This is a genomic window from Dyella nitratireducens (assembly GCF_014642835.1).
Taxonomy (GTDB): domain Bacteria; phylum Pseudomonadota; class Gammaproteobacteria; order Xanthomonadales; family Rhodanobacteraceae; genus Dyella_B; species Dyella_B nitratireducens.
The window spans coordinates 78,519-136,189 of the sequence record NZ_BMJA01000002.1; the positions used below are offsets into that span (position 1 = coordinate 78,519).

40 protein-coding genes, 2 tRNA genes, 2 pseudogenes and 1 other annotated feature (1 of these 45 only partly in view) are annotated in these 57,671 nt (G+C 57.8%); of the genes and pseudogenes, 25 read left to right on the forward strand and 19 right to left on the reverse strand.

The genetic code is table 11. From position 1 onward, the window contains the following. The first annotated feature begins 383 nt into the window (after positions 1–383). From IEX75_RS11465 to IEX75_RS11485, 5 genes are all read left to right on the forward strand, one after another. Positions 384–4,808, forward strand: a complete 4,425-nt coding sequence (locus tag IEX75_RS11465) for an RHS repeat-associated core domain-containing protein (RefSeq protein ID WP_268236486.1) — start codon at positions 384–386, stop codon at positions 4,806–4,808. Beyond that, positions 4,805–5,161 carry a hypothetical protein gene (locus IEX75_RS11470; RefSeq protein ID WP_188794483.1) on the forward strand — a complete coding sequence of 119 codons (357 nt, stop codon included), beginning with the start codon at positions 4,805–4,807 and terminating at the stop codon, positions 5,159–5,161. Before IEX75_RS11465 ends, IEX75_RS11470 begins: the two co-directional genes overlap by 4 nt. 1,076 nt (positions 5,162–6,237) lie before the next feature. After that, a complete protein-coding gene (locus IEX75_RS11475) occupies positions 6,238–6,540 on the forward strand; it encodes an NTF2 fold immunity protein (protein WP_188794484.1) in 303 nt (100 codons plus the stop codon). Between the two features lie 152 nt (positions 6,541–6,692). Next, entirely contained in the window at positions 6,693–6,941 is a 249-nt protein-coding gene (locus tag IEX75_RS11480; RefSeq protein ID WP_188794485.1) for a hypothetical protein, read from the forward strand. A 16-nt stretch (positions 6,942–6,957) separates the two neighbouring features. Further along, positions 6,958–7,134: a hypothetical protein gene (locus IEX75_RS11485; RefSeq protein ID WP_188794486.1), complete on the forward strand. Its 177-nt coding sequence runs from the start codon at positions 6,958–6,960 to the stop codon at positions 7,132–7,134. A gap of 206 nt (positions 7,135–7,340) precedes the next feature. On the opposite strand, the gene corA is transcribed toward IEX75_RS11485, so the two are convergent. From corA to miaB, 7 genes are all read right to left on the reverse strand, one after another. Then, a complete protein-coding gene (gene corA / locus IEX75_RS11490; RefSeq protein ID WP_229720789.1) occupies positions 7,341–8,354 on the reverse strand; it encodes a magnesium/cobalt transporter CorA in 1,014 nt (337 codons plus the stop codon). A gap of 79 nt (positions 8,355–8,433) precedes the next feature. After that, entirely contained in the window at positions 8,434–9,651 is a 1,218-nt protein-coding gene (locus tag IEX75_RS11495; RefSeq protein WP_188794487.1) for a lipoprotein N-acyltransferase Lnb domain-containing protein, read from the reverse strand. 310 nt (positions 9,652–9,961) lie between these two features. Further along, positions 9,962–10,801: a CorC family transporter gene (locus IEX75_RS11500; protein WP_188794488.1), complete on the reverse strand. Its 840-nt coding sequence runs from the start codon at positions 10,799–10,801 to the stop codon at positions 9,962–9,964. Positions 10,802–10,973: 172 nt separating this feature from the next. Next, a complete protein-coding gene (gene ybeY / locus IEX75_RS11505; protein WP_188794489.1) occupies positions 10,974–11,435 on the reverse strand; it encodes an rRNA maturation RNase YbeY in 462 nt (153 codons plus the stop codon). 5 nt (positions 11,436–11,440) lie between these two features. Then, positions 11,441–12,463 carry a PhoH family protein gene (locus tag IEX75_RS11510; protein ID WP_188794490.1) on the reverse strand — a complete coding sequence of 341 codons (1,023 nt, stop codon included), beginning with the start codon at positions 12,461–12,463 and terminating at the stop codon, positions 11,441–11,443. Between the two features lie 85 nt (positions 12,464–12,548). Beyond that, positions 12,549–13,043 carry a GNAT family N-acetyltransferase gene (locus IEX75_RS11515; RefSeq protein WP_229720790.1) on the reverse strand — a complete coding sequence of 165 codons (495 nt, stop codon included), beginning with the start codon at positions 13,041–13,043 and terminating at the stop codon, positions 12,549–12,551. Between the two features lie 39 nt (positions 13,044–13,082). Continuing rightward, positions 13,083–14,426 (reverse strand): tRNA (N6-isopentenyl adenosine(37)-C2)-methylthiotransferase MiaB, encoded by a 1,344-nt coding sequence (gene miaB, locus IEX75_RS11520; RefSeq protein ID WP_229720791.1) that lies wholly within the window; start codon positions 14,424–14,426, stop codon positions 13,083–13,085. Between the two features lie 413 nt (positions 14,427–14,839). Here miaB and IEX75_RS11525 point away from each other — a divergent pair, with 413 nt between their 5' ends. Then, positions 14,840–15,853 (forward strand): lytic transglycosylase domain-containing protein, encoded by a 1,014-nt coding sequence (locus tag IEX75_RS11525; RefSeq protein ID WP_188794492.1) that lies wholly within the window; start codon positions 14,840–14,842, stop codon positions 15,851–15,853. A gap of 72 nt (positions 15,854–15,925) precedes the next feature. On the opposite strand, the gene IEX75_RS11530 is transcribed toward IEX75_RS11525, so the two are convergent. Next, entirely contained in the window at positions 15,926–17,143 is a 1,218-nt protein-coding gene (locus IEX75_RS11530) for a trypsin-like peptidase domain-containing protein (protein WP_188794493.1), read from the reverse strand. Between the two features lie 240 nt (positions 17,144–17,383). Here IEX75_RS11530 and petA point away from each other — a divergent pair, with 240 nt between their 5' ends. The 6 genes from petA (at position 17,384) to cycA (ending at position 23,211) form a co-directional block, all read left to right on the forward strand. Next, positions 17,384–17,989, forward strand: coding sequence for a ubiquinol-cytochrome c reductase iron-sulfur subunit (gene petA, locus IEX75_RS11535; RefSeq protein ID WP_188794494.1), 606 nt, complete (start codon positions 17,384–17,386; stop codon positions 17,987–17,989). 271 nt (positions 17,990–18,260) lie between these two features. Then, complete coding sequence (locus IEX75_RS11540) at positions 18,261–19,562, forward strand: cytochrome b (RefSeq protein ID WP_188794495.1); 1,302 nt, start codon at positions 18,261–18,263, stop codon at positions 19,560–19,562. Continuing rightward, the gene (locus tag IEX75_RS11545; protein WP_188794496.1) at positions 19,555–20,295 is read left to right on the forward strand and encodes a cytochrome c1; all 741 of its coding nucleotides are present in this window, start codon (positions 19,555–19,557) and stop codon (positions 20,293–20,295) included. The genes IEX75_RS11540 and IEX75_RS11545 overlap by 8 nt, the downstream gene beginning before the upstream one ends. A gap of 87 nt (positions 20,296–20,382) precedes the next feature. After that, the gene (locus IEX75_RS11550) at positions 20,383–21,003 is read left to right on the forward strand and encodes a glutathione S-transferase N-terminal domain-containing protein (protein ID WP_188794497.1); all 621 of its coding nucleotides are present in this window, start codon (positions 20,383–20,385) and stop codon (positions 21,001–21,003) included. Positions 21,004–21,020: 17 nt separating this feature from the next. Next, on the forward strand, positions 21,021–21,449 hold the full coding sequence (locus IEX75_RS11555) for a ClpXP protease specificity-enhancing factor (RefSeq protein WP_188794498.1): 429 nt from the start codon (positions 21,021–21,023) through the stop codon (positions 21,447–21,449). Between the two features lie 358 nt (positions 21,450–21,807). Continuing rightward, positions 21,808–23,211: a D-serine/D-alanine/glycine transporter gene (gene cycA, locus IEX75_RS11560; RefSeq protein WP_188794499.1), complete on the forward strand. Its 1,404-nt coding sequence runs from the start codon at positions 21,808–21,810 to the stop codon at positions 23,209–23,211. A 69-nt stretch (positions 23,212–23,280) separates the two neighbouring features. On the opposite strand, the gene IEX75_RS11565 is transcribed toward cycA, so the two are convergent. After that, positions 23,281–23,691, reverse strand: coding sequence for a DUF3301 domain-containing protein (locus tag IEX75_RS11565; protein ID WP_188794500.1), 411 nt, complete (start codon positions 23,689–23,691; stop codon positions 23,281–23,283). Between the two features lie 36 nt (positions 23,692–23,727). Then, complete coding sequence (gene nadC, locus IEX75_RS11570) at positions 23,728–24,585, reverse strand: carboxylating nicotinate-nucleotide diphosphorylase (protein WP_188794501.1); 858 nt, start codon at positions 24,583–24,585, stop codon at positions 23,728–23,730. Between the two features lie 437 nt (positions 24,586–25,022). On the opposite strand from nadC, the gene olsF reads away from it, so the two are divergent. From olsF to IEX75_RS11590, 4 genes are all read left to right on the forward strand, one after another. Then, the gene (gene olsF / locus IEX75_RS11575; RefSeq protein ID WP_188794502.1) at positions 25,023–26,735 is read left to right on the forward strand and encodes a bifunctional ornithine lipid synthase OlsF; all 1,713 of its coding nucleotides are present in this window, start codon (positions 25,023–25,025) and stop codon (positions 26,733–26,735) included. Between the two features lie 484 nt (positions 26,736–27,219). Next, positions 27,220–29,658, forward strand: a complete 2,439-nt coding sequence (locus tag IEX75_RS11580; RefSeq protein ID WP_188794503.1) for a TonB-dependent receptor — start codon at positions 27,220–27,222, stop codon at positions 29,656–29,658. A 237-nt stretch (positions 29,659–29,895) separates the two neighbouring features. Then, a complete protein-coding gene (gene ppnN / locus IEX75_RS11585) occupies positions 29,896–31,296 on the forward strand; it encodes a nucleotide 5'-monophosphate nucleosidase PpnN (protein ID WP_188794504.1) in 1,401 nt (466 codons plus the stop codon). A gap of 70 nt (positions 31,297–31,366) precedes the next feature. Then, positions 31,367–31,443, forward strand: a tRNA-Asn gene (locus IEX75_RS11590). 160 nt (positions 31,444–31,603) lie between these two features. Here the strand turns inward: IEX75_RS11590 and IEX75_RS11595 are convergent. Then, the gene (locus IEX75_RS11595) at positions 31,604–32,653 is read right to left on the reverse strand and encodes an alpha/beta hydrolase (RefSeq protein WP_188794505.1); all 1,050 of its coding nucleotides are present in this window, start codon (positions 32,651–32,653) and stop codon (positions 31,604–31,606) included. A gap of 184 nt (positions 32,654–32,837) precedes the next feature. On the opposite strand from IEX75_RS11595, the gene IEX75_RS11600 reads away from it, so the two are divergent. The 4 genes from IEX75_RS11600 to IEX75_RS11615 all read left to right on the forward strand — a co-directional run bounded on the left by IEX75_RS11600 (position 32,838) and on the right by IEX75_RS11615 (position 40,639). Further along, positions 32,838–32,907 (forward strand) — tRNA-OTHER (locus IEX75_RS11600). 791 nt (positions 32,908–33,698) lie between these two features. After that, positions 33,699–35,912, forward strand: a complete 2,214-nt coding sequence (locus IEX75_RS11605) for a DUF6531 domain-containing protein (RefSeq protein ID WP_268236476.1) — start codon at positions 33,699–33,701, stop codon at positions 35,910–35,912. A gap of 508 nt (positions 35,913–36,420) precedes the next feature. After that, positions 36,421–38,493, forward strand: coding sequence for an RHS repeat protein (locus IEX75_RS11610; RefSeq protein WP_188794507.1), 2,073 nt, complete (start codon positions 36,421–36,423; stop codon positions 38,491–38,493). Positions 38,494–38,599: 106 nt separating this feature from the next. After that, a complete protein-coding gene (locus tag IEX75_RS11615; protein ID WP_229720792.1) occupies positions 38,600–40,639 on the forward strand; it encodes an RHS repeat-associated core domain-containing protein in 2,040 nt (679 codons plus the stop codon). A gap of 566 nt (positions 40,640–41,205) precedes the next feature. On the opposite strand, the pseudogene IEX75_RS11620 reads toward IEX75_RS11615, so the two are convergent. Further along, positions 41,206–42,411: pseudogene (locus IEX75_RS11620) on the reverse strand (IS3 family transposase). Beyond that, positions 42,030–42,146, reverse strand: a sequence feature (AL1L pseudoknot). It overlaps the preceding pseudogene by 117 nt. Positions 42,412–42,543: 132 nt before the next feature. On the opposite strand from IEX75_RS11620, the gene IEX75_RS11625 reads away from it, so the two are divergent. Next, positions 42,544–44,616 (forward strand): Rossmann-fold NAD(P)-binding domain-containing protein, encoded by a 2,073-nt coding sequence (locus IEX75_RS11625; RefSeq protein WP_188794509.1) that lies wholly within the window; start codon positions 42,544–42,546, stop codon positions 44,614–44,616. A gap of 27 nt (positions 44,617–44,643) precedes the next feature. Here the strand turns inward: IEX75_RS11625 and IEX75_RS24450 are convergent. The 3 genes and pseudogenes from IEX75_RS24450 to IEX75_RS11640 all read right to left on the reverse strand — a co-directional run. Continuing rightward, positions 44,644–44,832: pseudogene (locus IEX75_RS24450) on the reverse strand (phage virion morphogenesis family protein); the annotation flags it as partial. A gap of 163 nt (positions 44,833–44,995) precedes the next feature. Next, complete coding sequence (locus IEX75_RS11635; RefSeq protein WP_188794510.1) at positions 44,996–45,832, reverse strand: addiction module antidote protein; 837 nt, start codon at positions 45,830–45,832, stop codon at positions 44,996–44,998. Next, entirely contained in the window at positions 45,829–46,416 is a 588-nt protein-coding gene (locus IEX75_RS11640; RefSeq protein ID WP_188794511.1) for a ComF family protein, read from the reverse strand. The genes IEX75_RS11635 and IEX75_RS11640 overlap by 4 nt, the downstream gene beginning before the upstream one ends. A 727-nt stretch (positions 46,417–47,143) precedes the next feature. Between IEX75_RS11640 and IEX75_RS24150 the strand changes: the two genes are divergently transcribed. Continuing rightward, entirely contained in the window at positions 47,144–49,003 is a 1,860-nt protein-coding gene (locus tag IEX75_RS24150; RefSeq protein ID WP_229720793.1) for a beta propeller lectin, read from the forward strand. Between the two features lie 505 nt (positions 49,004–49,508). On the opposite strand, the gene IEX75_RS11650 is transcribed toward IEX75_RS24150, so the two are convergent. Beyond that, positions 49,509–49,781: an XAC0095 family protein gene (locus IEX75_RS11650; RefSeq protein ID WP_188794512.1), complete on the reverse strand. Its 273-nt coding sequence runs from the start codon at positions 49,779–49,781 to the stop codon at positions 49,509–49,511. Positions 49,782–50,571: 790 nt separating this feature from the next. Here IEX75_RS11650 and IEX75_RS11655 point away from each other — a divergent pair. Together IEX75_RS11655 and IEX75_RS11660 are read left to right on the forward strand one after the other, a co-directional pair. Continuing rightward, on the forward strand, positions 50,572–51,111 hold the full coding sequence (locus IEX75_RS11655; RefSeq protein ID WP_188794513.1) for a cytochrome b: 540 nt from the start codon (positions 50,572–50,574) through the stop codon (positions 51,109–51,111). Between the two features lie 224 nt (positions 51,112–51,335). After that, the gene (locus tag IEX75_RS11660) at positions 51,336–52,472 is read left to right on the forward strand and encodes an L-lactate dehydrogenase (RefSeq protein ID WP_188794514.1); all 1,137 of its coding nucleotides are present in this window, start codon (positions 51,336–51,338) and stop codon (positions 52,470–52,472) included. A 21-nt stretch (positions 52,473–52,493) separates the two neighbouring features. Here IEX75_RS11660 and IEX75_RS11665 read toward each other — a convergent pair whose 3' ends face one another. The 3 genes from IEX75_RS11665 to IEX75_RS11675 form a co-directional block, all read right to left on the reverse strand. Beyond that, the gene (locus IEX75_RS11665; protein WP_188794515.1) at positions 52,494–53,897 is read right to left on the reverse strand and encodes a GGDEF domain-containing protein; all 1,404 of its coding nucleotides are present in this window, start codon (positions 53,895–53,897) and stop codon (positions 52,494–52,496) included. Positions 53,898–54,534: 637 nt separating this feature from the next. Further along, positions 54,535–54,825: a hypothetical protein gene (locus tag IEX75_RS11670; RefSeq protein ID WP_188794516.1), complete on the reverse strand. Its 291-nt coding sequence runs from the start codon at positions 54,823–54,825 to the stop codon at positions 54,535–54,537. A 68-nt stretch (positions 54,826–54,893) separates the two neighbouring features. Then, positions 54,894–56,288: a sensor domain-containing protein gene (locus IEX75_RS11675; RefSeq protein ID WP_188794517.1), complete on the reverse strand. Its 1,395-nt coding sequence runs from the start codon at positions 56,286–56,288 to the stop codon at positions 54,894–54,896. Positions 56,289–56,637: 349 nt separating this feature from the next. Between IEX75_RS11675 and IEX75_RS11680 the strand changes: the two genes are divergently transcribed. After that, positions 56,638–57,671 carry the 5' portion of an MASE1 domain-containing protein gene (locus tag IEX75_RS11680; RefSeq protein ID WP_188794518.1) on the forward strand. 613 nt of this gene lie beyond the right edge of the window, so 1,034 of the gene's 1,647 nt are visible here — the first part of the coding sequence; the start codon lies at positions 56,638–56,640; its stop codon lies off the right edge, out of view.

The following is a 57,671-nucleotide window of genomic DNA, read 5'->3' on the forward strand; positions in this document are numbered from 1 at the left end:
GCTCTGAGCCGGGTGGATAACGCGTTCGCGTCCGTATGGTCCCTTCGCGGCATGTCGACTGAGGACCGTCATGCCGCATCTGGGTTGAGTGGGAGGCGTCGCGCCAATCTGTCATTCCTATGCAATGTTCGGTTGCCGCGATCAGGCGGACAGACAACAATGCAATAGACTGCTATAACGCTAAATAGCTACCGGCGGCCAAAGACTAGCCGTCGAAGACACAGGGAAAGCCAATGGACCGTATTCAGAGTGTGGCGCGCACGGCGCAAGGCTGCGTGCTGGCAGCAGAGGCTCAGCCAAGAGACACAGCTTCGCGAATCAGGGCGCGATGGGGTGTTCTGATTTTGCTGTTGATATGCATGATTACCTATACCACTGCGGTGATGGCCGACAGCGGCTGGTGCCAGCCTTATGGCAATTGGCAGTCATTCAGTGCTTCAGAGTACCACTGCACGAATATCCAGCTGCCCAGTGACGAGAGCGAGGGCGGAATAATCGTTACTGCCCCCTGTCATACGTGCTGCATTATCTTGCAACAGAATGGAATCGTCGGTTCCTGGGCGGACGGAATCGTCAACATAGTCAATGGAGGATCAAGCCCTAATAACGGGTGGGGCAATCAATGGGGCTGCGGTTTCCCTACACCCAATGCCAACAAGGCGCTTGGCAAGTTCCCACCTCAAAACAGCATTGGCGATCCTATCAATGTGGGTAATGGCAATGTCTATCGCTTCGATGAGGATTTCAGTGCGGGTCGCTGGTTGACGTTTGGCCGGTATTACAACAGCGCCTCAACGGCAGGGTTGGATACCATGGGTCAGCACTGGCGCCACTCCTATGCCAGTCATCTGACGTACACCGCAGCGACCTCATCCAGTGCTGCCAGCGTCACCATCACGCGTGAAGACGATCGCGTCAGCACCTATCAGCTCGTAGGTAGTCAATGGAGTGGAGAAGCCGATGTGCCTGATGCGCTGACCGAGCAGACCGATAGCAGTGGCAATCCCCTTGGCTGGACCCTGTTGCGGGTTGATACGCGTAGTACCGAACAATTCAATGTTTCGGGGCAACTGACCAGCATTACCGATGCCAATGGTTTCGTCACGACGTTGATCTACAGCACTAGCTCCACACCCTCGAACGTGGCGCCAGGCCCTGGTTATCTGATCTCAGTCGTTGATCCGCAGCAGCGCGCGATCCAGCTTACCTACAACGGCAGTGGCTTGATAAATCAGGTGACCGCACCAGATGGATCGACCTACAGCTACGCCTACGACAGTAACCATGAACTGCAAACCGTCACTTACCCTGGCGGCAAGAGCTGGACGTACCTCTATGGCGAATCGCCCAACAATGGCGGTAACACCTCGGTCGGCTTGTTGACGGGCGTCATCGATGAAGCAGGTGGCCGCCTTTTCAGCTACAGCTACAACGCGGCGGGGCAAGGCATCAACAGCCAAATGGCCGGTGGGGTGGCTTCCTATGCCATCACCTACAACAGCGACGGGTCGGTTGATGTGGCCGACCCGCTTGGCACATCTCGGCATCGCCCCTTTACCACCCTCTTGGGTGTGCCCTATCTCACGGGAGTTAATGGCACGTGTGAGGCGTGTTCGAACGTCAGCACGTGGTCCTACGACTTCAATGGCTATGTTAACCAAACCACCGACTTCAACGGCAACGTCACCATCTACACCCATGATGGCGACGGCATGGAGACGGGGCGAGTGGAAGGTTATGGCAGCGCAACGATGCGTCCTGTCCAGACGGACTGGAACGATACTTTCCATGTACCAACGGAGCAGCGTCGATACAGCGCAAGTTACGCGCTGGTTGAGAAGACGGATTGGCTTTACAACGCGAACGGACAACCCATAGCACGTTGCGAGATCGACGCCACCAACAGCGCAGCCTCCGGTTACACCTGTTCGAATACCGGCACTGTGCCGGCAGGTGTACGCCGCTGGACCTACACCTACTGCACGGCCGTGGGCGCGGGCTGCCCACTCGTCGGCTTGATGCTGACCGAGACCGGTCCTCGTACCGATCTCACGCAGACGACCTATTACAGCTATTACACCAGTAGCAGCACAACGAACTGTGGCACACCGGGTGCCGCCTGTTATCAGGCAGGTGACTTGCATACGGTTACCGATGCTCAGGGGCATGTCACGACCGTTGCCTCCTATGATGCTGAAGGTCGCATCACGCGCATCACCGACGCTAACGGCATCAACACGGATATGACCTATACGGCACGCGGATGGCTGGCTTCGCGCAGCGTGGGCGGTGCTACCACTAGCTTCACCTACACGCCTTATGGCGCAGTGCAGACGGTGACCGACCCTGACGGTGTCTTTACCACCTACGGCTACGACACCGCGCATCGCCTGGTGAGGATCACCGACGCCCAAGGCAACTACATTCAATACACCCTGGATACCGCCGGCGACAAAACCGGCGAGCAGGTGTATGACTCAAGCGGCGCGCTGCACAAGAGTCTCGCTCGCACCTTCAATACCTTAGGCCAGCTCACCACCTTGGTCGATGGCCTCAATAACACGGTGTTCAACGCCAGCGCGAGCAACAGCTACGATGCCAACGGCAACCTGGTGCAAAGCACCGATGGCTTAGGCATCCAGCGCCAGCAGGGTTACGACGCCGTGAACCGCCTGGTACAGACTATTGACAATTACAACGGCGGCGACGCCACAACAAAGAACACCACTACCCAATACAGCTACGACAGCCTGGACCGCCTCACCCAGGTGACCGACCCCAGCAGCCTCAACACCACTTACAGTTACAACGGCCTGAGCGATGCCATCAGGCAGGTTAGCCCTGACACCGGCACTACCAGCCGCACCTTTGATGCTGCCGGCAACGTGCTTACCCGCATCGACGCCAAGGGCATCACCGCTACTAACACTTACGATGCGTTGAATCGCCTGATCAGTACCAGCTACCCGGACACCACGCAGAACGTCACCTACAGTTACGATGATCCCAACAGCGCCACCGGCTGCGGCACTAGCTACCCGATCGGACGGCTTACGCGGATCATCGAGAACAGCGTGACCACGGTGTACTGCTACGACACACGCGGCAACGTAATTCAGAAGCAACAGATCACCGGCGCAGGCACGGATATCACTGACTACAGCGTGAGCGCCGCAGGGCGACTCAGCGGCATCGTGTATCCCAGCGGCACCCTGGTCACCTACACCCGGGATGGGGATGGGCGGATTCAGAGCATTAGTGTGACGCCCCCCAGTGGTACGGCCAGCACGGTGGTGAGTGGGGTGAGCTATCAACCGTTTGGCCCGATCAATGGCTACACGCTTGGGAATGGACAGCAGATTGCGCGCGCCTACGATGCGAACTACCGACTCACGGATCTCACTAGTCCGGCGTTCAATCTGCACCTCGCCAGAGATGTGATGGGCGATATCACTGCCATCGGCAATGCACCGGGTGCGAATCCAGCGACAGAGACGTATAGCTATGACCCATTGTATCGACTGATCGCCGTCACGGAGGCCAGCGGCACCATCCTGGAAAGCGTGACGTACAACCAGACTGGTGATCGACTCACTAAAACGGGCAATGGCCTAGCTAGCGGCACCTATAGCTACAACACCAACACGCATCAGTTGATTGCCACGGGCAATGCGACGAGAACCATCGACGCGGACGGCAACACCACGGGGATCAGCGAGGCTGGAGGTGCCTATGTCTTCGGATACAGCAATCGCAATCGCATGACGGTCGCGCAGCTAGCTGGCAGCACGATTGCTAGCTATACATATAACGCATTAAATCAGCGCATTCAGAAGGTCGCCAGCAGTGCCACGGAGCGCTATGACTACAACGAAGGCAGTCAGATCCTGGGTGAGTATGGTGCGAAGAGCCGCGATTACATCTGGATGGACGGCATCCCAGTGGCCAACGTCGATACGTCGGGTACGACCAGCACAATCGCCTATGTCACCGCTGATCAGTTGGGAACACCGAGAGCCATTGCCGATGTCAACGGCAATACGCAATGGCAATGGTCATACCAAGGTAATCCTTGGGGTGAGCAAGCTCCGACGAGTAGCGGGTATGTGTATAACCTAGGCTTCCCGGGGCAGTACTTCGATGTAGAAACCGGGCTGTTCCATAACGGTTTCCGTGACTACGACTCTGGATCTGGACGGTATATCGAGAGCGACCACATTGGTTTAAACGGAGGTATCAACACCTATATCTATGGATTGAATAATCCTTTGATGTATGACGACCCATTAGGCCTTCGTCCTCCCACGCCCAGTGAGATAGCGTTTCTTAAAGCGTTTTTCGGAAAATGCTTCAATGCTCAGCGAATGGACATAAACAAAAGGCTATTCGGTAGCCGTGCATGGTCTCCGTTTGATCACCATGTAAATCTGCCAGGCAATGACTTTATTGGTGGCAATGGAAGTAATTCGGTCAATACAAGTGATCCATATATCGCTTCCATTTTAGCACATGAGACTTTGCATACCTGGCAACGAGATCAAGGTGCCAACGTAACGACGAGTGAAATTGGCCCGCAGATTGCTGCTTCGCTCGGTGGGAGTGATCCATATTCCTACGATCAGTCAATAAACGATCCGGCCGCCAACCTTGCTCAGTTCCAAGCTATGTTCAACAACAGTAATTACGAAGCACAAGCACAGATGTGGCAGGACTATGTGTATTCGAAGCTAACGGGTGGAGATGTAAGCAAGTGGTCCGAGATAGCAAACTACGTTCAATCCAAGGCTTCGTGCGGGTGCAAGCAATGAACATTACGAAAAATTTGTTTATAACTGGGCTTGTTATTTTGTCTGCATGTGCCGCACCTGGAGATGGTGTCAAGGCAAAGAGCGGCTATGCAGCCGCTGTACCTGTGATTACAGCACTTGAGGCATATCATCAGGCGAATGCTGCCTATCCCTCTTCACTGGATCAGCTAGTTCCAAAGTTCATTGCTGGCAACAGGTTGGCAGCTACCATGCCAGATAAAAAAGTAACGCCGTTTAAGTATCGGCAAATTGATAACGGCTATGAGCTTTCGTTTTCTTATACGGGGCCCGGGACAAACCAATGTGTGTACAGGGAAAGTACCAAAGCGTGGAAATGCTACGGTGCTTACTAGGCCTGCTTGAACGCCATAAGCAGTCCTGCTATGCCTATGTCGGACGCAGTCCGATCGCAAGCGATGATCCTCTTGGCTTAGATGATACGTTTTGCAGGATTGACCCGAGTTCGTGTGGTTGGAATGTGGATAGTCCCACATATGGCAATGTTTCCGCGGGGATCAATGAAGCTGGAGGCGAGGCTATTTTGGGCGAATCAGGGGAATAGGGGTTTGCCGCCGATACGACTCCGTATATGTGTTTTTATGCGATAAGTTGTGGATCATTGCTACCACTATGGGCGAAGATGGCGCAGTGGGAGGGGTCACATCGATCGGCAATGGAGCTCCAAGTGATGACGATTCCATAACTGCGAACTTTGGTTCCGATGGGGGCGAGGCGGTTACCGCAGTTGGTTCCGCGCAGGATGACCCCGCCGACAGCGGCCAAATAACCGCGGCCAGATGGTTTGGGAGACATCCTGAGCAAATTGCCAGGAGTGCAGGAATGAAAATATCGTGGAAGTATAGCCTTTCGTTCACATCTTGGTCGTTGGCAGCATTCTATCTGCCGACATTGATGGCTCACCCTTTGATACATCCTTATCTAAGGGGCGAGGCCTTCTATGTGGTTGAGCTTTGTTTGGTTGCAATCATAGTTTTAGTTGCCGAACCTGCGTTTAGGGGTGGGGCTCTATTGAAACTATCTGTGGCTGCCATTCTTGGATATTTCGTGGGATTGGTTTCATATCTGATCAAATGGGCTTTCTTCGACAAGCACACTAATTCGCCAAGTCATCTTGCTCAGGTTTTAGATGGCATATTTTCCGTAAGTCCCTGGCTTTTTGCAGTGTTCACATACTGCTGGCTGCTGCTACCAGTAGCCACATTGATTGGAAGGTGGCTTACTGCTCGCCTTCTTCACACAAAGCTAGTCCTTTAATTTCCAATCTTTGGTGATGCCACCGACACCTATAATTACCATAGACCCTAGAGCATTGCTGGCAGGACTGGTATTTGAGGAGCCGACGCTATTGTCGGCCAAGAATTGCGGATGCACTAAGGGGCATTAAGAAATGAGAAGAGTAAGTATAGGTATGGGTGTGGCTTTGTTGTTTTCGACTACTGCTTTTGGGCAGGCGATACAAAAAACTCGGCCGCATCCAGATTATGTGCCGGATGAGAAAACGGCGCAGGCTATTGGTGAGGCAGTGCTCATCGCGCGATTTGGCGAAGAAAGCGCGAAAGCTCAACTTCCGCTCAGGGTAGTTCGCAGCAGCGGAGATTTCTGGATTGTGCAGGGAACTTTGGGTGGTCCTATGCGTAGTGGTGGCGGCATGGCGGTGTGGATTAATGAACACTCGGGATGCATTGAGAATGTATTGACACACATGAAATAGCAATATTCCGAGGTAATGCGTGGGGTGGCTAAAAAAGCCGAAAATGAGTTGAAAAACTGCGATGAGATTTAAGCGGTGTGCGCTCCCTAATCGTGCATCAGTCTTGGACAATCTGCGGCTGAAGCGGTACTTCGAGCTTGGATCGATTGCTCATGAAAAATGAAACAATGGACAAACTTGGATTACTGGCGATGTTGCGGTTTGTATTTGTATTGGCGCCAGTCACAGGTGCGGTTAGCTTCAGCTGCTACACAATCCTTGAGCTTATGAAGGCTCATAATTTGAAAGGATGGATGTTTGTGCCAAACGTCCTAGCGCTTGCGTTGCTATATTACCTGGCTGATGTTTTGGTTTTGCGCGATCTTAAGAGAAAGTGGGGCGAGCTTCGAGAATCGAAATAGATTTGTAGGTTGGGGTGTGAACGCCAACATCGCCATGCTTGATGTACAAGGATGTTCGGGCAACCAGGCCAACACCCACTGGCTAATCACCATCGGCAGCGATACCCGCAGTTATGACCCGGACGGCAACACAGTCAGCGCCACGGTCGCTGGTGAAGCTTGGAGGTACGTCTATGACGGCTACACCGCATGACCGTGCTGTTGCGCAACGGTGCTGCCGCGGCCACCTACACCTACAACGCCTTCGGCGAACGCATTGCTAAAGTCGTGAATGTGTACTGCCGGCACTCAATCAGCTCGTAGCTCGTAAGCTGGGATGCAATCTCAGCATCTGGAAGCCGTAAAGGATGCTCAGATTGCCATTCCAGCTTGCAGGCTTACCTTTCAAGTATGCTTGCTTTAGAACCACTTCGCTCGCTTGAGCGCCAGGTAGATGGTTCCCACGACGCAAGCCACCACACCCATGATCGTGGGATATGCCCATGGCTGGCTGAGCTCAGGCATGTGCGTGAAGTTCATGCCATACCAACTGGTTATCAGAGTCGGTGCTGCAAGCATGGCCGCCCAGCCGGCAAGCTTCTTCATCACCTCGTTCTGGCCGAACGTCACCAGCGACAAATTGACATTGATGGCCGCGGCGAGCATTTCGCGCATGGCGCTGATGGACTCGTTGACGCGGAAGACGTGGTCGTAGATGTCGCGGAAGTAGACGCGGAGGTCGTCGGGGATGAAGCCGGGGTGGAGGCGGACGAGTTGGTTGATGATGTCCTGCATGGGGGCTACGGCTAAGCGCAGGGTCATGAGGTCGCGCTGCATGTCGTAGAGGCGGCGGACGGTGTCTCGGTTGAGGGTGTCGGCGAAGATGTCTTTTTCCAGCTCCTGCAGTTCTTCGCGGAAGTCGCGCACGATGGGGAGCAGGTTGTCGACGATGTAGTCGAGGACGGCGTATAGGCCATAGCTGGGGCCGAGTGCGAGCATTTCAGGGTTTTTCTCGCAGGCGTGGCGTGCCGGTTTGTAGGAGAGTGAGGCGCCGTGCCTGACGGTGATGAGATAGCGCTTGCCCAGGAAGATGTGGGTTTCGCCGAAAGCAATGTGGCCGCTGATGAGTTGGGCGGTTTGTACGACGATGAATAGTGCGTCGCCGTAGGTTTCGATCTTGGTGTGCTGGTGGGCGTGTTGGGCGTCTTCCACGGCCAGGTCGTGGAGGTCGAATTCTTCTTGCAGTTTCAACAGCAGCGGGCTGTCGGGTTCGTGCAGGCCTACCCATACGAAGGTGTCTGGCTGTTTGAGTGCTTCGCTGATGTCGTCGATGCTGATGTCGCGCAGGCGCGTGCCGTCGGTTCGGTAGGCGACGCAGTTGACCACCATGGGGTTGGATGGCTGAGTCGTAGTGGTTGCGTCGAAAGTGGACATGGCTTCGATCATCCTGTGCGCAAGTGGTGGCCTCTGCAGAAAATCAAGATGGATTCCCGCTTTCGCGGGAATGACGGCCCTAGGGTGTTGGGGGTGTTTTGCGCAAGCTCCAGGCTAGTGCGAGCCAGCAGGGTAGGGCGAGCAATATCCACGGTTGGTTCTGCTGCACCACGCCGGGTAGCAAATGCATGAGTAGGGCGATCAAGAGCGCGATCAATTGCAATGCCAGCACGCTGTTGGCAAAGCGAGAGGTGGCGATGTTTCTGCGGACATGCCACAGCGAACGCAGCAGCAGAAAAGCGAGCGGGTTGAAGAGTAAGAGGTTGGCGTTGGCCCAGGCCGAATGATGCGTGGTAAGGGTCCACAACATCAGCATGACCAGGCCGACGAGACCGGCGAGCAGCAGGAACAGGCTGCCGAGTAGCGCATAGGCGAGTCGAGCGTATCGCCATGCGCCGACGATCAGTGCGGCGATGATCAAGCCGGCCATGCCAAGCGGAATGCGCAGATCGGGCGGCGTGGCGGGTGGTGTGCTGAGGTGGTTGGGGTAAAGCAGGCTTTCGTTTTGTACGAGCGGTTGTGTGCCGCCGTGACCATCCGCAACAGTGATGTTGCGGATGCTCTTTTGCAGTTCTTCCGGCAGGAAGCTTTCTTGCCATGCATTGAGTGGTTGATCGGCGTAAGGCCCAAGGCCTAGATCGAGGATCAACATCAGCCAGGGTTGTGCGCTCATCAGACGCACGGTTTGCTGGCGATAGGTCATGCCGCCCGGCAATTGAGTGAGGCGCGCTTTGATGGCGCCGCCGAGTGCGCGGTCGAATGCATCGCGTACGCGGGTGGTGCAGTTGTCGACGTAGTAGTCGTAGTTGTAGGTGGCGTTTTCGGGGCGCAGGTTCCAGAACAGGAAATCGCGCAGTGCGGCCGCTTGTTGCGGCGTGAAGGCGAGTTTCTGTTTGGTGACGGACCGACCGGCTTGGGCGTAGAAGTTTTCTTCGTCGGTGGTGGTTTCGGCGTCGATCAGGTAGTGCATCTGGCCGCGGGCGAAGTTGAAGAAGAAGTTCTTCTCGTCGAAGTTGAAGACGCCGTAGTTGAAGTTCATTTCTTCGCCGCTGGCGGTGTCGCGCAGTTCGATGGCGTCGTGGCCGAAGCGTTCCCAGTAGATGTCGCCGGGGCCATACGTGATGAGAGAGATTTCCAGGTTTTCGCCTGGTGCGTCGGCGACGCCGGCATGGGCGGGGAGGATCGCGCAGCACAGGAGGGTGAGGGCGATGAGGAGGATGCGGCCGGCCTTAGTCATGCGATTGGGCGAAGTATCGAGGACGCGTTAGGGTAGCGGATGTGTGTGGCTGATGTGATTGGCAGAGAGGTGAGGGTGGACATCACCCTTAAGGTTTGAGCTTTAGCGTGCCGTCATTCCGGCGCAGGCCGGAATCCAGTTTCAATACGTTGTGCGAAGCACTCAAAACCTTTTGTATCGAGTGCTTCGCACGGCATGTTTCTACTGGATTCCGGCTTTCGCCGGAATGACGGTGAGGGATAGGTGGTTTTCTCGCGAGGGTGGCCTCTCACCCCAGCCCTCTCCCCGGAGGGAGAGGGGGTAAAAGCCGTTAGCGGCGTACGACGCGGAATTGCTGTACGCGCCGGTCATCCGCCTGGGTCACACGAAATTCGAAGTTGCCGATGTCGATCTGCTCGCCCACTTCCGGCAGGTGACCGAATTCGGCGGTGACCATGCCGCCGACGGTGTCGAATTCCTCGTCGGAAAACGCGGCACTCACTTCTTCGTTGAAGTCGGCGATGGGGGTCAGAGCGTCGACGATCCATTCGCCTTCGGCCTGGACGCTCACGAGGTTGGGTTCTTCCTCGTCGTCGTGCTCGTCGTCGATCTCGCCGACGATTTCCTCCAGCACGTCTTCGATGGTGATCAGGCCGGCGACGCCGCCGTATTCGTCCACAACCAGCGCCATGTGGTTGCGGCTGCGGCGGAATTCGGCCAGCAACACGTTCAGGCGCATGGACTCGGGAATCAGCACGGCCGGGCGCAGGATGGTGCGCAGGTCGAAATCGTGGCCGTTGCCGAAGTACTTGAGCAGGTCCTTGGCAAGCAGGATGCCGAGGATGTCGTCCTTGTCTTCGCCGTGCACGGGGAAGCGGGAGTGGCCGGATTCCACCACGGCGGCAAGGATGTCGGGAAGCGGCGAGTCCACGTCGATCATCACGATCTGGACGCGGGGCACCATCACGTCGTCGACGTTGAGCTCGGTGACTCGCAGCGCGCCTTCCAGCATGGGAAGGGTGTCGGCGCTCAGCAGGCCGTTGGCCTGGGCGGTCCGCAACTCGTCGATCAGTTCTTCGCGGTTGCGTGGTTCGCCGGAAAACAGATGGCCCAGTCGATCCCACCATTTTCGGTGGACCGGGCCGCTGGTACTGCCAGGGTCCTCGTTCATTACTCTTGAAAAGACAGCCCAAGCTGGGCGGGAAAATCAGTCTAGCGGAAAAGCCTTTGCCGTTCAGAGACAAGGGGTGAATAACGAAACGTGGCGACGGGCAGGGTTGAGGCAAGGCCTTACCCCACCCCAGCCGTCCCCTGCGAGCAGGGGAGGGAGCGTCTTTCGCACATCAATAGGGATCGGGAACGCCTAAACCCTTGAGAATGCGCGTTTCCAATGCCTCCATGCGGACCGCTTCGGCTTCCTCGATATGGTCGTAGCCGAGCAAATGCAGCACCCCGTGCACGGTGAGATGAGCCCAATGATTTGCCACCGGCTTGCCTTGCTCGGCAGCCTCGCGGCGCACCACCGGGGCGCAGATGGCGATGTCACCGAGCAGAGGCAGCCGCACGCCCGGGGGCAGGTCCATCGGGAAGGACAGCACGTTGGTGGCGTAGTCCTTGTCGCGATAGGTGCGGTTGAGCGCGCGGCCTTCCCGCGTGCCGACGATGCGTATCGATAGCGCCGCCGCCCGCCGCCGCCGTGCGCCGGCCAGGGCCGCCTCCACCCAGCGGCGGAAGCTGGCGGGCGAGGGCACGCCAGCGCGGGGTATGCCGTAGCTGAGGTGCACCGTGGCCAGTGGCTCGCTCATATCGATCAGCTCTCGCGCCTTGGTTTGTTATTCGCGTTCCCCGTTCCCTGGTTTTCGTCTGCCGCTTCTTCAAAGGCCTCGTACGCCCGCACGATCTTCGCCACCAGCGGATGGCGCACCACGTCGCGCGAGGTGAAGAACGTAAAGCTGATGCCATCCACACCGCGCAACACCTCAACGGCATGGCGCAAGCCGGAGCGCACGTGCCGGGGCAGGTCGATCTGGCTGACGTCACCGGTGATCACCGCCACCGAGCCGAAGCCGATGCGGGTGAGGAACATCTTCATCTGCTCGACGGTGGTGTTCTGCGCTTCGTCGAGGATCACGTAGGAGTCGTTGAGCGTGCGGCCACGCATATAGGCGAGCGGCGCAATCTCGATCACGTTGCGTTCGATCAGCTTGGCCACTTTTTCGAAGCCAAGCATTTCATACAGCGCGTCGTACAGCGGGCGCAGGTACGGGTCCACCTTTTGCGACAAGTCGCCAGGCAGAAAGCCAAGTTTTTCACCGGCTTCCACGGCTGGACGCACCAGCAGGATGCGCTGCACGCGGTTGGCTTCCAGTGCTTCCACCGCGCAGGCTACGGCGAGATACGTCTTGCCGGTGCCGGCAGGACCTACGCCGAAGCTGATGTCATGTGTGCTGATCGCGTGCAGGTAGCGCGCCTGGTTCGGGCCGCGGCCTTTGATCACGCCGCGCTTCACCTTGATGATCACTTCCTGCGCACTTTCGGCCGCTTCTTCCACGATGGATTCGATGCCGGATTCAGCCAGATGCAGGTTGATCTTGGCGCCGTTGAGTGATTCCGATTCCGTGGCGGCGTAAAGCGCGCGCAGCACTTTTTCGCCGGCGCGTGCGGCGGCTTCGTCGCCGATCACCTGGAAGAGATTGCCGCGGTGGTCGATTTCCACGCCCAGACGCAGCTCCACCTGGCGCAGGTGTTCGTCGAATGGGCCGCACAGGTTGGCGAGCCGGGCGTTGTCTTCCGGATCGAGGGCGAAATCGCGTTGGTTCAAACCGTCGTTCATAGATGTCGAATTCTTTTGTGTGTCGTCGCGCCGGCAAGGGCCGGACCAGTGCCTGTCGTGCAGGCCACGTTGCCAGGCTCTCCGCTTATGGCGGCGATGAAGTGTTTGTTTGCAGATCGAGGCGATAGAAGCGCGTATCAACCGGCATGAAGGGAAAACCTGCCGGCAACTGCACTTTGTCGATCAGCGCGAAACCGTGCTTTTCATAGAAGCGATGCGCGGCTTGGAATTTATCCGTGGTACCCAGGAACACGCTATGCACGGCGTGCTGCGTCGCCCAATCCAGCGCGCCTTGCAAAAGTTTTACCGCAACGCCCCATGCCGTGCCGCGATATTCGGCGGCCACGAACATCTTGCGCAAAGCGACGTCGTGGTAGCCGATGTCCTTCAGCGCGACCGTGCCGACGATCTTCTGCTCATCCATCGCGACCCAGAAATTGCCCGTACCGTGCTGGTAATACACGGGGATCGCGGAAAGATCCGGCTGGCGTTCCAGGTCGATATCGAAGCCGAATTCCTCGCGCTGAATCGAGACGATCAACTCGCCCACCGCCGCCGCATGCTGCGGTTGGAAAGGCATCAAGCGGATGCGTGCGGCGTCTGCGCCCATGCTGGCGAGTCAGGCGGCTTCGCTATCCACGCTGGCAACACGTCCACGCAGCGAGTTGGTCATCGCGTCGGTGATGACCACGTCCACGAACTGGCCGATAAGGCTCGCAGGTCCAGGAAAATTCACGTAGCGCATGTTCTCGGTGCGACCGGTGAGTTCGTTTGCGTTCTTCTTGCTGGGCTTTTCCACCAGCACGCGTTGCACTGTGCCGACCATCGCCTCGTTGATCTTGCGGGCGTTCTCGTTGAGCACCGCCTGCAGGTGCGCGAGGCGTTCGCTCTTCACGGTGGCCGGTGTGTCGTCGGCAAGATTGGCAGCCGGCGTGCCGGGGCGTGCGGAGAAAATGAAGGAGAAGCTCTGGTCGAAGCCGACGTCGTCGATGAGTTTCATCGTCTTCTCGAAATCCGCATCCGTTTCGCCCGGGAAGCCGACGATGAAGTCGGACGAGATGCAGATATCCGGACGCACCGCGCGCAGCTTGCGGATCTTCTGTTTGAACTCCAGCGCCGTGTAGCCGCGCTTCATCGCGGCCAGGATGCGATCCGAACCGGCCTGCACCGGCAGGTGCAGGAAGTTCGCGAGCTTCGGCACATTGGCATAGGCCTCGACCAGCGAGTCGGAGAACTCCAGCGGATGCGAGGTGGTGAAGCGGATGCGGCCGATGCTTTCAATCTCCGCGATGGCGTGGATCAACACGGCCAGGTCTGCCGTGCCGCCATCGTGCGTGGGGCCGCGATAGGCATTCACGTTCTGGCCCAGCAGGATCACTTCGCGCACGCCTTGTTCGGCAAGCTGTGCGACTTCCACGATCACGTCGTCGAACGGACGGCTGATTTCCTCGCCGCGGGTGTAGGGCACCACGCAGTAGCTGCAGTATTTGGAGCAGCCTTCCATGATCGACACGAAGGCGGTGGGGCCTTCGGCGCGCGGTTCGGGCAGGCGGTCGAATTTCTCGATCTCGGGGAAGCTGATGTCGACCTGCGGCTTGCCGGTGGCGCGCTTCGCTTCGATCAATTCGGGCAGGCGGTGCAGGGTCTGCGGGCCGAACACCAGGTCCACGAACGGCGCGCGCTTCAGAATCGCTTCGCCTTCCTGCGACGCCACGCAGCCACCCACGCCGATCAGCACGGGCTTGCCACCCTGCTTGTATTCGCGCCAGCGGCCGAGTTGGCTGAACACCTTTTCCTGCGCTTTTTCACGGATGGAGCAGGTATTGACCAGGAGCACATCCGCTTCCGACTCGTCCTGGGTCAATTCCAGACCATGCGACGCGCGCAGCACGTCGGCCATTTTGGCCGAGTCGTACTCGTTCATCTGGCAGCCGTGGGTCTTGATGAAAAGCTTGCCGCTCATGGCGTCGGGTACCGTGGGGTCGGAAGGCAGCGCGAAATGCGTCGAACCGCGTATTGTACTCGTGCGATTAGTGTGCTGCTACCGATGGATCAAGGACTTGCGGGAGGGAGTGTCGCCCTGGAGATGCGTAGGTTGGGGTGCAAACCCCAACATCCGGATGTAGGCGTGCATGGCGATGTTGGGGTTTGCACCCCAACCTACGTGGTTGATGGAGTTTCCGGCAAGCCTTGCTCCTTCAGCCCAATCCTCACCCCGGACGGCAGCAGGGCATGTATATCCATGTTCTGGCACACGATTTCGCTAATTCATGCTTGGCTCGCGACGGCGCTAAGCGCAAACTTCCCGCCATGTTTGCCGCCGTACGCCAAAGGGGAGGCCACGGTTCCAGGGCAACCCGCCTCCCAACACTTTTGATGATCGCCATGCTGGCGCTGCTTGGCTGCGCCCTGCTGTTGGCCGCACGCCCGGTGCAGGCTGCTGCGCTTTACCGCTGCACGGGGTCGCAGGGCGAGATCGTGTTTACCGGCAGCAAGGCGGGTTACCGCGAATGCCAGCAGCTGGCGTCGTTTGCGACTCCGCCGCCACACGCAGGGCCACGGCGGGTGATGTCGAATCAGGTCAGCTCGCTGGCGTGGGTGACCGGCTGGGTAGAAACCTCGGCCAAGCCGATTGCCCCCATCGTCGTGTCGCTGGATCGAGTCATGGCAGGTGTGGAAACGACGGCTCGCGTGGCGCCTCCGCCCACCGGCAAGCCGGGGCAGTGGAGTTATAGCGATTCGCACAACGGCTTGCCCGCCGCGCTGGCGGACAGCGGTGCGCAGGATTCGCCGGACAATCGCGTGCTGCGCGGCGCGGTGTATCGAGTCGTGCATCGCGACGGCAGCGTGGAATACACCAATATTCCGCCGGGTGGCGCGCAGGCGAACAACGTCACCAAGCTTTTCAGCTACATCGCCACCTGCATGGCGTGCAATCTGCACTCGAGCATCAACTGGGGCACGGTGGCGCTCAACATCGATGCCTATAAGGACGTGATCCACGAAGCCAGCCTGGAATCGGGTGTGGACGAAGCATTCATCCGCGCCATCATTCACGCTGAAAGCGCCTTCAATCCGCGTGCAATGTCGCTCAAGGGCGCGCAAGGGCTGATGCAATTGATGCCGGGCACGGCGAACGACATGGGCGTGCTCGATGCGTTCGATCCGGTGCAGAACATTCGTGGCGGAGCACGCTATCTCGGCTTGCTGATGAGGAACTTCAACGGCAACGTGCGGCTGGCGGCCGCCGCGTACAACGCTGGCCCCGGCGCCGTGCAGCACTACAACGGCGTGCCGCCGTTTGCCGAGACGCAGGTGTATGTGCAGCGCGTGGGTGAGTTGTTGCAACGGTATAGCAAGGCGTTGCACCCGCCGTTGGCGAGTCTGTAGGTTGGGGTGCAAACCCCAACATGGCGTGACAATCAAGCATGGCGATGTTGGGGTTTGCACCCCAACCTACGTTTAGCCTTCGATGAAGCTTCCGGTATTCCCTTGCGAATTCGAAGCAGGCAACCGCGGCGGCCGCTGAATCACATTCACCATCACGTGAAACGGCACGCCGTTGCGCAAGCCGGACAATTCCACCTTGCCACCGGGTTTGAGCACCGCCTCGTGGCGGCTGAGGTCGGCAGGATCGCGAATATCGTCGTCACCCAGGCGCAGCAGAATGTCGTGCGGCTGGATGCCGGCCGCCGCTGCCGGGCCTCCAGCGTAGACATCAGTAACCTGCGCACCACGCGCCGCCGCCGCGGGCAGGCCACTATCGGCCGCCACCGGCACGAAGCCGTAGTTCGCGCCGAGCCAGCCGCGGATCACGTGACTGGTTGCGATTAATTGTCGCAGTACGTTGGTAGCCGTATCGACCGGAATGGCAAAACCGATACCCTCCGCATTAGCTGCCTTACCGATGAGGAGGGTGTTGATACCGACCAGGTCACCGTTGCTGTTGACCAGCGCACCGCCGGAGTTGCCGAGGTTGATCGCGGCATCGGTCTGGATGAAATCTTCCGGACTGCTGTTGTTCAACTGACGGCCGATGGCACTGATGATGCCCATGGTCACGGTCTGATTGAGGTTGAGCGGATTACCGATGGCGAGCACCACGTCGCCCACGCGCAGCTTTTTTGGATCAGCCATCTGGATCACCGGCAAGTTGCCGGCGTCGACGATCTTCAGCACCGCCAGATCCGTTTCCTCGTCCGCACCGACCAGCTTAGCCTTCGCAACGCGTCCGTCGTACAGCAATACCTGGATGTCGTCGGCGTTGGCGATCACGTGATTGTTGGTGAGCACGTAGCCGTCTGCACTGACGATCACGCCGGAGCCGAGGTTCTGTTCGCGCCGCGTCTGCGCCGGGCCTACCGGGGTGCCGCCGAACAGCTGCTGCATCATCGGATCGGTGAACATGCGTATGGCTTGTTCGGTCACGACCTTGTTGGCGTAGATATTGACGACAGAAGGCGCGGCCTTGGCAACGGCATCGGCATACGAAAACGGTGCAGGTTGCGATGGCGCGGGTGAAGTCTCCGCTGGAACCGATGCATGTTCGTGCTGCAGTCCAAAACGTGTCCGCAGATGATCACCGACACTCGGCCAGATCAGGCTGATCACGAACGCGATCGCCAGCCCGAGTATCACGAATCGGGCAACAAAGGCGACGATGCCGGCGGCATGCTTCATGTCGTAATCAGTCTGCAGGAAAAGTAAGCGCGTGAGTGTGGCAGAGCGACGTGACCGCCCGTGCGGTTTTATTGTAGGGTTCTTGACCTGAGGCTAGACTAACGCGATTTATTGTAGGTAACGCGATTTTGCAGGGGCACGATCCTGAGGGGCGGTCGGCGAAGCGGAATCTTTAGCTCGCCCGCATTGGCAGAGTCTGGTTTCTGCAGTGTCAATGGCATGCAAGTACCGGAGAGCCTGATGGCGAACGAAGTCGTCGATCTAGGCCGCCGCCGTTTTCTCACCACGACGACTGCCGTGGTAGGGGGAGCAGGCGTAGTGGCTGCAGTTGTGCCTTTCATCAAGTCGTGGGAACCCAGTGCAAGAGCCAAGGCCGCCGGCGCCCCCGTTACCCAGTCACTGAAGAAGATCGAAGCGGGCCAGCAATTGATCGTGGGCTGGCGCAGCCTTCCGGTATTCATCGTCAATCGCACGCCGGCACAGCTGACGGCGCTGGCGCAGCAGGATCCTCGTCTGGTCGATCCGAAGTCCGATGGCGCGTCCGCCGACCAGCAACCCAAGTACGCGCAAAACGAAACCCGCTCCATCAAGCCGGAGTGGCTGGTGATGGTCGGCATCTGCACGCACTTGGGCTGCGTTCCCAACTATGTCGGCGAAATGAAGCCCGAGCCGTTCGATCCGAACTGGCAGGGCGGTTACTACTGCCCTTGCCACCACTCGCGCTACGACATGGCCGGCCGTGTTTACCAGGGTGTGCCTGCGCCGAAGAACATGCAGATTCCGCCGTACCACTTTGTCGACGACAACACCGTGCAGATCGGTGTGGATGCAGAGGGGAATTCGTAATGGCGAACGTCTTCTCTAGGAGCCTGCTTTCATATTCCAAGCACCCCGCGCCGGGATCTGTTTGCGCGCAAGCCAAGGAGGAGCGAGGGCGCGTATGTCGATACGTAACCGAGCGAGGACGCGGGATTGCGGGCAAACAGACCCGGCCCTGCGGGTTGCGTCTGAGTGGCCGCCATGCGGTAGCGCGTGGCTTGGCCATACAACCAGTATGGCGCTGCGCCACGCACTACCACCTGACGGCCACTCAGACGCAACGCGGGGTACTTGGAATATGAAAGCAGGCTCCTCCATCGGCGAATGGGTCAATGAGCGTGCACCTGGTTTGATGCCGGTGTACCGCAAGCACATGACCGAGTACTACGCACCGAAGAACTTCAACATCTGGTACTACTTCGGTTCGCTTGCCCTGCTGGTGCTGGTCAACCAGATCGTCACCGGCATCTTCCTCACCATGAACTACGATCCGAGCGCGAGCGGTGCGTTCGACTCGGTGCAGTACATCATGCGTGACGTGGAGTGGGGCTGGTTGATTCGCTACATGCATTCCACGGGTGCATCGCTGTTCTTCGTGGTGGTTTATCTGCACATGTTCCGCGGTCTCTTGTACGGCTCGTACCAGAAGCCACGCGAACTGGTGTGGTTGCTCGGCATGACGATCTTCCTGGTGCTGATGGCCGAAGCCTTCATGGGCTATGTGCTGCCGTGGGGCAACATGTCGTTCTGGGGCGCGAAGGTGATCGTGTCCTTGTTCGGCACGATTCCGGTGATCGGCAAGGATCTCGTCGAATGGATCATGGGCGATTACCTCCCTGCCGACGCCACGCTCAATCGCTTCTTCGCGCTGCACGTGATTGCGCTGCCGCTGGTGCTGCTGTTGCTGGTGGTACTGCACCTGGCCGCGCTGCACGAGGTGGGTTCGAACAACCCGGACGGCGTGGATGTGAAGCACGGCCCGAAGGGCAACCGTTGGGATCCGACCAAGCCGGCCGATGGCATTCCATTCCATCCGTATTACACGGTGAAGGATCTGGTCGGCGTGGGTCTGTTCCTTGCCATTGCCGCCTTCATCATCTTCTTCCAGCCCACGTTCGGCGGCTGGTTCCTCGAGCACGACAACTCCATTCCAGCGAACAATCTCGTCACGCCGCTGCAAATCAAACCGGTGTGGTACTTCACCGCGTTCTACGCGATCGTGCGCATGATTCCATCTGCCTTCGGCACGGCGGTGTGGGGTGTGCTGGGCATGTTCGGTGCGATCCTGCTGCTGTTCCTGCTGCCGTGGATCGATGCGGGCAAGGTGAAATCCATCCGCTATCGCGGCACCGGCTACAAGCTGGCGTTGACGTTGTTCGTGTTGGCATTCTTCGGGCTGGTGCTGATCGGCACGGACTCCACCGAAGAGCTGATCCCGATGCTGTTCGGCCCGAGTGTCGACGTGACCTCCGTCGAGAACATCTTCGGCCGCATCATGGTGCTGATCTACTTCGGGTACTTCGTATTCCTGTGGCTGTACACGCATCTTGGCTGGGAAAAGACCAAGCCGGTTCCGGAACGGGTGACGACGCATGACTAAGCGCTACATCTCCTTCTTTGTGCTCGCGCTCGGCCTGCTGCTCGGTACCACGGCGGCGATGGCGGAAGGCCCGGAAATGCCGGATGCCGGCACCAACATCCGCGACACGGCCTCGCTGCAACGCGGCGCGCACATCTTCTTCAACTACTGTGTGGGTTGCCACTCGCTCAAGTACCTGCGCTACGAGCGCATCGCGGACGACCTCGGCCTGACCGAGGACGACGTGATGAGCAACCTCAATTTCACCGGCGGCAAGTTCGGCGATCCGGTGATCTCGCATATGCCCGAGGACGACGCGCAGAAGTTCTTCGGCAAGGCGCCGCCGGACCTGTCGCTGGAAGTGTCGGCCAAGGGTGCGAACTGGGTGTTCGCCTACCTCAACTCGTTCTATCTCGATCCCAAGAGCCCGATCGGCTGGAACAACACCGTGCTGCCCAATGCGGCCATGCCGTTCCCCTTGTGGGAACTGCAGGGCGAACAAGTGCCGGTGTTCAAGCAAGCCAAGCCGGGCGACGATCCGGAAATCGAAAGCCTCAAGCTGCTCCACGCCGGCAAGCTGACTCCCGCGCAGTACCAGCAGGCTGCCCGCGACGTCACCAACTTCCTGGAATACGCCTCCGAACCGGCTGCCCTGCAGCGTCGCCACGTCGGCATCTGGGTGGTGCTGTTCCTGCTGGGCTTCACCTTCCTGGCATACTTGCTCAAGAAAGAATATTGGAAGGACGTCCACTGACGCCCTCTTAAAGAAGAAAATAAGGGACTTGTGGCCGCAGGGTGGCGCACGCCATCCTTGCGGCCAAACGCAAGGGGAGAAAAGTGCATGGTCCAGAACGCTCGTTCCCGGACGGTACTCGCCCTGTACTCCGCTGCCGATGACATCCAATGTCATCGAGTACGGCTGGTGCTGGCCGCGAAAGGAGTCACCTACGATCTGATCATGGTCGATCCGGCCAAACCTTCCCAGGACCTGCTCGACCTCAACCCGTACCACAGCTTGCCCACCTTGGTGGACCGCGAGCTCACGCTGTACGACACCGCGGTGGTATGCGAATACCTGGACGAGCGCTACCCCCATCCGCCGCTGATGCCGATCGATCCGCTGTCCCGCGCCCGTCTGCGACTGGCGGGGGTACGCATCGAGCGCGATTGGCTGTCGGACGTCGAGCACATCAAGGCTGGTGGCCGTCCGGCCGACCTCGCACGCAAGCGTCTGCGCGAGCACCTGCTCGCCGCCTTGCCCTTGTTCAAGGCGTCGAAGTTCTTCCTTAATCCTGAAATGAGTCTGGCTGATTGCTTGGTGGCGCCGGTGGTATGGCGCCTGCCGTCGCTGGGGGTAGATCTGGGCCGGGAAGGCAAGCCGATCATGGATTACGGCGAGCGGCTGTTCCACAGTCAGGGTTATGCTCGCAGTCTGACGGCAGAAGAAAAGGCTTTAAGGTGACCCAGCAGCAACCCAAGATGAGTTCCAACCGCCCGTACCTGCTACGGGCGATTTACGACTGGATCAGCGATAACAACCTCACGCCTTATATGTTGGTCGACGCCACGCGCCAGGGCGTACGCGTGCCGCCGCACGTGATCAAGAACGGACAAGTGGTGCTCAACCTGGCCATGCGCGCTGTCGCCAACCTGGACCTGGGCAACGAATGGATCAGCTTCCAGGCACGCTTCTCCGGTGTCAGCCATAGCATCCAGATTCCGGTGCCGGCGGTGCTGGCTTTGTACGCGCAGGAAAACGGGCAAGGCATGATGTTTCCGGCGGAAGACGAAGAGCACGGTGGCGAGCCACCGAGTGACACGCCGCCACCGCCGCCCGAGCCGGAACCGCCGACGGATGGGGACAAGCCGAAGCGGGGTGGTGGGTCGCATTTGCGGGTGGTGAAGTAGCTGCCGTTCTATGTCTTCTCCCCTACGAGAGAGGGCCGGGGTAAGGGACGAAGCTCGCGGGAATGGGTAATGCTTTAGCCCGTCGTCATTCCGGCGAAGGCCGGAATCCAGTCAAGAACGACGTGCGTAGCACACAACATAAAAAAGGTTCTGTGTGCTTCGCACAGTGTATTTGAACTGGATGATTCGCTTCGCTCACCCCTTCAGGGCCATCCTTCGGATGTTCTCCGCGCTTCGCGCTCCGTCCGGCTTTCGCCGGAATGACGGTGGGGCAAAGTGGAGATGGTCGTTATCCACCCGATAGCCGCCCCCCACCATTTCCTCTAAGGTATCGGTTTCCCCCTACAAGCCGCTCCGCATGTCCGACGCACACGAACACCCGGACCACCTACGCCGCAGCCTGTCCAACCGCCATCTCCAATTGATCGCCATCGGCGGTGCGATCGGCACTGGCCTGTTCATGGGATCGGGTAAAACGATCAGCCTGGCCGGGCCATCGATCCTGCTGGTGTATCTGATCATCGGCATCATGCTGTTCTTCGTGATGCGCGCGATGGGCGAGCTGCTGCTGTCGAACCTGCAGTACAAATCGTTCATCGACTTTTCCACCGATCTGCTTGGTCCCTGGGCCGGTTTCTTCTGCGGCTGGACGTATTGGTTCTGCTGGATCGTCACCGCCATTGCGGACGTGATCGCCATCGCTTCCTACGCGCAGTTCTGGTTTCCAGGCTTGATGCCGTGGGTGCCGGCCGTGCTGTGCGTGCTATTGCTGCTGGCGTTGAATCTCACCGCCGTGCGTGTATTCGGTGAACTGGAATTCTGGTTCGCGCTGATCAAGATCGTGGCGATCATCGCGCTGATCGCGACCGGCTTCGGCATGATCGTGTTCGGGTTTACGTCGCCTTCCGGCCATCACGCGTCGCTCGCGAATTTGTGGAACGACGGTGGCCTGTTCCCCACCGGCGTGGGTGGTTTCTTCGCCGGTTTCCAGATCGCCGTGTTCGCTTTCGTCGGTATCGAACTGGTAGGTACGACAGCTGCGGAAACGGCCGACCCTACGCGCAACCTGCCCAAGGCGATCAACTCGATTCCTGTGCGCATCATCTTGTTCTACATGCTGGCGCTGGTCGTCATCATGACGGTGACACCATGGCGCCTGGTGCAGCCGGGCAAGAGTCCGTTCGTGGAATTGTTCATGCTGGCGGGTATTCCCGCGGCGGCCAGCTTGATCAACTTCGTGGTGCTGACCTCGGCTACGTCGTCAGCCAACAGCGGCATCTTCTCCACCAGCCGCATGCTCTACGGCCTGGCCGAAGAAAGCCATGCGCCGGGCTTGTTTGCACGACTGTCGCGGGCAGCGGTGCCATCGCATGGTTTGCTGTTTTCCTGCTTCTGTCTTTTGGCAGGCGCGATGCTCGTGTACGTCGTACCTAACCTGGTGACGGCCTTCACGCTGGTCACCACGTTATCGGCCGTGCTCTTCATGTTCGTGTGGTCGCTGATCCTGGTGGCCTACATGGCCTATCGGCGCAAGCGGCCGCAATTGCATGCGGCTTCCACATACAAGATGCCGGGTGGCGTGTTCATGTGCTGGGTGTGCCTGGCGTTCTTCGCGTTCGTGCTGTGGTTGCTCACATTGCAGCCAGATACGCGGGAGGCGTTGCTGGCTAGCCCGGTGTGGTTCGTGTTGCTGGCGGTGGCGTATGGGTGGAAGGGACGCCGCGCGGCGGTGGCGGCAACGCCGCGCTCCGAGGATGCGTAGGTTGGGGTGCAAACCCCAACGTGAAAGGCATGCATGGCGATGTTGGGGTTTGCACCCCAACCTACGGGGCTAGTGCCGGATATCCCGGTCGCGATACTGCCGGCGAAACGGCACGACATTGGTACCCTCGGTCGTCTCGGTGGACGATGTCACCGGATGCTCCGGCGTGTACAACTCGACCGTGGGAAGAATCAACGCCGTGAGCAGGGAGCCGACCATCCACAGATGCCCGGCTTCGCGATCGTCGCCATCGATGCTCACTTCGAAACTGTAGCGGCGCTCCACCACGCGCTGTCCGCGGAAGCGGCGCAGGCGCAATCCGCTCAAGCCCACGGTTTCATCCAGCAGCTGCAGGCCATGCTGCTGGCAGCGCCAGCGTGCTTCCTGGATGGCGCGGTCACGAGCGCGGCTCAGCATCAGCCAGATGCCGGCGATGGCCAGCAGCACGAGCAGCAGGAGAAGGGTAGCAAGGTCGCCCATGCCAGCAGTGTGTGGGCGACCCGCGCTCGCCGCAAGTCAGTCGATTTTCAAACGCAACGAAAGATCGATCGCCCGCACGTTCTTGGTCAGCGCGCCCACTGAGACGTAATCCACGCCGGTGCGTGCGTAGTCACCAATCGTCTCGAGGTCGACGTTGCCGGAGATCTCCAGCGGCACGCGCCCATCGGTTTGCGCGACAGCCTCTTGCATCAAGGGCAGGGTGAAGTTGTCCAGCATGACGCGATCCACGCCGGCATCCAGCGCCTGCTGCAACTCGTCGAGATTTTCCACTTCCACTTCCAGCAGCAAGGTGGGATGGAGCTGCCGGGCCGCCTGCACCGCAGCGGCAATGCTGCCGGCGGCGATGATGTGGTTTTCCTTCACCAGGATCGCATCGTAGAGACCGATGCGATGGTTATGGCCGCCGCCGCAACGCACCGCGTATTTCTGTGCGAGGCGTAGACCCGGTACCGTCTTGCGCGTGTCGAGCACGCGCGTCTTGGTGCCGGCAACGGCTGCTACATACGTCGCCGTGATGGTGGCAGTGCCGGAAAGCATCTGCAGAAAATTCAGCGCGGAGCGTTCGGCCGTCACCAGCGAGCGCGCATGGCCGTGCATCTCACAGACGATGGTGCCCGGTGTCACGCGGTCGCCATCGCTGACGCGCCAATGGATACGCGCATGCGGATCAAGCTTGCGCACGCACGTGTCGAACCAGGGAATGCCGGCGATGACCGCATCTTCGCGGCAGGTGAGTGCGGCGAAGGCTTGTGCATCGGCCGGCAGCAGGCTGGCGGTGGCATCGCCATGGCCGATGTCTTCGGCGAAGGCGCGTTCCACGTCGGCGTCAATCAAACGCTGGTCGGGCGGGGCGAAGCGGAAGGTTTGGGACATGCGGGAAGGGCTACGCGTGGTGAGAATTCCGCGCATGCTACTCGTATGAGGGTGGATTGAGGTGCAAGGTCTGATATATCGCCATGCTTTTGCCGTGGCTCCGGCCCAAAAAGTCGAAGTTCACGCCAATGCTGTTTCAGCGCGAGTCGTCATTTCGGCGAAAGCCGGAATCTAGTTTAAATACGTCGTGCGAAGCACTCAAAACCCTTTATTGAGGGGTGCTTCGCACGTCATCCTTGACTGGATTCCGGCTTTCGCCGGAATGACGAGCAAGCCCCCCAACCGAGGGAGACCATGGCCGCCTTGAACAAGCTCTTAAGCATTGCCCCTGACGCCCTCGTGTATTCTTGCGGCGCGGAAGAGTTTGACCCCGCGATTTCTCGCAGTTGTCACACTTGATCGGCAACATGGATTAAAACCAAGGGAGGCAGGCGGTCATGCTTCATGTCGAACAGGCCCTTACCGAACGTCTACCGTGGCTTGCGCAGCATCCGATGATTCGTAAACCCGTGGCTGGCATGCTGGGGCGGCTGGCTGACGAGGCAGGTTTCAATCGGGTACTTGATCGGCTTGCCGATATCAAGGGGTTCGATTTCGCCGAACAGGTCCTGGATCTGTTGGGCTGCAGCTATCACATCGTGCAGCGCGAGCGGGAACATATTCCCGTCGAAGGTGGCGTGTTGGTCGTCGCCAATCATCCGCTGGGCATGCTCGATGCCATGGCCTTGCTGGACCTGATTGGTTCGGTACGTAAGGACGTACGTATTCTCGGCAATGACTGGCTGGCTGCGGTGCCGCAGCTCGGTCCTTTGTTGTTGCCGGTCGACGTATTCGGCGGTGGTGCAGCGTCGCGTATGCGCAACATTTATCGTGCGCTGGACCGTGGCGAAGCACTGATTATTTTTCCGGCTGGCGAAGTGTCTCGCATGGGGCCGGCCGGTGTGCGTGACGGCCGTTGGGCGGATGGTTTCGCCCGCATGGCCATGCGCAGCAAGGTGCCCGTGCTGCCTATCCACGTGGCGGCGCGCAATTCGGCCATGTTCTACGGTCTTTCCATGCTGGCCAAACCGTTGAGCACGGCCATGCTGCCGCGCGAAGCGGTGGCTACCCACGTCAGCCGTATCGGCTTCAGCGTCGGTGCGCTGGTCAGTGCGGATGAAATGATCAAGCGCAGCGACAACAACTCGCAGCGTGCCGCCGATCTGATGCGCCGGCATGTGTACCGCATCAGCCATCGCCGTGGTCTGATCTTCGGTGGCCAGGTGCCGCTGGCGCACCCCGAGCCGGTCGATCGCGTGGTTGCCGAGCTTTCCCAATGCGAAAAGCTTCTCGATCTTTCCGACGGCAAGCAGCTGCTGGTGCTGCGTGGTTCGACCGATGGCGCCGCCTTGCGCGAGATCGGCCGTCTGCGTGAACTCACCTTCCGCAAAGTCGGTGAAGGCACCAACACCCGGCGCGATCTGGATGCCTACGACGCGCATTACGAACACCTCGTACTGTGGGATCCGAAGGCGTTGCGCATCGTCGGTTCGTATCGCCTCGGCCACGGCGGGCGCCTGATTGCCGAGCGCGGCATGAAAGGTCTGTACACCGCCAGCCTGTTCAATTATTCGCCAGCGCTGGAATCGCGGTTGGCCCAAGGGATGGAACTCGGGCGCAGTTTCGTTGCACCGGCGTACTGGCGTTCCCGTGCGCTGGACCAGCTCTGGCAGGGCATCGGCCTGTACCTGCAGCGTCATCCGGACCTGCGCTATCTGTTCGGCCCGGTGAGCATGTCGGTGAGCCTGCCGCGCCAGGCGCGTGAGTGGATCGCCGCCGCACACCAGCATTACTTCGGCGCGCCGGGTCTGGCTTCCGCCCGCCAGCCGTTCAAGGTTTCCGCCGACGTGCTCGAAGGCGTGCGTCGCGAGCTGGAAGGGCTGGACTCCGTCAGCGGATTGGGCAAGCTGCGCCATCACCTCGACGCGCTCGGCGTAAGCCTGCCCGTGCTGTATCGCCAATATGTGGACCTGATGGAGCCAGATGGCGTGCAGTTCCTCGATTTCGGCGAGGACCCGGGCTTCTCCGGTTGCGTCGATGGCCTGGTCATGCTCGACCTTTCCCGCCTGAAGCCCGCCAAGCGCGCCCGCTATCTCGGCAAAAGCGCCTGAGCTTTTCGCTCCCTTCCCTACGTGCAGTAGGGGAGGGCCGGGGTGGGGTGAAGCCCCCAATCCTGCCGCCAGCCCAAGCCTTCTAGAGGCCGCGCCCCAAAGCGCAAGTTCTTCACGATTGCGATGTATCTGTAAAGAACATGTAAAGGAAATATGGGATCGTGCTAAGGTATCGCTAAGGATACGTGACCGACTTCCCCTTGCCTGGCTATCAGCGAATGGCTTGGGGCGAAGTATGGATCAGCTGGTACGTGTGTCTTCCAGGGATAAGTGAAAGGGTCGATCTTTCTTCGCCCCACCGGAAAAAACCAAAACCTAGGGTTCCACAGAAGCCACTCGGCTCATGCAGCAAATGAGCCCGAGTCTTTTTGTGCGTAACGAAGGCAGGAAGCCAGCTAATCCGTGTTTTTACAAACGAAGTTTGAGCGGTCATGAAGCGGTGCCAGAGACATACAAACCAATAACCGGACTTACGGGGCTCTACATGAAACGTACGCATCTTTCCGCAGCGATTGCGATGGCCTTCTACCTGTCGGCAGGCGTTGTGGCGGCACAGACGGCCAGCAACGACCAGGCCCAGGCGGGCCAGTCGACTCAGCAACGCGTCAATGCATCCAGCACCTCCAACACCACCACGTCCAACGCCACCGAGCGCGATGTGAAGCAGATGTCGCAGGTGACCGTGCAGGGTCAGTCGCTGTCGCTGGGCGGTGGCTTGATGTCGGTGCAGATCGCACCGAAGGCCGTGTCGACGATCACGCGCGACGCCATCGAAAAGGCGAGCCCCGGCAGCAACTTCACCCAGATGATTGCCACCATTCCGGGCGTGAACGCGGCGACCGACGACGTGACCGGCCTGGCCAACGGCCATTACAGCATCCGTGGCTATGACTCCTCCGACATCGGCATGACCGTCAACGGCGCGCCGATCACCGACACCGGCAGCTACTCCGTGTACGCCACCGAATACGGCGACTCGGAAAACATGGGCGACATCACCGTGCTGCAGGGCATTCCGGACGTGGACATGCCCGACTCCGGCGCCAGTGGCGGCCACATCGGCTGGGCCACCATCGACCCGCCGCACCAGGGTGGTGTCGACTTCACCCAGACCATCGGCGGCAACGATTACCGCCGCACCTTCTTCCGCTTGAACACGGGCGATCTTGGCCCGGTGCGCTCCTGGTTGTCGTACTCCGACAACACCGCCGACAAGTGGCGCGGCGACGGCAAGATGGACGTGACCAAGGTTGACGGCAAGTCGGTGTGGACGATCGACGACAACAACTCGATCAGCGCCTCGCTGCAGTACAACCGCGAAAACAACATTGCCTATGAAAGCGTCAGCAAGCAGCAGGTGGCGCAGAACGGTTACTTCACCGACTACAACACCACCTGGATTCCGACCGCCGGTCTCACCGGTACGGCGCTGAAGAACGCGATCAGCAACGACACGTATTACTACGGCCTGCGCACCAACCCGTTCCGCAGCTACCTGTTCAGCCTGGATGGCGAGTTCAAGCTGGCTGACAGCCTGCACGTGTCGGTGATTCCGTACTTCTGGTATGGCAACGGCGGCGGCGGTTCGTCCGCCACGGTGACCGAAAGCACCTCGACGGCAAACCGTTTCGGCTACACCGACACGGACATCAACAACAGCGGCAACGTGGTCAACAACTCGCAGGGCGTGGTGTATTCGTACTCCGCCGCGCTGACCTACCGTCCTGGCGTGCTGGTCAAGTTCAATCAGGATTTCGGCCTGGATAACAGCCTCGAATACGGCTTCTGGTACGAAGACTCGCGCAAGACGCAGGACGACAGCTATTTCCAGGTCAACGCGCAGGGCACGCCGGTGAACCTGTGGGGCACCGGCAACTACGTCGTCTACCCCAACGGCATGCCGATGACGTACTACCACGAGTACACCAACACCGAAATCGAAAAAGGCTTCGTGACCGACAACTGGACGCCGACCGACCAGTGGACCTTCACCGCAGGTACTGCCTTCCTGCATGCCACTCGCGATGCATGGGGTTATGACTATCCGGGTTCGTACACCGGCTCGGTGAGCAAGCAGCAGATCTACACCACTGCGCATGGCGACTGGAACAAGCTGCTGCCGACCGCCGGCATCAAGTTCCAGCTCAATGAGAAGAACCAGTTCTACATCGGTACCGGCAAGACCTTCCGTGTGCCGACCAACACGGTGCTGCTGCTCAACTCTTTCGCCAGCCAGGATCTCAGCAAGCCGGAAACCTCGTGGAATACGGACCTGGGCTGGCGTTACTACGGCGACGCGATCTCCGCCAGCGCCGACGTGTACAACAGCAACTACAACAACAAGCAGGAAAGCGCGTACGACAACGCCAACGGCCAGACCTACTACACCTCCATTCCTCGCATGCACATGCGCGGTTTCAACGGTGAGTTGAGCTACAAGTTTGCGCCGAGCTGGACGGTGTATAGCTCCTACACCTACACCAAGGCCGACATCGTGGGTAACCTCAACGGCGGCGGCAACGGTATCTATCTGACCAACGGCCGGATGATGCCCGATACCGCCAAGAACATCGGCAACCTGAGCCTGAGCTACGACGATTCCCATCTGTGGGCCGAGCTCACCGGCCGCGTTACCAGCCAGTTGTACGGCGATTACATGAACACCGAGACCGTCGGCGGCTTCACCACCTTCACCTTTAACGCGGGCTACCGCTTCGGCGATTGGGACTGGTTGAAGAAGCCGTACATCAAGCTCAACGTGACCAACCTCACCGACAAGCACGCCTTCTCGTACGTGAGCTCGGCACAGTTCCTTGCCGCCGCTTCGGCAAAGTTGTTCCCGTCGCTGTACGGCAGCGCGCCGACCTACGGCCTGCTGCAGCCGCGTACGTACATGGTGACGGTCGGCGCTTCGTTCTTCTGATCATTGCGTATCGACCAACATCCCTCTCCCTCCGGGGAGAGGGTTGGGGTGAGGGGCCAACCTCGCGTCGCCTCCTCATTCCCAAACGTCAAAACGCCCTGCCACCCGCAGGGCGTTTTTTTATGGAAGGCTATCCACAGCGTTGACCGCACTGCACCATAAGCGAGATGCTAGGCGACCACCCACGCAAATCACAGCCACACAGGGCGGAAAGCAACACCAGGAGACGACGGACCCATGAACGACACCCAGCTCGACAAAACCGGCAAGCCCGCAACCGTAAGTGCACGCATATCACCCGCCGGTGGCCTGGACATCCTTTCCCGCAACGAAGTGGCACGCCTGCGCGATGCCAGCGGTTCCGGCCTGCATGGTTTGCTGCGCCGCTGCGCGCTCGCGGTGCTCACCTCGGGCGAAGTCGGCGACGATCCGCGCGGCATGTTCGAGCAGTATCCGAATTTCGACATCCAGGTGTTGCAGCAAGATCGCGGTATCAAGATCGAACTCTCCAACGCGCCTGCCAAGGCCTTCGTCGATGGCCACATCATTCGCGGTATCAACGAGCTGCTGGTGGCGGTGGTGCGTGACATCGTCTACGTATCCACGCAGCTGGAGCAGGGTGCGTTCGATCTCGACGATACCGTCGGCATCACGCACGCCGTGTTCGAAATTCTGCGCAACGCGCGCATCCTGAAACCGCAGATCGATCCCAACCTTGTTGTGTGCTGGGGTGGCCATTCCATCTCGCGCGACGAATACGAATACACCAAGTCCGTCGGCTACGCGCTTGGCCTGCGCGGCATGGATATCTGCACCGGCTGCGGCCCCGGCGCCATGAAAGGCCCGATGAAAGGCGCCACCATCGCGCATGCCAAACAGCGTCGCCGCCACAACCGCTATATCGGCGTGACCGAGCCCGGCATCATCGCCGCCGAATCGCCCAATCCGATCGTGAACCAGCTGGTGATCATGCCGGATATCGAAAAGCGCCTCGAAGCCTTCGTGCGCATGGGACACACCATCATCGTGTTCCCGGGCGGCGTCGGTACGGCAGAAGAAATCCTCTACCTGCTCGGCATCCTGCTGCATCCGGACAATGCCGGCGTGCCGTTCCCATTGATCTTCACCGGCCCGAAACAATCGGCTGCCTACTTCGAGCAGATCGACACCTTCCTGCGCCTGGCGCTGGGTGACGAGGTCGCGCAGCACTACAAGATCATCGTGGACGACCCCATCGCCGTGTCGCATGCCGTGGTGCGCGGCATCGACAAAGTGCGCAACCATCGCCTCGACAACAAGGACGCCTTCTTCTTCAACTGGTCCTTGAGCATTCCGGTCGCGTTCCAGCAGCCCTTCATCCCCACGCACACAGCCATGCGTGCGCTTGCCATCCACCGCAACCGCCCGCGCCACGAACTCGCCGCCGACCTGCGCCGCGCCTTCTCCGGCATCGTCGCCGGCAACGTGAAGGACGAAGGCGTCCGTGCCATCGAACAGCACGGCCCGTTCGAGATCGACGGCGAACCGGAAATCATGCGCGCCCTGGACCGCCTGCTGCAGGCCTTCGTCCAGCAACACCGCATGAAACTCCCCGGCGGCAGCGCCTACGTGCCGTGCTACCGCGTGCTTACCAGCTGAATTCGCGGGGGAAAGCAGCCCACCCCGGCTTGACAGCCCCGGGCCCTTTCCCCAAACTACACAGCTCCCCGCCCGAATAGCTCAGCCGGTTAGAGCACTTGACTGTTAATCAGGGGGTCGTTGGTTCGAGTCCAACTTCGGGCGCCAAATTCAGAAAAAAGGCCTACCTAGCGGTAGGCCTTTTTTTATTGCCAGTCGTGTCTCAGTTGACGGGGCTCGACCATGCCCACTATTGAATGCCGCCGCCTGGCTGGTTAACACCTTTCCGCTCTGCGCGACGCGTGCAACCTGCTCATTTTTTCGCAGATCAGTCCTTCAGATTGCTTGAAAGAAATGGAAACACTTTCGTGGCGAGACGTTCTTGCACCTGCTGACGATGATCGCCCACATAGGTGTCAAGCAGGTGTGGGATATGCGCATCGCTGAGAGCTTTGGAAAACGCAGCCGTAGAGGGCGGAATGTGTGCGAACTCGTCATTGAAGCCGTAGTCGATGGCGAGGGCGTGCAGCTTGCACAAATTTTCGCGAAACCGGCTTACTTGTTGCAACGGGAACTGATTGCGAAACTCGGTGTATTCAGGTTCGCGTGGCATCAATTCGTGCCCCACTTGCTGCACCGGTATCTTCACATGCAACGGCGCGGCAGGATCGGGATCGATTGCTGACAACAGCCCCAGCGCCGCAACAGGGTAGAACTCCCCTCGCTTGATTGCCGTATCGACGTCCTTGTAAGTCTTGAACCGAAGCAATCCATTCCAACTCGCGCTATTGCCATATCCGATGTCCTCGATGGCATCCAGGCAGCAGGGGCTTATGGCGTAGATAACCGAAAATACGTCCGGCCGGTGCATAGCCAAACGTATGGCCCCGAAGCCGCCCATGGAAAGGCCTGCAACGCCACGGCTCTCTGCTGTGGCTAGCGTTCGGAAATCATGGTCGACACGGGCGACCATTTCCTGGGCGATAAAATCCTCCCAGCGGCCGGTAATCGGCGAGTTAGCGTAATAGCTGCCCATGAAGCGATTCTTTGCATTGGGCATGACGACGATCATTTCCTTGATCGTGTGACTGGCGATGAGGTCGTCCAACATAGCAGGAACATTGAAGTGGTGAATCCAAACGTCATTGGTGTCGCCAATACCATGCAACAGAAAAACCACGGGATAACGCTTCGTGGATGTTTCGTATGAAGGTGGAAGATAGACGGCAAAGGTCTGATCGGCGGGATCACCGACAAGATTTCCGGCTAGCGCTGTGGAATGAATGGAAACCTGCTTGATGGTGCCAGCCGGTTGAGCCCAGGCCGGCGTGGTTAAGAGCATCAGCAAGAAGATCAGCCGCGTAATACCGTGATTCATCTGCTTTCCCTACGTTATAGAACGGATTGAATCGCGCAACGACACTGCACCGGATTAGCAATGGGCATGTGGTCGATTGTTCTTGATCTCTCATCCGGCCGACTTAATGTATAAATTTTTCACGCTACCCCTTGATTAAATCGACTGATAACGGGCTGCAAGTATAAAAATAGAAGGTCCAAGTGCTTGAATGCAATCGTTACCTTCCTCGACTGTTAATCAGGGGATCGTTGGTTCGAATCCAACTTCGGGCGTCAAGTTCAGAAAAAGTGTCTACCTTGTGGTGGGCTCTTTTTCGTTTCTGGGGATCATCAACGACGAAGGCTGCGCAGCTTGAAGGGTGCTTCCTTAGGCTTTGAGCGTCTAAAGCCAACTGACGACTGAGTGATGGAATTCATATCGTAGATGCAGAGTCGAAGAGCTTCTTCATTCGACAAATCCGATCGCCACAGATCAGTGGTGAACCCGATTTCGATTTTGATGAGCTGAGCTGCCAGGGCTTTAACTCTGAAAGGATCTACCGGAGTGCGCTCGAGACATGTCGGACGGTCTCCCACCGTTGTCCCGATACGCGTAGCGCGTGCCAGGAGCATCGAAGCACGGCTTGTTGCCTGTATCACTCCCGCACATGTAGCCGCATGTACGCCTAATCGGAAAATATTGTAGGAAAACACCGACAAAATGCGTTGCCGATGTTTTTGTCACAGCCCTGTCTTGATTCATCACAAATCATTCACAACGCCGTCTGCATGTTGCAGCAGCTAGTCGTGTGGGCAGGGGACAATTCATGGATTGCATGGGATGCATCTTGGCGATGATGCCAAGTGATGCAGTGCGGTTGGGGCAGATACGGACCCTAGTGCGGAAAACAGGATCGCGAAATTCGAAATTTCGCCGGTTCGCCGCGTTATTCGTATTGCTCTTGTTGGCGCTGGTCTACACGACCTCCGCGACTGCCTATAGCCATTGGTGCATACCGTCTGAGGGGGAAGCGTATTCGTACGATCAGGCGCTAGCCGATTGCTTGGAGTTGCCCCCGCCAGGCATGACCACCTATATCCCGTGCTATTTAACGGGGGTATCTCCTTGGGATAATGGCGGGTACACCGGGACCTGGCGATGGGTGGGAAGCCGATGGTCGCCGGGTGACGGTAATGCGAACTATGAATGGTGGTGCGCGCCCCCCGCCCAGCCCTCACCAGGTAAAGCTGCGGGTGCGCCTCCGCCGAATAATATCGAGGGTGATCCGATCAATGCCGGCACAGGCAACGTGTACCGCCGCGATGAAGATTTCCACGCTGGTCGCTGGCTCACTTTTGCGCGGTATTACAACAGCGACTCCAGTGCCGGTTTGGATACGATCGGTCAGCATTGGCGGCACTCTTATGCCAGCCACCTGAATTACGTTGCAGGCACGACATCCGGTACCGGAACCGTGACGATCACGCGTGAGGATGGGCGCGTTAGCACCTACACGCTGGTAAGTGGCGTATGGGCCGGTGAGCCAGACGTTCCGGATGCCTTGACGGAGCAAACCGACAGCAGCGGTAACCCTACGGGATGGACACTGTTGCGTGTAGACACACGTAGCACAGAGCAATTCAATGCGGCCGGGCAGCTCATCAGCATCCAGGATCCAAACGGCTTCGTTGTCACTCTCAACTACAGCACGGCAAGCACACCATCCAGCGTGGCGCCTGGGCCAGGCTATTTGATTTCCGTCGTTGACCCGCAGCAGCGAACCCTCCAACTCACATACAACAGTGCGGGTTTGATCCAACAAGTCATTGCCCCGGACGGATCAACCTACAGTTACGCCTACGACAGTAAAAACGAACTGCAAGCCGTCACCTATCCGGATGGCAAAAGCTGGACTTACCTTTACGGCGAGTCGCCTAATAACGGAGGGGACACGGCCGTCGGGTTGTTGACGGGCATTCTCGACGAAAGCGGCAGCCGTTACTTCAGCTACAGCTACAACGCTTCAGGCCAGGGCATCAATAACCAAATGGCCGGTGGTGTGGAATCGTATGGCATTACGTACAACAGCGACGGTTCGGCCGACGTCGTCGATCCTCTCGGTACATCTCGCCACCACACTTTCACCACTGCGGTGGGTGTGCCCTACGTGACAGGCGTAAGTGGTGCTTGCGCTTCGTGCTCCAATATCAGTACATGGAGCTACACCGTCATCGGCGTACTTTCTCAGACCACCGACTTCAACGGCAATACCACGGTCTATCAATACGATGGCGACGGGATGGAGCTAGGGCGCATTGAGGGTTCCGGTAGTGCCGTCCAACGCACGACTATGACGACATGGAATGACACACTCCATGAGCCGCTACAGCGAACCGTTGTGAATGCATCATCCGCGACGATCGCGCAAACCAATTGGGTCTACAACAGCGCTGGGCAAGTACTGGCTCGTTGCGAGATTGATCCCGCCAATAGTGCTGCCTCCGGTTATACCTGCAGCAACACTGGAACGGTTCCGGCGGGTGTTCGTCGGTGGACTTACACGTACTGCGCTGCCGTCAGCACTGGCTGTCCGTTAGCCGGCCTGATGCTGACGGCCAACGGCCCGCGCACGGACCTCACGCAAACTACAACCACTAGCTACTACACCAGTAGCAGCACAACGAACTGCGGTACGCCCGGTGCTGCTTGCTATCAGGTGGGCGACCTCTACCAAGTTGCTGACGCACAGGGACACGTGACTACCATCGCCTCCTATGACGGCGATGGTCGAATCACGCGGACCATCGATGCCAACGGCATCAACACGGATATGACCTATACGCCACGCGGCTGGTTGGCCTCGCGCAGCGTAAGCGGCGCTACGACAAGCTTTACCTACACGCCCTACGGGGCGGTGCAAACTTTCACCGATCCAGACGGTGTCACTACCACCTATGGCTATGACACAGCGCATCGCCTAGTAAGGATTACTGATGCTCAGGGCAACTACACTCAATACACGCTGGATGCCTCCGGGAACAAAATCGGTGAGCAAACGTATGACTCAAGCGGAACGCTTCACAAGGGCTTGAGTCGCACCTTCAACACGCTGGGTCAACTCACGACGGTGGTCGATGGCCTCAACCACACCGTGTTCAACGCCAACGCGAGTGGCAGCTACGACGCCAACGGCAACCTGATGCTTAGCACCGATGGCTTAGGCATCCAGCGCCAGCAGGGCTACGACGCTCTGAATCGTCTGGTTCAAACCATCGATAACTACAACGGCACGAACTGAGTGAAACAAAATTATCGGGTGAATGGATAGGGAAGGGGAAACATGGAGCTGATGTTTTCAAAGGCCAAGATATCAAAAGTAACAAAGGCTGCCTTGGCATCAACTCACTGAATTCATGTGTGTCGCGCCTGTTGCAGCGACAAGGTTGTGAAGATAGGGGAAATCCATGGATCGCGTTGTATGCATTCTGGCAAGTAGATCGCGGACGTCGTTTCGCCGATTTACCGTGTTGCTCACCTTGCTCTTGCTTGCGTTGGCTTACACCACTTCAGTGATGGCCGATAGCGGTTGGTGCAACCCGGTAGAGGGATACGCCTATAGCTATGAAGGTACATATGAAGCTTGTCTGAAAGATCTCCAGCATCCTACTTATTGGACGCTTTACAGACCCTGCTATTTGAGTTCGCAGCAACCATGGGATGGGAACGGCTATAGCGGCATGTGGGATTCGACATGGACCCTTAATGGTGGGTACTCAAGTGATGGATTCGCTTGGTGGTGTGGCGGGTTGACTCCGCCTTCCCCAGGCAAGCCCAACGGAAAGCCTGGCGACAATGCGGTTGGCGACCCGATTAATGCAGGCACTGGCAATATCTATCGTCAGGATCAGGATTTCAGTGCTGGGCGCTGGCTAAAGTTCGAGCGGTTCTATAACAGTGATCCAAGTGCAGGTACGACCACATTGGGGCAACATTGGCGTCACTCGTATGCAAGTAGCCTCAGCTATGTCGCGGGTTCAACGTCCGGCACCGGAACGGTCACGATCACTCGAGAGGATGGGCGTGTAGGTACTTATGCCTTGTCGAGCGGCACGTGGGTGGGTGAGCCCGATATTCCTGATGCACTGACAGAGCAAACGGATAGCAGTGGCAATCCGACGGGATGGACTTTGCTGCGTGTCGATAACCGCAGCACGGAGCAATTCAATGCTTCCGGCCAACTCACCAGTATTCAAGACCCGGAAGGGTTCATCACTGCACTGAGCTATAGCACGACCAGTACACCCAGCAGTGTAGCGCCGGGGGCTGGTTATCTGATTTCAGTGGTCGATCCGCAGCAACGCAGTATTCAATTCATCTATAACGCTAGCGGGCTAATCACACAGGTAACAGCGCCCGACGGGACTGCATACAAGTATGCATACGATGCCAATAATGAGCTCCAGACCGTTACGTATCCGGATGGCCATACCTGGACATATTTGTATGGAGAATCGCCGAATAACGGTGGCGATACGGCGTCAGGACTGCTGACTGGCATTATTGACGAAAGCGGTAATCGTTACTTTAGCTATAGCTACAACGCATCCGGCCAGGGCATCAACAATCAAATGGCGGGCGGCGTAGCGTCCTATTCCATTACGTACAACAGCGACGGCTCTGCGGATGTGCTTGACCCATTAGGTACCTCGCGACACCGCACATTTGCAACCGTGATGGGTGTCCCTCATGTGACCGGAGTCAACGGTACTTGTGAGTCGTGTTCGTCAGTCAGCGCGTGGTCTTACAACTTAAACGGATTGCCCAGTCAAACGACTGATTTCAACGGCAATACCACGACTTATGCGTACGATTTGGATGGCATGGAAACGGTGCGTATGGAGGCATTAAACGCTCCCACGCAGCGGACGATAATGACGACATGGAATGACACTTTCCATGTGCCGACGTTGCGTCAGGTATTCAATGCAAGTCAAACGTTGATGACGCAAACACAATGGGTTTACAACGCATCGGGACAAGTATTGGCGCGATGTGAAGCAGACCCTAACGTTTCCGGAGCAACGTCCTATACGTGCGCTGCTACAGGTTCGGTTACCGCGGGCGTACGTCGCTGGGCCTACACCTACTGCGCGGCTGTCGGCACCGGCTGTCCGCTGGTTGGCCTGGTGCTGACGGCCACTGGTCCGCGCACGGACATCACGCAAACCACCACCTACAGCTACTACACCAGCAGCAGCGCCACCAGTTGCGGCATACCGGGAGCCGCCTGCTACCAGACTGGTGATCTTTACCAGGTTACCGATGCTCAGGGCCACGTCACCACCATCGCCTCCTATGATGCTGATGGTCGAGTCACACGGACTATCGATGCCAACCGCATCAACACGGATATGACATATACGCCACGCGGCTGGTTGGCCTCGCGCAGCGTGAGCGGTGCTACGACAAGCTTTACCTACACGCCCTACGGGGCGGTGCAAACTTTCACCGATCCAGACGGTGTCACTACCACCTATGGCTATGACACAGCACATCGCCTGGTGAGGATTACTGATGCTCAGGGCAACTACACCCAATACGCGCTGGATGCCTCCGGGAACAAAACCGCCGAGCAAACGTATGACTCAAGCGGAACGCTTCACAAGGGCCTGAGTCGCATCTTTAACACGTTAGGTAAGCTCACCACCGTAGTCGATGGCCTCAATAACACCATATTCAACGCCAGCGCGAGCGGCAGCTACGACGCCAACGGCAACTTGGTGCAAAGCGCCGATGGCTTAGGTATCCAACGCCAACAGGGCTACGACGCACTGAATCGTCTGGTGCAGACCATCGACAACTACAACGGCACGAACTGACAGGGGTATAGCCATGGATCAAGGACACTCAGTGAAGGGTTCAGCCGTTGGGAAAGTGGCCACGCGTAGAGAACTTGGGGATCAAACAGGTATCGGGGGGTGCGTCATGACGGTAAGGAAGAAACCACTGGCCGGCATCATGCTCGGCGTGGCAATCGCCATCTGTGCGTCACCAGTGGCCGCACAAACCGCCAATACCAAGACCACCTATACCTACGATGCCCTGGATCGCGTTACCCAGGTGACCGACCCCAGCGGCCTCAACACGACTTATCAGTACGACGGCCTGTCGGATGAAACGCAGCTCACCGGCCCCGATACCGGCGTCACGGCCAAGACCTATGACACCGCCGGCAACGTTCTGACCACCAAAGACGCCAACGGCAACACGGTCACTTACACCTACGACGCCAACGATCGTCGCCTGAGTGCCAGCTACGCCGATAGCACCCAGAACATCACCTACACGTACGACGAGCCCAACAGCGTCACGGGTTGCACTACGTCATACCCCATCGGCCACTTGACGCGGGTGATCGAAAACGCCGTCACCACGGTGTTCTGCTACAACGCCCAGGGCTACGTGATCCAGAAGAGCCAGACGGTCAACGGGCAGACGGATGTGACGAGCTACACCCGCAGCCCGGGCGGCAAGATCCTGAGCATCACGCATCCCAGTGGAGACCAGGTCACCTACAGCTACGACACGGACGGTCACGTCAGTGGCGTCACGGCTACGACAGCTAGCGGTACGAGCACCCTGGTCAGCAACGTCACCTATCTGCCGTTCGGGCCGGTGAGCGGCTACACGCTCGGTAACGGCCAAATCATCACACGCACTTACGATGCCAACTACCGGCTGACGGACCTCGTCAGTCCGGCGTTTACATTGCACATGGCACGCGACGCGATGGGAGATATCACAGCGATCGGCAATAGCCCAGGCGCCAACCCGGCGACCGAGACCTACAGTTATGACCCTCTGTATCGCCTAACGGCTATCACGGAAGCCGATGGCAGCACATTAGAGAGCGTGACGTATAACCCGACAGGAGATCGGCTGAGCAAAACGGGTAGTGGTCTCGCCACGGGCGCTTACAGCTATAACACCAATACTCATCAGCTGATTGCTACTGGTAACGCAACTCGATCATTGGATGCTAATGGTAATACCACGGCGATCAGTCAAGCTGGTAGCACATACGGATTTGGATACAGTGCGCGCAACCGAATGGTGGTGGCACAACTTAATCAGAACCCCATTGCGGCTTATACGTATACAGCCAATGGTGAGCGCGTAGCGAAGACCAGCGGGGGCGCTACAGAGCGATACAACTATGATGTGAATAGTCAACTGCTGGGTGAGTATGGAGTTACAAATCGAGAGTATGTCTACCTCGATGGAATTCCCGTCGCTAATCTCGATATGCAAGGTGGCGCAACATCGGTTATGTATGTCACGGCAGATCAGCTCGGTGCCCCTAGGGTAATCACTGATGGCAGCGGGAATACAGCATGGACATGGGCTTACCAAGGTAATGCGTGGGGAGAACAAGCGCCAACGGGTAACGGCTACACGTATAACTTGCGCTTTCCTGGGCAATATTATGATGTCGAGACCGGGTTCAATTACAACCTGAACAGAGATTATGACCAGTCGACAGGACGGTATATAGAAAGTGATCCAACTGGCCTGACGGGAGGATTGAGTACGTATGCGTACGCCGAAGGTCAGCCTTTGAATCTGGTTGATCAACAGGGATTGGCTACATTTTTTGGATTTTCCCCCGATCAAGAAACTAAGATGAAGAACGCGATCGATGAGGCGAAGGAGAAGCTAAGGAATTGTGATTTAGGTAATTGCAAGAACAAGCCAAATAGCAAAGAGCGCATAATCTCCAATCTCGACAACGCAGCATATGTGTATACGCCAAACCTTGGAGCTTGCGGCCTGTCGGGAAGATTTCCATTTGCAAGGAAGATTAAGATTGGGGACGGAGCCTTTGATTGGGGACGTTGCTGTGACCTATCTTCTACGCTTGCGCACGAAGCAAATCACCTTGGGTCCCCGGGATCCAGTGGTAGCGAGGGCGCCAGCCAAGATATCGAATCAACCTGCTTTAACTGTCCAAGGGCGAGGCAATGAGAATTAGAGCCATATTTCTTATCCTCTTCGTCGCTTTCCTATCGGCATGTACTACTGTTGACGGAGAGTATGTCCAGACGGAGGGGGCCAAAATCGACTACCAGAAGGTGGATAAATTGACAAAGGGTGTTAGCACCATATCTGAAACGGTTACAGCGCTCGGAGAGCCATCGCGGCGATATGTAGGTGCTGGTGATGTCGACGTTCTTGAGTATGTGTCAGTTAAAACCCGTGAGAGTTACGAGAAAACTTTGGGATTTATTCATGACAAGGAGACTCAGTCGCTGCGTGAGACGCTAACGCTTACCTTCGAGCATGGTGTGCTTTCATCAAAGGAAGAGAAGTCAGCAAAGGAGTAGGCAAAGAAGTCGCCGTTGATCTCCGTAGGGTCCGGTCAGCGGCTACATCTTGTCATCGCCTACATCGTCCATAGCAGTGTGATCACTCGCTACAGCCTTATTTTCTAACTATAGCGATGTCAGGTAGCCACCATTGCCATCGAGCTTGTGCGTGGCCTTAGCCACGATTGAACCGCCCCGGTTTTGCCGGAGGCTGTTTGATTTGAGTCACGCTGCTTCGCGCAGTGCGCTCTGGGGCTGATAGTAATCGGCTTCTGCCTGCGCAGGTGTGCGGTAACCGATCGACGAGAGCAAGCGTCGATGGTTATACCAGTCCACCCACGCCAGCGTAGCCAGTTCAACATCTTCCATGTGTGACCAAGATCGACGGTGAATGACTTCGGCTTTGTAAAGTCCGTTGATGGTTTCAGCCAGGGCGTTATCGTAAGAATCGCCCACACTGCCAACCGATGGCTCAATACCCGCCTCGGCCAGTCTTTCGGTGTAGCGAATGCTGACGTATTGCGACCCGCGATCGGAGTGATGAATCAACACTTGTCGAGTCGGCCGTCGATCACACAGCGCTTGCTCCAGCGCATCTAGCACGAAGTCTGTGTGGGTCGTGCGCGACACCCGCCAGCCAACAGTGCGACGGGCGTAGACGTCGATCACGAAGGCCACGTAGACGAAGCCCTGCCACGTCGACACGTAGGTATAATCGCTACCCACAGCTGGTTTGGACGCTCAGCACGGAACTGCCGGTTCATCCGGTTCAGCGGCGAGAGCATGGTCTTGTCGCTAAACGTGGTGCGCACTACGCGGCCACGGATGACACCCTGCAAGCCAAGGCGGCGCATCAGCCGCTCGACCGTGCAACGCGCCACAGTGAAGCCCTCGCGCCGGAGTTGCCGCCACACCTTACGTGCATCGTAGACCTGGAAATGCTCGGCCCATATGCGCTGGATCGCCAGCGACAGATCTTCATCACGTTTGGCTCGTGCGCAACGCTCATCCGGATGCTGGCGTTCGGCCACGTGGCGGTAATACGTCGACGGAGCAATCGGCAACACGCGGCAGATCGGCTCGACCCCATAGACAGCGCGGCGATCGTTGACGAAGGCGATCATGGTTTGGATCGGCGGTCGAGCTCCGCCTGGGCAAAATACGCGGACGCCTTGCGCAGAATCTCGTTCGCTTGGCGCAGCTCCCGGACCTCCCGCTCCAGCGCCTTCATGCGCTCATGGTCAAGCCTTGGCGCTTCTTGGCACGGACCTGTGCCTTACGCACCCAATGGTGCAACGTCTGCGGCGTGCAGCCGAGCTTGGCGGCCATCGATTGGATCGTGGCCCATTCCGACGGGTGGTCAGGCAGGTGCCCGCGCACCAGCCGCACCGCTCGCTCGCGAACTTCCTTGGAATACTTTTGCTTCGTCATGGCTCCATCTTCTCAAGATTGGGAGCCTCCGATGAAGCCGGGGCGGTTCAAACTGTGGGATATTATTGGTTACAAGATCTTTTTAGTCTTTCCAGTGGCAATGGTAAGTCAAAAACAGCTCGGGGGCTGACTATGGATGTACAGACCTTTCGCAAAATCGTTGATCGGACGCCAGCGCTGATTGGACCTCACCAAGCTAGTTTGGAACGACTTTATTCCTACGTGGGTTTGGACTACCAAACTACGCAGCAGCAGCTTGATACCGTTAACAAGGCACTCTACAAAAAGGTTTGTGATGCTTTCACGAGCGGTCACGCAGAAGCGTGGCGTCTTTGTCGAAGTGTCAAAGCAGACCTGATCCGAGAGCATGTCATTCTCGGGACCCCATTGGACCCTTACTTTGAAGTTGTAAATCATTTGCAGGACGCTCTGCGTGCCAAGTCTGATCAGTCCGGTGACGTTACTGGCGATTGGGAAGCTGCCATTCGTGCAGCTCGTGACCATATCGAAGTAAGCATTTGGAGAGAGTCAAACCACCAGAATATCTATGCACGCGAATTTGCCGTGGCTAGGGCGGGAAAGTATCTCAAGGAACAGGGGTACGCTATTCAGTTAAAGCCAGACTTCATCGCTTTAGAAGAGGCATCTGAAATTGCACTGGTTGCGGAGATAGAGAAGCTCGTGTCCAAAATGGGAGGGCTCAATATTGCGAGAAAGGTTTTTTCTCTATTGTCTCAAGCATATGACCCTGACATGCAGAGATATCACATTGTTCCTGGTATCTCGGTAACAGGCGGTGGTCAACCGCATGTCCCTTGGGGATATCTCTTGCAGCTCGCTGTTAAACATATCAATGGGACGAAGCCGTATCTAGATCTGGATGCCCATTGGCCGCGTTTGATAAACCTGGTGATGGCATATGCTGCTGTAATCGACGTCCAACCATACGGTCATTCTGCTTGGCAAAGCTTTGACGTGAAGGGCCTCCTCAAATTTCTTCAAGAGCAAGCACTTTACGATTCGATTTTTCGCTTTCCTCAGCTACGTAGCTCGGATGTGCTAAAGCTATGTAGGGGAGCACTGAGCTTTTTGGACGACGCATCTCTTACACCTGGTGGCTGGTCCCTTGCTGATGCTTTCGAGGTGATCGGCTATCTTGTCGACCCAGTGCATGACATCAGAGGGCCAATGATTGTGGCTGAGACTGATATAAGACGTGCACTTTCCCATGTTCCAAAAGATAGAGTAAGTACCATTCTCCGGGACGTGCTTTCCCATCCCATGGAGGGACCCAATCAAGGATTTTCTCGGCCGATAGATGCGCCAACGCCAACTGATAGCAAAAAAGGCGCTGACTTCTATCTTAAGCCTCTCATTCGCCGTTCGGGTGGCTGCTACCTGCTGGTCGATCGATCAATGTGCGGGTGGGGATATCTCGAAGCGCTGCTGTCCGCTTTACGAGAAAACTATGATGAGTTTGACAACAAAGTTGGGTTGGCGATCGAAAGCTTCGTCAGGGCCGAGCTTGTTGCTCATGGAGTTCCTACGACCAGCGGCAAGTACGATTTCGGTGGTGAGGAGGGCGAATGCGACCTAGTGGCCATCACATCCAAAACCCTCATATTCATGGAATTGAAAAAAAAGTCGCTTACCCGACGAGCTAGGGCTGGATCAGATGCTGATCTACTATTAGACCTCGCCGGCAGTTTGCTCTCCGCTCAGACCCAAGCGGGCTGGCACGAATTGCGGATTAGTCAAGCTGGATCGCTAGATTTAGCTCAAGGCCAAAGTCGCAGCCATCTTTCACTTGATGGGCGCGGAATTGAAAAAATAGGCGTCGGATTGTCCGATTTTGGCAGCTTCCAGGATCGGATAATGTTGAAGCACTTCCTCGAGAAGATGCTCAATGTGGAATTCAATTCACCCGACCCGATCTATGGCGCCCGCTTTACGGCGATGAACAGATCTCTCAAGAAATTTCGAGATCAATATTCGGCAGCTCACCGAGGTGAGACCGAGGTCCATCAGCCATTTTTTAATTGTTGGTTTGTTAGCGTCCCACAGCTCCTTATATTTCTTGATGAAGTAAGTGGGGCGGACAGCTTCAGGGATACGCTTTGGAAATATCGGCATATAACATTCGGAACGTCTGATCTGTATTTCGAAGTTTCAAAGATCAGATCGGTAAAGGCTGCTGCGGCTTAGGTCGGCGTCGCATCTGCAACAGGCCGTTTAGTTTTGCAGGAATTCCGATACTCGATTTCGAATTATTTCACGGTCCATCGCCGTCAATCCCATCAACGGACGCGCCGGATATTTCGCCATGGGGCCGTGCTGTGTGACGCGATCCGTGCCGCCTTCCTGAAGCACACGCGCAAGACGCGCGACGCGACCGAAGAAACCGACTTCGGCGCCTTCGGCGGTGACGTTGGCTTTCGGTCAGCGCGCCAAGTGCTGGGATTTCATCCCAGCCAACACTGCATACCCTAAAAGACCTTCCCACCACGCTGGATAGTCACGCTTTACTCTGTGTAGAGGGTGGTGGCGGCCGTGGCGTTTGGTTGGTGCCACTTTCAACCGTTCTTCAATCCGTCTGAGGTGGTTGCGCATTGAGGCGCACACCAAATTCAGAAAGTATCTTCAAAACAGTGGCAAAGCCTGGATTGACTTCGCTACCAAGCGCGCGTTCGAGGCTCTCCTGGCCCAAGCCAGTGTCTTTTGCGAGCTTGGTTACACCATGGACTTTCGCCAACTTGCCAATCGCTTCCAAGGCAGCTGCTGCATCACTCATGGCCAGCGCGGCATTTAGAGAGTCGAGTAGGTCCCGCTCCGTTGGATTTGCAGGGGTTTCGGATTTAACCGCGACTGATTTGAAGAAGCTGGCTTGCTGGTTTGGCTGCCACTCTTCGGGCGTTGCACGTTCGCGCAGATCATGCAGGAACTCGCTGCTGCACTGGCTCAAGAATGTATCCCAATCGCTTTGCGTCTTGATGTTGATTGCGCGCTTTTCAGGAACGCTAAAAAGCACGGCGATCTTGCCTGCGCGCACCAGGCGCAGCACGTTGAGAACAGTTCCCGGGCTCTTGCCGTCCCAGATCATCAAGCCGAAATCGGCTTCTTGAGCCATTTCCCGGTCTTTCGCCGCGTAGAACTGAAAACCCTTCTGGTTCTTGGGCACATCGACTCTACGCGTTTGCCACTGTCCGAGATTGTTCCGGAAAGTTTCGCCGGAACAAAAAACGGTCACTTTGTTGTATGCCGCATCGTGGAAGTATTTTTGGACTGCTTTGTCTGCACCATTAGCGTCGCCGACGATGACGCAATGACCGCTGCTGATCACGTTATCGAGGCGATGCTTCACCTCGGGCGGAAGACGGGAGACGTGTCGTGATCCGCCAATGAAAATGGTGTTCGGTTTCAATGATTACTCCGCGTCTTGGTGATGGTGAGTGCACATACATCTTGTGCACTACCGCCATTCAAGAGGACGTCGGTGATTGCATTCATAGTGGTGCCTGACCGGAACAGATCGTCGAACAGGAGTATGCGCTTGCCGGCTGTGTGAGTGGGATTGACAGTGTATAGGCCAGCGACGAGTGCTTGGCGCTGGGCTGGATTGGTGATGCTTTTCAATTGCGCAGAGTGACGGGTGGTGGTAACACAGTTCACTACGCGAAGGCCTATCGCTTCCCCAATGCCGTTGGCCAGCAATAAGACCGGCTGGATTCGACGATAGCTCGATGGTGGCACAGGAACCATGATATCGAAGTTGGCGCGGGTCTGACGAAGAAAATTAGCGGCAGTTTCAATGATGCCTGCTGCTGCTGACTCATTTTGTCGATATTTGAGTTGATACAGCAGCTCTGCAATTTCTGGGCGAGTGGTGTCGAACTGCATGCGGCCGGCAGCGTCGGGTCCCATTGGGACGCTGCTGGTTGTGTGGAGATCCAAAGCGATACCTCTTCGCCAACGCCCCTCAATTCTTTGAGGATTGATTCCGACCATGGACAGCCCCTCCGGTGAGCCTGACGAGGGGACTCTAATCGAGGATTACATGAGCGGCAATTCCTGCTTCCCGCTGCGTTGGCGCTAATGGGAGGTAGCCCCTGCAATCATCTAGTAGCACCTAGGGTGGTAAAAAATAACCACATTAGGGGATAGCCAGGCTCTAGCGCGGTCGTCCCTCCTCGCCTACGCGCTTCCTCCCTCGCTTTTGATGCAGACGACGTAGGCGGCAGCGCGAGGTTGCGTAGCGGCTTCGCGGGGGAGGGTAGCCACGGCCGTCGCGACGCGGATTAAAGCACTAAGTTGCAGCACGTTTGCAAAGCAAACAGCTGTACCATTTACATAGCCTGCACCACCCCAGTGTTGCTCCATCGCTAACACCTAACCCATGTCCTTAATTCCAGAGGAAGCATTACGGAACTACCGATTTGGGTTGGATACGCTCCATGCTTGCTAAGCAATGCCTTACACCTGTGTTTTTTCAGTACAAGGGGCAGAAGGTTAGGCGGCAAACGGATAGCAATGCACATATCGCATTGTGCATATAAAGGGATGCAGCGAGCTACGGTTTTGCGGACGGCACCTCGTTCCACTCGTGGCTTCCATGGCTGTAATAGAAAACTGTGCTCAGTGGCGCTTTTTTGATTGTCAGCGGCAGAAGCGGACAGTTGGATCTGATCGGAAATCCCGACTTTCTTACGTGCAACCATCAGCAAAGGAGGCATTTATGGGTGACGTCAAAGCACCGGCCGGCGGGCTGGCCAGCAACTCGAACTATCTGATCAACAGTGACTGCAGCGCAGTGACTGGGCTTACGGTTTCCATCAAAATCACGCAGGAGATATTTGTCCCTCTAGGGATGAGTTTCCAGCTAAACGCGTACTCGGCTCAGAACGCGAACTGCGTCTACCAGCAATACGTGTTCATGTTTGTCGTCTCTTCGGGCGGCAATCCCAGCATCAATTGGATGATCGACAACTGGCCGTCGGCCAACTATGGGCAACAGCTAAAACTTCCGCCGAACTTCAACTTCATCAACCATCAGGGGCAGCTATTTAAAATGGGCAGTGCAACGCCCACCCTGCCGGCTGGTTACAGCTTGACCATCGCCCTAGCAAATGATGGGGCGGGTAATGTCACCGGTGTGACATTTAGTATGGACGACGGCCACGGCCACACGCCTAGTACAGGGTTGATCGACTTGCTTGGCCTTCCGGTGACGGGCTCTCCTACCGGAGCGAAGGTCGACTCGACCGGCCTGGCGCCCATCCATGCTTTTGAGCTCAACGTCGTCGGCCAAGATAATGGTGAGGTGACCCTGCTGCAGAGCGGCGCGGGGACTATCACTTATGCTGCAACCAGCCCCCTGACGGTGTCGAACAACCTGCCCGATTGCGTCTCGGCCGCAGGCACAGTGACGGAGGAGACTTCCAACTCCGCTTATGGCGGTCTGCCTGCTGGACCGAGCACCTCGACGACGCAGAGCTTCAATGCGCCTCAGCCGGCGATTTCTCCGGGTGCGTATCTTGCATCCTCTCAGCGGTTCGGAGCTGCGGCGCAGACAGAAGTCTATGTGATTGGGGTGGCCGGCCAGCTGCAGCAGTTTCAGGTCACGGGGACGGGGAACTGGAGCGGCCCGACCGGTTACGGGCCGGGTGGGTTGGCCCCCTCAGGTGCGGCAGTCGCTGCTTCGGAACAGTTCGGTGGAGGCGGTCAGACAGACGTGTTCACCATCGGGAACAACGGCCAACTGCAGGTCTATTGGGCGAAGGCGAACGGCGGCTTCAACGGACCGGTCCCGATCGGCCCTGCGGGTTTTGCCCCTGCGGGCGCGCACCTGGTAGCAAGCCAGGAGTTCTCCATCGCCAATCAGACCGACGCCTTTGTGGTGGCCAAGTCAGGACAGCTGTCGGTGTTCTCAGTGCAGAGCCTAGGTAACTGGAGCAGCCCGAGAGCGATCGGTCCGTCCCATTTTGCTCCGCCCGGCGCTGGGTTGGCCGCAGGCCCACAGTTCGGCTGTCCGAATCAGACCAATGTTTGGGTGGTGGACAGCACGGGCCGCCTGGTCGTGTTTTGGACCAATCAGCCAGGACAGTGGAATGGTCCCGTGCCAATCAGTGCTGCAAGCTTCGCCCCACCCGGCGCGCGCCTAGCGACTAGTCAGCAGTTCGGCTGTGACAACCAGACCAATGTCTGGGTAGTGGACAGCACCGGGCGTCTGGTCGTGTTTTGGGTTGAGAACGCGGGGACCTGGAACGGCCCCGTGGCGATCAGTGCACCGGGCTTCGCACCTCCGGGGGCCTGCGTGAGCGTGATCCAGCAATTCGGCTGCGACAACCAGACCGATGTATTTGTGGTCGACGTGAATGGACGGATGAACGTGTTCTGGGTCGAGAATGCCGGATCATGGAATGGTCCGGTGCAGTTGAGCCCACCGGGTTTCGCGCCCCCTGGTTCACCGGTGACGAGCTCGCAGCAATTTGGTGCAAGCAACCAGACCGACCTGTTCTGTGTGAACAACGCCGGACTATCGACGGTCTCTTGGGTCCAGTCGGCTGGTTCATGGGGTGGGCCCGCGCTTCTGTGACGGCATTAGTGAGCAACGTCAGTCGCCCCGACCGCTTCTTCTCGATGATGTGTTCTCTGTTCCGCCCATCGAATCCAGGGTTTGAGACTAGCCGAATTCACCAGGTATCTGGTTTGGTTTCGCCCGGTGGATCCTTTCGCGCTGGACAGAAGGCCCTGCGATCTCGCTCTGATCGCCTGAATAAGGTGGTCACCAATTTCCAGCAGATCACGGGTGCTTTTCACCAACCGATACATAGCAAAAGTGGCGCCCATGTCTTGGCTTCATCATCTTTGTTCTACAGGTGATTTGAATTCGGCGAAACACTCCATTTTTACTCGACGTCATTCCCGCGAAAGCGGGAATCCATTTTGGGGATGCATCAGAGCAAGATGGATTCCCGCTTTCGCGGGAATGACGGCCATGAGGGTTCGTGTATCTCTGGACATCAGTGGGAGAAAGCTTGAATGACGAGCTCAGGCATCAAGCCCTGCCATCCACGTTGATAAACAAAATGCTTTCTCTGTCACTGCTCCGTCTGGCTTTGCACTCCAAGCCAATTCTCATCGCCTAGCCTCTCCAACACCTCATCAATCTTCATGTTGATCGCCTCAAAGATGAAATAGAGCTCGGCACGGCCGATGGTTATCGTGGCGTCGCCGTTCTCGGCGTTGTCGTCGTTATAGGTGATGTGTGCCATCAGGGTCAGCATGTCCTGCAGTTGTTTAAGGGTTTCGTAGCCGTCTCGGGACAATAGATAGAGGTGCGGGCCGCAGGGCTCGCCTTGCATGTTTTCCATGGTGTTCTCCACACGCTTAGGTCACGCCGCGTATTGCGCGCGGCGTGAAGGGCTTCAGGAAAAATCCTGCTTGTTTTGTCGGAATCAGCTGCTTCCGTTTCGACAAGTGCCCACTTCGGCCCGACGTCGCGCAGCCTGCGCGGCGGAGAAGTAGGGGGAATGCACCAAGGTGGGAGCACGAAGATGTGCGGGTGCTTTATGATCGGGGGCAACCATGATCACTCCTAGTTAGTTGGTTGTGGCCAGCGGATCGTTTGGGGTCCTAAGCCCAGGCGATCCGCGCTACTTCTCACATGTCGGGCGTGTCGCAAGTCATCATCATTTCGGATGGGCACGCCCGACTACCGCACCTTCGCATGAAATGCGTTGCGCTATCTGTCGGTGCTGAGTGATTCGACGCGTTGGCGAATGCCTACTTGGTGGATGCCAAGGATGACGCCGAAAACCGTTGCCTTTATTTGCCCCACTGCCGCAAGCGAGTGATGTTGATGATCTCGACATCCATGCTCATAAGCGCGTACGAGTTATTTCCTATCCGTAAAACCTCGCACAACCCGAATCTCAACGGCGTGCTCGCTGGCTGGCCCTGAGTTTCCGCAATGGTCTACATCATCGTTGGGGAGAAGTTCCTTGCCCGCATAGTCTTCACCGAGCGAGATTCTTAGCCGAATCTTAGGGCGCAAGTGCCAGTCACGAGAATTATTCGGCCGGTTTGTTTACTGCAACAATGGGGATGGTAATCTCGGCGCTTGCCCGCCTGATGATCCACCCTGATACCAAGGAGCTTCCGATGTCTTCGACGGCACCTGGCCGTTATGCGCCTGCATTGCGCTGGCTGCATTGGATCATCTTCGTGTTCGTGCTGATCGCTTATGTTGCGATCAATCTGGATGACGTGTTCCCGCATGGGAGCAGCGCCCGCAGCAACGTCAAGGCGGCGCATTTCCTTGCGGGTATCGCCGTACTGTTGTTGGCCTTGCCTCGTATGGCGGTGCGTTTTGCGCATAGCGCGCCACCCATCCAGCCGCCCATGGATCGCTGGAGCTATGCGCTCAGCAAGATTACGCATCTTGCGCTTTATCTGTTTCTTATCGTGCAGCCGATCATGGGCATCATCACCCTGCAGATCTCGGGCAAGCCAATCGTTATCTTCGGTGTGACGGTGCTGCCTGCGGTGTTTGGTCCTGGTAACCGAGCGTTGGGCAACCAGTGGGAGGACATCCACGGCACGGTGGGCACGGTGTTTTACTACGTGATCGGGTTGCATATTCTGGCCGCGCTCTGGCATCACTTCGGCCGCAAGGACAACACGCTACGGCGGATGCTCTGAGCAAGGGCCGTTGGTCAAGATTCAAAGCCAGGTTTTGTGCTTCGTGCCCGGGAAGGGGTTTACCTCAAGGTAGGCCCCTTTTTAATGGAAACTCTCGGTCTTTTAACTTGCGTAGGGTTCATACATAGCCAGTCATTCGCGTACAAGCTGGAAATACTGCGCTACGTCACTATTGCCCCTAACAAGCGGCGCTTGATGATCGCTTCCCGACGCGAGGAACCAGCGTGATCATCGCTAACATCGACGACTATCGCAAACAATGCGAAGCCCGGCTTCCTCCCTTCCTGTTTGACTACATCAGTGGCGGTTCTTACCAGGAGAACACGCTGCGCGCGAATATGGCGGAGCTGCAGGCGACGCTGTTGCGCCAACGCGTGATGGTGGACGAATCGCATCTCAATCTGTCGATTCCGTTGTGGGATCAGGCGTTGTCACTGCCGATCGTGCTCGGGCCTGTGGGCATGGCCGGCATGTACTCAAGCCGTGGCGAAGTCAAAGCGGCTAACGCGGCCCATGCGGCGGGCATTCCGTTTACGCTGTCGACGATGGGTGTGTGCGATGTGCATGAGGTCGCGCAAAAAACCGGCGTTCCGCCGTGGTTCCAGCTCTACATGCTGAAAGACCGTGGCTTCGTCAAAAGCGTGATCGAACGATCTGTTGCCGCGGGCTCGAAGGTATTGGTCTTCACCGTGGATCTGGCGACCCCGGGGCGACGCTACAGCGCTGTGCACGATGGCATGGAGAAGGACCCGACGCTGCTGGGAATGCTGGGATTCGTCGCTCAAGGCGCCATGCACCTCCGCTGGGCCATCGACATCATGACGAAAGGCTGGCCGCTGAAGTTCGGTACGGTGGCCGAAGCGATGCCCAAGGGCGTTCCGTACGGAAAATTTGTCCACGACAATTTCGATGCATCGACAACTTGGAAAGACATCGAGTGGATACGGTCGATCTTTCCGGGAAAGATTATCTTGAAGGGCATTCTCGATCCCGAGGATGCCAAGCGCGCCGTACAGACAAATATCGATGGCATCGTCGTGTCAAATCACGGCGGCAGGCAGCTTGATAGCGTGACTTCAACGATTCGTGCGTTGCCCAAGGTGGTCGATGCCGTGCAGGGCAGCGTTCCCGTGTTCATGGACGGCGGCATTCGCTCGGGCCTGGATGTATTGAAAGCGCTGGCGCTGGGTGCCAAGGCGTGTTTCCTGGGACGCGCGTGGGCCTATGCACTGGGGGCCGCAGGTGAAGCCGGTGTGCGGGATATGTTGGACATTCTTAGAGAGGAGCTAAGAGTCGGCATGATTCTGACCGGATGCAGTGACGTCAACCGGGCTACGCCAGATTTGTTGCTCAAGGATTGACACACGCGACAGCGCAGTGGCCTAGCCGTGTTTGCCAAACTCTACGAGAGAAATGTCCGGCACAAACCAGCGAATGCAATTCCGGCCAGCGTGCTTGGCGGCGTAGAGCGCCTTGTCGGCGGCGTCCAATAATTTCTCCTTGCCAGCATGTTCACCATCGCCTCTCGCCGCCACGCCGGCGCTGGCAGTCACGACACCATAAGGGCTGCGGCGATTCTGGATTTGCAGCGCTTCGACGCGACTTCGCAATCGCTGGAGGACGTGTTCCACGGCCATTCGATCGCGGCCTGAGAACAGGACGGCGAATTCCTCGCCGCCATATCGAGCCACGGTGACGCCTGCATGCAGGCTTGTTTCTTTTTGCAGTGCACGTGCTACCGCTGCCAGGCAATCGTCACCGGCCAGGTGTCCGTAGGTGTCGTTGAAGGCTTTGAACATGTCGATGTCCACCATCGCCACGGCCAGGGGCAGGCTCAGCGTAGAGGCTCTTTCCCATTCGCGTTGGAACGTGCGGTAGAAGCCACGCCGGTTCAGCAAGCGGGTCAGGTCGTCGTGAATGATTCTTTGCTTCAATCCGCGCTGCAAATGCTTGAGTTCGCTTTCCATGTAGAGATGGTGTCCAAGCATCACGGCGACGCGTACGGCGTAGGAGGTGATGCCAAGCACCAGGGCGACAATGGCCAAGCCGGCGTTGTGACCGAACTGCACAAAGGCCAGCAGGCATAGCGCCAGGCTCAGCACGAACGGGCTGATGCTTCCCACCACGACGCGTGCTCTACGGCTCGGCCGATACCATCGCACCCACACCGTTCGCCGGCGGCTCAGCAGCAAGCCAAGCACGACGAACGGCAAGTCGATGAACAACTCGGGCACATAGGATTCGCTGGTTAGAACGAAGCGATTGTGGATGGCCGGAAAAATCAATTCCGTCCAGGCGAAAATCAACAGCACGAAGTAGAAGCGGCGCTCGTCGGCGCGCTTGGTTGCGGCAAAGCGCAAGGTTGCGCAAGCGGCCACGAACAGCGCCATCGCATCGAACATCCATATCAAGAACGAGGCAACGGAAACATTCGATGTGCCCGCGCCGATGAGCCTATGCAGCAAGGCGTAGAACAGCCCTGCAATGGCGAGGGCCAGCAAGCCATCCATGATGCTTGCCCAGCGGCGCAGCGGGCCGATCGGGCTATATACGGCTGCGATCGTCAATAGCAGGCTGTTGAGGCAGAAGTAGAGCGTTGGATCGAAGGCGACCAGGGTGCCCTCTGGATTCACCCAGGAATCGGCCAGCAGCAGGCCGAAAGCCGCCAGTTGTGCGATCAATGCCAAGGTCAGCAAAGCCCACAAGGGGCGATTGTGGGTCACGCTCATTCGCAACCGGCGTCCGCTGAGAAACAGCGTGAAGAGCAGCGTTGCGATGACGAACACATAGCTCCACGACAACACCCGCGCAGGTACGACGATGAGAACCGCTAGATGCAACGCCAGCAGTGGAGCGTAAATTTTCGGCGTTAACCCCTGGATTTTCATAAGCGCCTAAGCGGCGGGTTTGTCGGTGTGCCTATGAAATGCATTTATGGTGCCAAGGCTATTAAGGATGCAGTGAATAAATAGTCGCCTGGCGCATCCTGTTGCTTGCATCACATTTTTCGTCCCTCATACGGGCAAAAAATTGATACCCACGTCAATGCTGTTTCAGCGCGAATCGTCATGCCGGCCTTCGCCCCACTGCTATCCGTGGGAGATTTTTCTGGTACTCAGAAAACTGCCGTTCCATAGGCACTTTTTGCAAAGGAATGTAGCGAGGAACTTGTTCTCACCGGAGTCTTGAATCTTGCTTTATCGTCATTCCGGCGAAGGCCGGAATCCATCGCCAGCACGAAGCATGGATTCCGGCCTTCGCCGGAATGACGGTGAGGTACTACGACACTTCCCAGAAACCCGTGGGCCTTCGCCGGAATGACGTCAAGGTAATCTGAAAGATTACCGTTAGCTTGCGCGGCGTTCTGATTCTGCTAAGGATAAGCAACTCATCGACCAAGTCTTCTGCGATCAGGCCAGCGCGTCAGTCATTCGCCGCATCCTCCTTTCCCGGCGGCAATGCATCAGACCGTGCGGCGAGCAGCGCACGCAGGTTCTGCTCCAGCTCCGCGATGGTGAGAGGGAAATAACCGTCTTCGCCCTCTGACTTGAGCCATCCCAGTACCCGCTCCCGATTCACGTGAACATCCACCTGACGCAGGGCAGGCGCAACGTCATCGACGGCAACGTATCCGACTTGGCAGATCAACCGCCAAAGCCAGTTCATCTTCAAAGGATTGACCCCGCGGCTGAGCGGCGGCTGCTTGTAGTCCATCTCGATGCTTCCCTCTGGCGAAGGTCGGGGATGAGTGTAGCCCTCGATGCGGGCATGCCCGGGCATTTCTAGGCTTTCAGCGTTTCGCCGTTCTTGCTGAAAGCCGGTGTATCGGTCCCATCCAATGCGCAGCGTCCGTGTTTTTTCGCCGCATACATGGCGGCGTCGGCATGCCGCATCAGCTGCTTGCGGTCTTCCCCATGCTCGGGATACACGGCAATGCCGATGCTGGAGGAGATTTGCAGCTGATGGCCGTCCAGATCGAACGGCCGATTGAGCGTTTCATGGATTTTTTCGGCCACGATGGACGCATCGTCCGGCTGATGGATGCCCTGCAGCAGCACGGCGAATTCGTCGCCGCCAAGGCGCCCCACCGTGTCCGATTCACGCAGGCAGCCACGGATGCGTTGCGCCACCTCACACAGCAACAGGTCGCCGATGTCGTGGCCATGGCTGTCATTGGCCTGCTTGAACCGGTCCAGGTCGATATAGAGCACGGATAGACGCTGAGGGTCACGTCTTGCCGCGGCGAGCGCCGCTTCCAGGTGGCTGTGGAACAGCTCCCGGTTCGGCAGGCCGGTCAGTACGTCATGGCCGGCGATGTATTGCAGCCAGGTGTCGTTCTGCTTGCGTTCGATGGCCACGGCCACCTGGTTGGAGACAAACTGCAGTAGCGTCTGGTCTTCCTCGGTGTAGCGCACGTCGCCGGAATAACTCTGCACCACGATGGCGCCGATGCATCCGTTGGGGGTGGTGAGCGGTACGCCCAGCCAGTCCAGCGAATCCCGGCCCACGTAGCGAATGCTGCGGCGCAACAGGCTGTTTCGCGTGCTTGGCGTAAGCAGAATGGGGTGCCCCTCGCGGACGACCTCGCAGGTGAGCGTGCCGGCATGCAGCGGACGTGGGGCAGGCACCGGGTCGTATTCGTCGACGAAGTAGGGAAAGCTCAGTTCGTCGCGGCGGCCGTCGTACAGGGCGACGTAGAAATTCTTGGCCGGCAGCAGTTCCCCGATGATCTGGTGGATGCGCTGGAACAGGGCCAGCAGGTCCTTGGCCGTATGGGCGGACTCGGAGATGGCAAGCAGGGCCGATTGCATCGATTCGGCGCGTTTGACTTCGGTGATGTCGTGCGCGATCGCAATGCGCACCCGGTCGGTCTCCGACCAGCGCGCCGACCACATGATGTGCACCACTTTGCCGTCTTTGCGGATATAGCGGTTCTGAAAATTGAACTGGTGACGGCCGCCCATGATCTCCCGGGCCGCCTGCAGCGTGCGCTCGCGGTCGTCCGGGTGCACCAGCTCGATCATCGGCCGGCCCAGCACCTCTTCCGGTGCATAGCCGAAGATGCGCTCATAGGCCGCGCTGACGTAGAGATACCGGCCGTCCATGTCGACCACGCAGATCGCGTCGAGCAGCAGATCCACGACAGTATGTAGAGGCGGGCAGCTGTTGGTTTCCATCTCTCCGCGAAAAACGTGGCTCATGCCGGAGTGAGATGTTGGATGACATGCATGGGTCGTGCCGACGAGCCAACATCCCATTGAAAACTTCGCTTTAGCCGTCCGAGCTAGAACGTCGATCTGGAGTCTATACTTAAGGGAATCTGCAGGGTATCGGGATCTGCACGGGGATCGCTTGAGGCCGTTCCCGCATCCCCGGATTATTCCGGAGCATGATTTTGCGGTAGATGGCGGTTACACACGCATTTTACGTTTAACATTCAAAGATTGTGGCTATAGGCCGATATCAGATGTTGGCCTAACGGGGAAACGAAAAGCGTCACCACATCTCGGTCAAGGGGCACGGAGCATGGAAAAAGGGACAGGGTTTCGTGGGCGTGAATGGATCATCCAGATTGCTGTTGCGCTCGCTTATGCGCTGGCTTACTGCGCGATACGGCCATTCTCCGATGCTCACTGGTCACTGACATCGGGCTTGCGGTTTGCATGCCTGTTGCTGATTCCCTATCGCTACTGGGCTGCCCTGGCGATCGGTGAGGTGGTGCCGCTGGCCTATTCGGTCTTTGGGAATGTCGGGTTGTTCGGCGTGGTGACCGCTTCCATCTGGTCGATCCCGCCGATGGCGATTGCCATGCCCGTCGTGTGGTTCTGCCGCAGTCGACTGGCGCTGTTTCCGGCCCAACGTGTTGTCGACATGAAAGCGTTGCTCATCTGCGCGCTGGTGACGTCGCTGCTGTGGGCGACCGTCACCTACGCGGGATATCTCACCGCCACCGATCCGACCATGCACGTGACCCTGATCATGTTTGCCGGCGTCTTCGTGGGCAGCTACGTCGCGATCCTTACGCTGGCTACCTGGCCGCTATTCATCAAGGTGGCGCGCAATGGCCGCTCGGTACGGGACATGCTGATAGAGGCAACCAACAGCTCGCTCGCGTCGGATACCGTTCTGTGTGCTTTGCCGGCGCTGGTGGCGATCGCCTTCCTCAGCGCCCAGCTGGATGCAAACAGTGCAGTCGTCCTACAGATGTCGCTGTTCATCCCGGTCGCCTGGCTCACGCTGAAATATGGCTGGCGTGGCGCGGCAGCGTCAGGCCCGCTTGCCGTCGCTTGTGTTTGCGCCCTGACGCTGTCGGTTCCTGACCCGGTGGTGATACAGGCCCAGTTCTTCGTCGCCTTTGCGGTCACGTTCCTGTTTGCCATGGGCGCGCGCATCACGTCGCAGCTTCACGCGCAACAGCAGCAACGTCTATCTGTCGATAAAGCGCTCAGCGTCGCCCAGCAAGCGTTCCACCAGGGCGAGCTTCGCATGCGGCAGGCATCGGCACAGCTGGATCTTGTCGGGGGTGCGGTATCGCTGACGAATGGGCGCATTCTGCGAAA

Bases quoted from the DNA above. Each gene is read 5' to 3' on its own strand.
- IEX75_RS11465 (WP_268236486.1), top strand. From the start codon at position 384: ATGGCCGACAGCGGCTGGTGCCAGCCTTATGGCAATTGGCAGTCATTC.
- IEX75_RS11470 (WP_188794483.1), top strand. From the start codon at position 4,805: ATGAACATTACGAAAAATTTGTTTATAACTGGGCTTGTTATTTTGTCT.
- IEX75_RS11475 (WP_188794484.1), top strand. From the start codon at position 6,238: ATGGGTGTGGCTTTGTTGTTTTCGACTACTGCTTTTGGGCAGGCGATA.
- IEX75_RS11480 (WP_188794485.1), top strand. From the start codon at position 6,693: ATGAAAAATGAAACAATGGACAAACTTGGATTACTGGCGATGTTGCGG.
- corA (WP_229720789.1), bottom strand. From the start codon at position 8,354: ATGTCCACTTTCGACGCAACCACTACGACTCAGCCATCCAACCCCATG.
- IEX75_RS11495 (WP_188794487.1), bottom strand. From the start codon at position 9,651: ATGACTAAGGCCGGCCGCATCCTCCTCATCGCCCTCACCCTCCTGTGC.
- IEX75_RS11500 (WP_188794488.1), bottom strand. From the start codon at position 10,801: ATGAACGAGGACCCTGGCAGTACCAGCGGCCCGGTCCACCGAAAATGG.
- ybeY (WP_188794489.1), bottom strand. From the start codon at position 11,435: ATGAGCGAGCCACTGGCCACGGTGCACCTCAGCTACGGCATACCCCGC.
- IEX75_RS11510 (WP_188794490.1), bottom strand. From the start codon at position 12,463: ATGAACGACGGTTTGAACCAACGCGATTTCGCCCTCGATCCGGAAGAC.
- IEX75_RS11515 (WP_229720790.1), bottom strand. From the start codon at position 13,043: ATGCCTTTCCAACCGCAGCATGCGGCGGCGGTGGGCGAGTTGATCGTC.
- miaB (WP_229720791.1), bottom strand. From the start codon at position 14,426: ATGAGCGGCAAGCTTTTCATCAAGACCCACGGCTGCCAGATGAACGAG.
- IEX75_RS11525 (WP_188794492.1), top strand. From the start codon at position 14,840: ATGATCGCCATGCTGGCGCTGCTTGGCTGCGCCCTGCTGTTGGCCGCA.
- IEX75_RS11530 (WP_188794493.1), bottom strand. From the start codon at position 17,143: ATGAAGCATGCCGCCGGCATCGTCGCCTTTGTTGCCCGATTCGTGATA.
- petA (WP_188794494.1), top strand. From the start codon at position 17,384: ATGGCGAACGAAGTCGTCGATCTAGGCCGCCGCCGTTTTCTCACCACG.
- IEX75_RS11540 (WP_188794495.1), top strand. From the start codon at position 18,261: ATGAAAGCAGGCTCCTCCATCGGCGAATGGGTCAATGAGCGTGCACCT.
- IEX75_RS11545 (WP_188794496.1), top strand. From the start codon at position 19,555: ATGACTAAGCGCTACATCTCCTTCTTTGTGCTCGCGCTCGGCCTGCTG.
- IEX75_RS11550 (WP_188794497.1), top strand. From the start codon at position 20,383: ATGGTCCAGAACGCTCGTTCCCGGACGGTACTCGCCCTGTACTCCGCT.
- IEX75_RS11555 (WP_188794498.1), top strand. From the start codon at position 21,021: ATGAGTTCCAACCGCCCGTACCTGCTACGGGCGATTTACGACTGGATC.
- cycA (WP_188794499.1), top strand. From the start codon at position 21,808: ATGTCCGACGCACACGAACACCCGGACCACCTACGCCGCAGCCTGTCC.
- IEX75_RS11565 (WP_188794500.1), bottom strand. From the start codon at position 23,691: ATGGGCGACCTTGCTACCCTTCTCCTGCTGCTCGTGCTGCTGGCCATC.
- nadC (WP_188794501.1), bottom strand. From the start codon at position 24,585: ATGTCCCAAACCTTCCGCTTCGCCCCGCCCGACCAGCGTTTGATTGAC.
- olsF (WP_188794502.1), top strand. From the start codon at position 25,023: ATGCTTCATGTCGAACAGGCCCTTACCGAACGTCTACCGTGGCTTGCG.
- IEX75_RS11580 (WP_188794503.1), top strand. From the start codon at position 27,220: ATGAAACGTACGCATCTTTCCGCAGCGATTGCGATGGCCTTCTACCTG.
- ppnN (WP_188794504.1), top strand. From the start codon at position 29,896: ATGAACGACACCCAGCTCGACAAAACCGGCAAGCCCGCAACCGTAAGT.
- IEX75_RS11595 (WP_188794505.1), bottom strand. From the start codon at position 32,653: ATGAATCACGGTATTACGCGGCTGATCTTCTTGCTGATGCTCTTAACC.
- IEX75_RS11605 (WP_268236476.1), top strand. From the start codon at position 33,699: ATGACCACCTATATCCCGTGCTATTTAACGGGGGTATCTCCTTGGGAT.
- IEX75_RS11615 (WP_229720792.1), top strand. From the start codon at position 38,600: ATGACGGTAAGGAAGAAACCACTGGCCGGCATCATGCTCGGCGTGGCA.
- IEX75_RS11625 (WP_188794509.1), top strand. From the start codon at position 42,544: ATGGATGTACAGACCTTTCGCAAAATCGTTGATCGGACGCCAGCGCTG.
- IEX75_RS11640 (WP_188794511.1), bottom strand. From the start codon at position 46,416: ATGGTCGGAATCAATCCTCAAAGAATTGAGGGGCGTTGGCGAAGAGGT.
- IEX75_RS24150 (WP_229720793.1), top strand. From the start codon at position 47,144: ATGGGTGACGTCAAAGCACCGGCCGGCGGGCTGGCCAGCAACTCGAAC.
- IEX75_RS11650 (WP_188794512.1), bottom strand. From the start codon at position 49,781: ATGGAAAACATGCAAGGCGAGCCCTGCGGCCCGCACCTCTATCTATTG.
- IEX75_RS11655 (WP_188794513.1), top strand. From the start codon at position 50,572: ATGTCTTCGACGGCACCTGGCCGTTATGCGCCTGCATTGCGCTGGCTG.
- IEX75_RS11670 (WP_188794516.1), bottom strand. From the start codon at position 54,825: ATGGACTACAAGCAGCCGCCGCTCAGCCGCGGGGTCAATCCTTTGAAG.
- IEX75_RS11675 (WP_188794517.1), bottom strand. From the start codon at position 56,288: ATGGAAACCAACAGCTGCCCGCCTCTACATACTGTCGTGGATCTGCTG.